Raw genomic sequence first — 47,254 nt, 5'->3', positions numbered from 1 at the left:
TATCTAATCTCATTACGCCATACGCATTACCCAATACCCCAATCTATATACTAAGTACTACATACTAAAATCTATAGTATCTCAATACGTACTACCCACTACTCAATACCCGCTACCAACATCCATCCCACAACCTTTCCGCCGCCTGCCGCGGCAGGGCAAATACTTTTGTGGGGCAAAAGTATTCAAAACCCCGTCGCTTGAAACCTTTGCAAGGGATGGCGTGTGCTGGGGCAAATTTCTACATATTGCAAAGCTTTCGATGCGACATTTTTGTTAATAGAGGTTGGTACATCTGAAAGTAAAAAGGATTGTATAGGGTACCAAACCCTACATACGAAGCACTACAATCTAACTACTAAATACTAATATCTAATCTCAATTCGCATTACCCATTACCCAATCTGCCTACTACGTACTACATACTAAAATCTACAATATCTCACTACGCCATACCCATTACTCATTACTCCACACGCAAGATTGCCGCGCCCTCGTACCTCTGGCTCGCAATGACGTTCACTATAAAACACTTCTTCATATCTCAATTCGCATTACCCACTACTCAATCTACCTACTACGTACTATCTACTAACTATAATATCTCACTACGCCATACGCATTACTCCATACCCACTTCTCACTACGCAATACTCAACACGCAATACCCACGACCTAGTCCTCCTCCTCATAAAATTCGATCAACGATGCCATATAGGTATTGTCCCAACCATCTACTATATCAACGTAAGCTTCATCGGGAATGTTTATATGCTGCACCTCGAATGATGTTCCTTTTTTGTGCTCATGAAGTTTTATCGTGACGATGGAAGGTTCATCTTGGTCGCCGAAGTACCACTGCTGCACAATCTTTTTAAAAGGCTCCATACTTATAAATTTGCCAGTTATCGCACTGTCCCACATGGAAAACTCCCCTCCTTCCTGGGGATCGATTTCAACAAGGTCGCCAGTCCACAGGCGGATTGTGATTTCCGTAGTCAACGCCTTGTAGATATCCTCTGGTGTAGCTTTTACGATATAGTATTTTTTAAAGTCCTTCATTTTGGCTGTTTTTGTTATTCTTTCCTTAATGTGGTAAATTTACAGAGAATAAAACGATATATTGATGAGCAACTTCCTCCCGAATGAACTAATTAAACGATTAAGTGAAGAAGCGCATTTTAACCAAGTGTCATTCCTTGAAACGCATGAAGCAGGGGAGAAGGTGACCTCTATCCGTGTAAATCCAATGAAGGATACGCATAGGATGTTTGATGGCTTAAGTGCTGTTCCCTGGTGCGACGACGCCTACTATCTAGCGGAACGCCCGGTATTTACATTAGACCCTCTGTATCACGCCGGCTGTTACTACGTACAAGAAGCGTCATCCATGTTTTTAGGGCATATTGTAGAGCAACTTGGCCTGCGTAACGGAGACGTGAAGGCGCTCGATTTGTGCGCTGCACCAGGAGGCAAATCGACGCTTTTAAACAGCTACTTGGGAGCAAGAAGCCTACTGGTATCGAACGAAGTGATAAAGAGCAGAGCCGGCATTTTGCTGGACAACTTGGGTCGTTGGGGAATGGATAATGTGGTGATCACGAACAATGACCCATCGGCATTTGGACGGCTTCCCGGCTATTTTAACCTTATGGTCGTTGATGCGCCCTGTTCCGGATCTGGGATGTTTCGAAAAGATCCAGGAGCCATTGATGAATGGTCTTTGGCCAACGTAAAGCTCTGTAGTGATCGTCAGAAACGCATCTTGGCAGAATCCGTTTCCGCGCTTGCCACGGGCGGCTATCTTATTTATTCTACATGCTCCTATTCCAGGGAAGAGAATGAGAATATCGTGGATTGGATAATTGCCGAATACGGGTTTGATAGCGTGCAGATAGGCATCAATGCTGCCTGGGGAATAGAAGAAACCCAGTCATCCGTAGCACATGGCTTTGGCTACCGGTTTTATCCCGATAAGGTGAAAGGAGAGGGTTTTTTTGTAGCTGTTTTGCGCAAGAGGGCGGAACAAGCTTCTTTCGAATTGAGAAGAACGAAGCCGGAAAAAACGCCCGTATCAAAAGCTGTTCTGGAACAATGGTTAGATAATACGGACACGATTCAGCACTTTTTACATGGTGATCAAGTGCATATTTTCCCCACCATGTTTAGCCATGATTTCAAACTATTGCAAGACATGCTATACATCCGAAATGCGGGGACCAACATTGGAAAGTGGTTAGGTAAAGAACTCATTCCTGGACATGATTTAGCAATGAGTATCCATGTTAAGGCCGATTTGCCTGCCCAAGAGGTGTCATTAGCAACTGCGCAGCAGTATCTTCGTAAAGAGCAGCTCGATAGAAGTGACTTTGATGCGTCAACAGGCTGGTGTTTGGTACGTTATTCTGGAGTTAACTTGGGTTGGGTAAAGGTGCTACCAAACCGGATAAACAACTATTATCCGAAAGAATCTAGGATTGTTCACCTTTAGCGAGTTGATGATCTGCGATGATGTCGCAAATATCTTTCGCAATTTCTTTCTTGCTTTTCAGCGGTAGTTCGATCGTATGGAGATCTTTGCCAATAATGGTGACTTTATTGGTATCAACAGCGAACCCCGCTCCCTGGTCTTGCATGGAGTTTAAGACGATATAGTCTAAGTTTTTGCGTGCTAACTTCCCCTTGGCGTTTTCCAGCTCATTATCTGTCTCGAGCGCAAAGCCCACTAGTGTTTGTTTCGCCAATTTTTTCGCACCCAGCGTCGCCAAAATATCTGTCGTTTTGCGTAACGCAATCGTAAAGACTTCATCCTTCTTTTTGATCTTTTTACTCGCCACCTCAACCGGTGTATAATCTGCTACGGCGGCACTCATAACCACGATGTCTGCGTCTTCAAAATGCTGCTCTACTTGGGTCAACATTTCTTGCGCAGTCGTTACATTATGCCGTTGCACCTTTTCGGGCGTTTTAAGTGCAGTGGGACCGCTCACCAACATAACCTCAGCTCCCAACTGTTGAAGCACCTCTGCAATCGCGAAACCCATCTTTCCACTGGAATGGTTTCCGATAAAACGAACAGGGTCTATGGTCTCATGCGTGGGGCCTGCTGTGACCAACGCTTTTTTCCCTTTTAGCGGTAAAGCATCGTGGAAAAAAGTGGAAATGGCCTCAAAAATATCTTCGGGCTCTGCCAGCCTACCTTCTCCAGATAATCCGCTAGCTAACTCTCCCGATGTAGGCGCGATTAAGATGTTGCCAAATCCTTGTAGTCGGGATACATTATCCTGTGTGCTAGGGTGGCTCCACATATCTAGATCCATAGCTGGCGCAAACATCACTGGACATTTTGCCGAGAGATACGTGGCTAGCAACAAATTATCGCATCCACCATGAGCCATTTTGCTGAGTGTATTGGCTGTCGCGGGCGCGATCAACAAGAGATCGGCATGCAGGCCAAGATCGACGTGATTGTGCCACACACCAGTATTGGGATCGAAATAATCGGCGTAAACGGGATTTTTAGAGAGGGTAGCAAAGGTAAGGGGGGTAACAAAGGCTTTAGCCTCCGGTGTCATAATTACCTGCACATGGGCGCTGCTCTTGACAAGCGACCGAACGAGGTATGTAATTTTATATGCGGCTATTCCGCCGCATATACCAATTACAATATTTTTGTCTTTTACAGACATCGAAGATTAATCTTGTTCTTTAGTAGGGTTTCTGAAGTAAACTTTATCGTTCAGAAATTCGTCAACAGCAACAAGCGATGCTTTTGGCATGCGTTCGTAATGCTTTGATATTTCGATTTGTTCGCGATTTTCAAAAACTTCTTCTAAGTTATCGTTGTTGCTGGCAAATTCTGACAACTTACCATTCAATTCTTCTTTTACGTCTACGGCAATTTGATTGGCACGTTTGGAAATAACAACGATTGATTCATAGATATTATCCGTTCCTTTATCCAATTGTCTCAAATCACGTGTAACGGTTGAACTTGGGACAGAAGTACTTTTATTTTGACTCATTTTGTAGTGTATTAAGAATTTCTAATTTATTTCGAAGAGGAATTAACTTCACTTGTTTCTTTCGCTTCCGCTTCTTCTTTACTTATTCCAAGCTCCTTTTGCTGCTCTTCACGCATTTTGTTTATGGCATCCATTCGCTTAACGACAAATGCTATTTCTTTTTCTGCGCTAGACCGTAGGTTGTCAGCATCGCTCTTAAATTTACTTTGCGGGTAATGGTCGATAAAGGATTGGTAGTAATCAATGGCCTCATTGTAACGCGCTTCCTGGCGGTAAGGCATGCTGTTCTGCGCAAATAGATATTGCGCTTTTACGATCAAAAACTCGATTTCTTCGGCATACCGCGTATCCGGATATTCTCTCAACATGCTCTCGAAAGCAATCACCGCCGCACGATAGTCATCGGGTTGCCCCATGTCAAAGTATAATCGGGCATTGGCATAGGCTTTTTGCTCCAATTTGTCACGCAACTTCTGAATCAAATCACCCGCTTCTTTTGCTTTTTCACCATCCGGATACAAGTTGATGAACAGCTGTAACTCATCGATGGCCTTCTTTGTATTTTCCTGATCTAAGGAGAACCGTGGAGAGTCTTGGTAAAAACAATAGGCAGACATGAATCGACACTCTTCAGCACGAGGGCTGTTTGGGTAAGTCGTTGCGAAATTTTTAAAGTTAAAGCGCGCAGATGTATAATCGCGCAGACGGTAGCTGGTATAAGCGGTGTAATAATAAAGGTCTTCAGCCTCAGACTGTCCTCTATACTTGCTCATCAGCTCGTCAAAAAGAATCAATGCTTTAGAATATTTTTTCTTCTCGTAATACTTCACTGCCTCTTGGTATTTCATAGCAATGTTATTACTGGCTCGAAGTTTTTCAAACCTGCTTTTGCAACTTGTTGCGAACATTACCATGACCGCGCAAGCAATTATGGATATTATACGTCTATCTAAAAACATTTTACAAAGATACATCAAATTCGGATAAGATTCAATTAATTTTTAGTGCGGCAAGTTACCGCTAAATTTGACATAAGCATGCTTATTTAAAGCTCTTTAACATTCTTTAACCTGTCTGTTACGAGAGATGTCAATGAAATGTTGAATTCGCCCGCTATCGCTTTGTTAATCAAAATAATTTTAATATTTTAACTATCTTTACAGCATAAAACTTTATTAAGAAATGACATTAAAAGAGCGAGTAGAACAGGCATTAGATAGCATTCGTCCTTACTTGGAGACGGATGGGGGGAACGTTAGCGTGGAAGAGATTACTCCTGATAATGTCGTTAAATTGAAACTTCTGGGTACTTGCGCGAGTTGTTCCATGAGCATTATGACTTTTAAAGCTGGTTTAGAACAGGCAATTAAGAAGTCTGTTCCGGAAATTACCGCTGTGGAGGCTATCAATTTGACGGACATCAATGATCCCAACGCAATTACACCTGGACAATTGTAGGGTTAACACAATTTAACAGGCTTTTGCTCGAAGTTTGTATAAATTTGGAATATGGTAGGACGGATTTTTTTTGCGGTTGTGATTATGTTAGTTTTCTTTTCTAAGGCTCAGGCTCAGGAAAAGAAAATTATACAATTCAGCGGCCTCATCAGTTCGGTGGGAGGAGAGCTGCCCGTCCCTTTTGTTACCGTAACTAACAAAAGTCACAACAACCAAGCCCATGCGGCCGATAACGAAGGTTTTTTCTCCTTCGTTGCTCACGTTGGGGACACGATTTCCTTTACTTCAGTGGGGTTTGATCCGCTAACGTATGTTATTCCCTATACACCCACGGACAAATTTACGGCCCGGATCAACATGAAAAGTTTGGTCATCGAACTTCCTGCTGTTATGCCGTTTCCCTGGGCCAGCATCGAGGAGTTTAACTTGGCCTTTTTGGCATTGGACGTGAGTAACGATGATGCCTCCCGTATTCGGAGGAGCCTATCTCCGGAAGCATTGGCCGCGCTCTCGCAGGTGACGCCACGTAGCGCCGACGAAATCCAAACGTTTAATTCTATGCAGCGCCATATCAACATGACTAATAAAAACATCAACCAGCGCTTTGCGAATCCGTTACTAAGCCCTCTGGCTTGGGGATCGTTTATTAATTCTATCGTAAAAGGAGATTACAGTAGGAAACGATTACAATACTAATCGGCAGCGCGCATCGCATCATTACGGATTTCCCGGACACTTAGCGATGAAGCTAGGTAGGAGATAAGAATAGCCACCAGCATCACCGTAACAAATACTAACAGAAAATCGAGCGGTCGAATGTCTACTGGATATATATCCATGATAGCATTTTCGCCATCGCCGGTGCGGATAAGGCCGTATTTTTCCTGCAAGAGGCAGAAACCTAATCCCACGGCGATACCAATTATACCACCAATAAAAGCAATCATAACACCTTCATAAAAAAAGATGCGCTGGATGAGCCAATTATTTGCTCCTAAGCTTTTCAGTACCGTCATGTCTTGCTTCTTGTCGATTACCAACATCGTTAAGGATCCAATGATATTGAATATTGCAATGATGCCGATTACCGTTAAAATGAAAAATACGATCCATTTCTCCGAACGCACGGTTTTGTATAGTAGTGGGTTTTGTTGCTCACGGCTTTTAACAATGAAATCGTCACCTAAGACCTTTTGCGTCTGTTTCTGTAGTTCTTCGGACTGGTTCGGATCTTTGGTATACAATTCTATCGCAGATACCGCGTCGTATTCATTGAGTAAGTCTCTAGCGAAGTCAATCGGTGTGATGACCAAATTATCAAATCCTTGTTGATATTGAAGCAGACCGCAGGGAGCGATATTGCGGATATTGATTTCATCCATGGGGTTCACGCTGTTGCCCGTGCTTCCTTTTCTGGGAGAAAAAAGTTGGATAGTGTTATCGTAGCCCTGCAACGGTATGCGGAGGTTCGCCTGAACCTGTGCACCTATCAATGCGAAATTTGTGCTGTCTGCATAGATGTTTAAGTTGCCGGCGTACAGCATTTCTTGATGATTCGATTCGGTTAAACTTTTAGGCTCTACGCCTTTTATTTGCGCGATAAATTGTTGATGTTCATACTGTATCAGTACCTTTTCTTCCAATATTTCCGAATAACTTTTTATGGCCGGATGCTGCCTGAGGTTAGCGAACACCCTTTGGTCGGGATTGAATACCTTCCCTTTCGTCGGTTCTATTCGCAGCTCTGGCGCAAATGTGCTATATAAGGAGAGGATCAGGTTTTCCATACCATTGTAAAACGAAAGCACGATGACCAATGCTGCACTGCTCACCAGGACGCCTACCACGCTGATCGTAGAAATGATATTGATAGCATTGAGGGATTTCTTGGAGAAGAGGTACCGCTTTGCAAAAAAGATAGGCAATTTCATCCTTAGCCTTTTATGAATGGATTGGTAGATTTTTCAAAACCTACAGTGGTTTGCGGACCATGCCCGGGGTACACCACGGTTTCATCAGGAAGCGTATACACCTCTGTTTTTATTTTATCTAAAAGAAGCTGGTGGTTGCCGCCGGGCAAATCCGTTCTGCCAATGCTATTGCGAAAGAGCACGTCGCCCCCGATCAGAAACTTTTGTTCAGGCTGGTAGAAACAAAGATGTGCTGGCGAATGGCCGGGAACCAATAAGAGATGAAGCTGGTAATCGCCAATGTACACCATCCCGCCTTCCTCAAGAAAAGTTTCCGGGATGGGCGATAGCTCGTAGCGTACCCCAAACATAGGTGCGCGGTGTTCTACGTCGACCAATACCGGTATTTCGCCCTCATGCATCTGAGGAACCAAATTATACTGTTCGTAAACAAATCTATTACCCAGCACATGATCGATATGGCAGTGGGTATTGAATAAGGCGGTAGGCTGAAGTTTGTTTTCCGCGATGAACGATACGAATTGCTGCTCTTCGGCAGCGTTAGACATTCCTGGGTCAAAGATTGCACAATGTCCCAGCTCATCATAAACAAGATATGTATTTTCCTGGAAGGGATTAAAAACAAAAGAATGAATAGTCAACATAGTTCAAAAATAGGAATTATTTGCAAGTAACGGTGTGGATCGGCGTGTCGTTGTTCGCTAGGTTAAGTCACATCACCTAAACGCTTTCATTCCAGATTGACCAATTGCGTTCGGCTTGCAAAATCAACATCTCGTGCCCATTTTTAATGGCCGCGCCTCGCTCTTTTCCTTTTTTCAAAAACAACGTTTCTTCGGGGTTGTAGATCAGATCATACAGTAAATGTTTATCGCCGATGCCCGCGTAAGGTATCTGCGGGCACTGATCTATGTGAGGATACGTGCCTACCGGCGAACAATTGATCAGCAGCTTGTTTTCTGCAATACGATCTTCCGTCAGTTCCTCGTATGTCAAATCACCCGTATCTTTGTGCCGACTAACGATTTGATAGCTGACGTTCAATTTTTTCAAGCTGTAATAAACCGCTTGCGCGGCACCTCCGTTTCCGAAAACAAGCGCGGTTTGATGTTCTTGTGTTAATAGCGGATGAAGGGATCGCTCGAAGCCATATGCGTCGGTATTAAACCCCTTTAGCCGTGCTTTTCCATTTTCCCGATGTATCGTCACACAGTTTACAGCGTTGATCGTTGCAGCCTCTTCCGAGAGTTCATCCAAAAGGGCCATCACATTTCGCTTGTGGGGAATAGTCACATTGAACCCAGTAAATTGTGGATCACTTTCATAGACTTTCCGAAAATCGTTTAAATCTTCAACAGGGTACAGATCATACTCTATATCCTCGATACCCTCTTTTTCAAATTTATCCAAGTAGTATTTTTTGGAAAAGGAGTGACCCAAAGGGAAGCCGATAAGACCTAATTTTTTCATGGATTATTGGTGTATTTCCGGATAATGTCGACAATGATTTGGTTTCCTTGAAGCTGTGGCAGGTAATCGAATAAGATATAAAACTTGTCAGGATTAGTAGCTAAGCCCAACTCCAAGAAGTTTAGCGCTTCGTTATACTGTCCATTAGCAAATAAATAAGCAACGACGCGGTAATACAGTTCAGATGCTTCTGGGTTTTGCCGAATAGCATCTGCCATTACATCGATAGCCTGTACGTACTTCCGCTGTTCAAAATAAATAGAGGAAAAATCCAGCCAAGCTTCTATGTCGGTAGGATTTAGCTCCACCACCTTATTGTAGGCAAATTCGGATTCTTCGAATTGATTTAGCTTGTAGCGGGCGTCTGCTATGGCAAACCAGTAGTCAGGATTGGCATCATCCAATTCCAGCGCTTTTTTGTAGAAATGTAGGGATTCAAAGTGTCGATCGTCGAAATCTAACGTTACGCCTATACCAAACCATCCATCCGCTAATTGCGGGTCTAGTTTTACGGCTTTTTTATAGTTTTCGCGAGCTTCCTCCATGTGTTCCAGTTTCTCATAGCATTCGCCGATGGCGCAGTATACATCTGCTGTAGGCGTTTCGTATTCGAAACTTTGTTTATACACATCTATCGCTTCGGTATACTTTTGCGAGCTAACAAGCACATTCCCCTTATTAAAGTAAGCAGGGACAAAGGCTTCATTGATCAGCATCGCGTAGTCGTAAGAATCTATGGCCTCTTCAAAGCGATCTAGCTTTTCATACACCATCCCGAGGTTAAACCACGCCGCATAGGAATAGGGATCCTTGTCAATATACTGTTTGTAGAACTCAATGCTTTCCTCTGGCTTTTCCAATACTTCATAGCAAAAGGCAAGGGCATGCAAAGCATCATCGTTTTCCATATTTATTTCCAACGACTTTTTCAGATAAGCAATGGCCTGCTCATAATCGCCTTTCAGTTGAAAGAGCTCTGCTGTTTGTAGATAGGCTTCGGCTGTATCCTCACCAAGTTCTATGGCTTGAATAAAAAGGCGTTCGGCCTGTTCGATATCTCCCTGTAATAAATAAATATTGCCTTTTAGCAGGTACACTTCTCCGCTATTGGGCTCTAGCGCTGTTGCCTTATCGAGCTGCAGCAGGGCATCATCAAATTGATTGATGCGGCCAAAAATCTGGGCTTTTTTTAATAGGAATAAGGTTTCATAGGGATGTTGACTGGTCGCATATTCGGCAACCTGAAGAGCTTTTATTGGATCATTCTTTTCGATATAGTATTCAATTATACTTTCGAAAGCTTTTGCGTCAAAGAAATATTGATCTTGGTTCCGAAGCATTTCTTCGTACCGATCAACAGACAGTTTTTGTTCTTCGGGCGAGCCAAATTCGAAATCTTCTTCCATATCACTCCTTTCATTTTAATTTACAAATCGCTTGAATCCTCACTGTAGAAGAAATTTATAAAGAAAATACGACTTTTATTTGTTTTTCTTTTCCACATGTTAACATATGGCCGTGCAAATATACGGTAAAAGATTGATTATAAATAGAAAAGCCGATCCATCGCTGGATCGGCCTTCTTATCAATTTAACTCTTTTTAAAGAATTATTTTTTGATTTCAACGCGACGGTTTTGTACGCGGCCTTCTTCAGTAGCGTTAGAAGCAACTGGATTAGCTTCGCCGTAACCGTTAGCAGAGATGCTTGATGCAGAAACACCAGCGTTTACTAAGTATTGTTTTACTGCGTTAGCGCGGTCTGTTGACAAGTTCATGTTGTAAGACTCAGAACCTTCTGCAGAAGCATAACCATCTAAAGTTACAGATGCATTAGCATCACGCAATTCTTTAGCTAATTTATCTAATGTAGCGTAAGATTCAGTTTTCAATACAGAGCTATCAAACTCGAATTGGATAGGAGCGTAGTAAGCACCTGAAGTCATACCTGGAGCTGCAACTGGCTCAGGGAATTTGATAGGACATCCTGAACCATCTACTGCAGTACCTGCAGGAGTACCAGGACATTTGTCAAATTTATCAGATACACCGTCACCATCAGAGTCTTTGCTCAATTGATCAACAGTACCTTCTAAAGTAGATACGCGTTGTTTCAATGCTTCAACTTCGTTACGTAATGATGGATCTTTCAACTCATCATACAATGTAGCAACTGGGTTTGTGAATGTTAAGCTTTCTTTATCACGTGAACCTAAAGTGAATTCTAGACCACCGTAAACGTTAGAGAATTTACCTTTAACATCTGAACGACCTGGGCCGAACAATAGGTTGTCATCAGTGAAGTTCATTGTGTAACCTAAGTTCAAGGCAACAACTTCAGATAATTTGAATTTAACACCAACACCTACTGGTACGTAAGCAGCTAATTTGAAGTCACGGTCACCAACTGCTTCACGATCTCCGAAGATTTCTTCACCCCAGTTACCTTCGTTGTTGTATACTACGGTACCAGTGAAGTCATTGTTTGCATACTGAACAGGGTTGTTCGCTAATACACCTAAACCTACTTTAGCGTAGAAGTTAACTGCATTTTCTCTTCTCATGAAGTCGATAGTACCTAACTGGAAAACACCATTTAAGCTAGCTGCCCAGTTTACTTCTGTTTCTGCAGATCTTGCAGTACCAGCGCCATTCATTCCAGAACCTGCCTCGAAAGCTGGACCAGATACATCGTGGTTGAAAGTTTTGATGCGACCACGGTTACCTTCCAATTCTAAACCGAAAAGGTGAGAGAATTGCTTGCGTACAGTTAAACCATAGTATTCACCTACTTTGTTTTGGAACATACCAACTTTTTGACCGAAGTTGTTAGATCCACCAGTAAGTACGTTAGGTGCAGTGATACCACCTTGAACACCGATTGACCAAGTTCTGTATTGTGATCTTCCACCAAATACAGTCGGAGTTTGTGCTTGAGCGTTCTCAGCAAAACCTAAAGCGGCGACTAAAGAAGCTGCAACAGCTGTTTTTTTAATTGTAGAATAGTTCATACTCTTGTTTTTAAGGTTATTAAAATTTTTAATTGTTTTCACGTTTTCAATTTTAACATAACTTAACAATAACGATGCCAAAAAAATGAAGCACCCTAAAAAGTTTTGTCATGCCTTGATTTTACTGACATTCAGCAAAAAATCATCGCGTAAAAGTATGTATATAATTTAGAAACGCAAAATTTTTTGAGTTTTTTTACTCGTGAGTCGATAAAAAACTTCCCATATCGAGTTAAATACCACCTTTACAGGATAAAATGTATTACCGCAAGCGATAAACCTCCGAGCACGGCGCTAACGGGAATAGTCAATATCCAAGCCCATAATAAGCTAATCGTAACACCCCAACGTACGGCCGACACACGCTTTACTACCCCGACACCGATAATAGAACCCGTGATGGTATGTGTAGTTGATGCCGGAATACCAAAATGCTCCGTTACACCTAAGGTTACCGCGCCTGCAGTTTCTGCGGCTACACCCTCCAAAGGTGTTACCTTGGTAATCTTTGTTCCCATCGTTTTCACAATTTTCCAACCACCGCTCATGGTTCCGGCAGCGATAGCGATATAACAGGATAAAGGAACCCAAGCGGGCATGGCTTCAAAGTCTGGAATCACTTGCTCCGCAATCAGCGCCGTCGCGATAATACCCATAACTTTCTGCGCATCATTTCCACCGTGGGCAAAACTCAATGCTGCCGACGATATCAGCTGACAGATTTTAAACCATTTTTCCGCCACAGCAGGTCTGGCCCTTCGCGCCAGGTTCATAATAATCAAAGTAATGATCACCGATATAAACATACCAAGGATGGGCGCCAAAACAATAAAAGACACTGTTTTTAAAATTGCACTTTGGTTCACCGCAAGAAGTGGGTTTGCACCCATTATCCAAGCGTAGGCCATTCCCGAACCGGCGAAGCCGCCAATTAGTGTGTGGGAAGAACTCGATGGAATACCATAGTACCAGGTAAAAAGGTTCCAGGATATCGCAGCAACAAGGCCCGCAAAGATCACTTCAAGGGTGATATATTCCTCGAGCACCGTCTTCGCAATGGTGTTGGCTACCTTATGGTCCGTAAAATAGAAATAAGCCGCAAAATTAAATAGAGCAGCCCACAAAACCGCCATAAAGGGAGTCAATACCTTCGTCGATACCACCGTGGCAATCGAGTTCGCTGCATCATGGAAACCATTGATGTAGTCAAATGCAATCGCTAAGATAACGACGACAATCAATAATGTTGAAGTCATAATAAATTTGTTTTCTTGCTGCTTTTATTAAGCATTCTTTACCAAAATGCTTTCCAATACGTTCGCTACATCCTCACACTTATCTGTCGCATCCTCCATAGCCGAAAGCACTTCTTTATTTTTGATCAACGTGATCGCATCTTTCTCGTATTCAAAAAGCTCACCCACTGCTTTGTCAAATATATAGTCCGCTTTGTTTTCCACGCTATTGATGCGGACGCAAGAATCGGTGATATTCCGAATGTTTTTTAGATCTTTCAGTTCGTTAACTGCCGTAGCGACATGCTCCGTCGCCTCCACGATTAAGTCTGTAATTTCTTTCATCGCTTGACTAGGCGTAATCACTTTATACAGTTCCATGCGGTTTGACGCGCCCTGTATAAAATCGGCAACATCATCTAAAGAGCTTGCCAAAGCATGAATATCTTCTCGGTCGAATGGTGTGATGAAATTTTTACCTAATTCGAGGTGTATCTGGTGAGTGATATTGTCGCCCCGGTGTTCAAGGTCTTCTAGTTTTTTATTCAGATCAGCGCGTTTAGCCAAATCTGTGGAGTAAACCGTTTCTTGTAGCAGTTTTGCCATCTCGATAAGGTTAGCGCCTGCTTGTTCAAACAAAGGGAAAAACTTTTTATCCTTTGGAACGAAATACTGAAAAATGCTATTTAAAGACATATGGATTGAATTTCTGCAAAATTATGAATGAAATGTTAAGTTAATGTTAAGTTTTACTGATGAATAGTAAGGTGAATCTCCTATTTATCGATTTTGGCTGGAACGAGCGTGAAACCAAAGGTGGTCCCTATACCCTCTGTACTCCTTACATTTACATTTTGTTCATGCGCCTCGATGATATGCTTTACGATGGCTAAACCCAATCCAGATCCTCCTATTTCACGCGAGCGGCTCTTATCCGTACGGTAGAAGCGCTCAAATACCCGCGGTAGGTTCTTTTCTTCTATACCCAGGCCGTCATCGGTCACTTCTATCAATATCTGTTCAAAAAGAGGGTATATCGAGATGCTGGTGTGCCCATCTTTTTTACCATATTTAATGGAGTTATCGATAAGATTTATTAAAACTTGTTGGATTCGTTTGCGGTCTGCCTTGACAAATACGGGATGGTTTGCTTTGCCTTTGTATTTTATTTGTATGTTGCTACCGCTCGCTTTTCCTTCCAGATCTTCCACACATTCTTTTATAAGCTTGACTACGTCAAATTTTTCGATGGTGAGGGCAATTATTCCGGTTTCCAACTTGGAGATCTCGTCGAGGTCTTGAATCAAATAGCTTAGTCGGTCTAAATTGCGCGAGGCTTTTTCCAAAAAATTCTTCGCAATATCGGGATCATCATCAATCAGGCCGTCCTGTAATGTTTCAATGTATCCCTGTGTCGCGAATAGCGGGGTCTTGAATTCGTGGGAGATATTGGAAAGAAACTCTTTTCGAAATTGTGCTTGTTCTTTTAATGTGTTAATTTCAGATGCTTTTTGCTTCGCCCAGTCGCGCACCTCTTTTTCCGCATTGGCAATCGGATCATCGGCAATCTGTTCGCCCAACGCATCTTTCAGATCTTTGCCCAGCTTCAAGTTATGGATTAGTTTATACACATTCCGAATCCGTTTATACACGAAACGCTCGAACAGGTTGAGCAGTATCACAAAGCTCAACACACTGCTTGAGATGAATAGGAGTGCAGCTACCGAAAGATTGGCGCGGTGCATGTAATCTGTTGCAGCGACTAACACGCCAAAGCTGCAGGAGATAAGAAGGACAAAAATTCTAAAATTCATAAAAAAAGCCTCGTATAACGAAGCCTAAATTACAAATACTGTATGAATATAATGTTAAAATGTCGCGAGTACTGTTTTTCCGCCGACGACCTTGTCACCTATATTAACATTGATGGAGGTTCCCACAGGAACAAAGACGTCGACACGCGAACCGAATTTTATAAAACCAAACTCTTCACCTTGCTTTACCACATCCTTCTCATTGACATACCACACAATCCGTCGAGCCATAGCTCCGGCAATTTGTCGAAATAGCACTTCCACATCTGCACTGTTTTTTACGACAACGGTCGTACGCTCGTTTTCCGTGGACGATTTTGGGTGCCAAGCAACTAGAAATTTGCCAGGATGGTATTTAAAGTAGGATACGATACCACTGATCGGATTCCGGTTTACGTGGACATTGATGGGCGACATGAAAATAGAGATCTGAATTCTTCGGTCGTTAAAATACTCGGTTTCTTCCGTTTCTTCAATGACCACCACTTTACCATCCGCAGGACATAAAATAATGCCTTCATCGGCCGCTATGCGTTTTATCGGACTCCGAAAAAACTGCACGATCGTAATGAACAAAAACGCAGACAGAACATATAAGAACCATTTTGCATACAAAGAAGCATCGTAATAATCCGCTATCGCATTAATAGCAAAAATGAACAAAACGACGATCGCTAAACTTGTATATCCTTCTTTGTGGAATTTCATGCCTAAATTTTTTTGCAAATATATAACATTCGTTGAATTCGCCTAGCGTTGTTTTTCTCTTTCGATACGTAGGGTATGGAAATTAAATACACCTGCTTCACTAATAGTGAGTTTCCCGGACACCGTCAATGCGTCTTCGACCGGTTGTGCAGATTCGTCTAGCGAAGGGAAGTAAAAGGGAATGTCTTTAATGACCATTTCCAGATACTTATTTAGCGCCTGCGTTTTCAACGGCTGACTCAAGGTTATCAATTCAGGTTCTCCTTGTTTATCTAGGGTTACGCGGTAAATAAATTCATCTTCCGTGTTTTGAAAGCTAGGGTTTGCTGCAAATGCGGCGTTCAACCGGTCCGACAAATAGGCGTTAAACCCACTGTAGTCATCAAACGTACAGGGTTTTGATATCAGGCGTTCGCCTATAATAAAAGACTGTGTGGGGATGATGGTGAGGGGAATCCGATATTCCCGATCTTGGAAAAGGTTGTAACCTTCTGTCAACATTCCATTTTTGTCATACACCTCTTCGGTAAAGAGCACCTTTTTGTTTTTTTCATCCACCATATTGGTTGTCCAGTAGCCAGAGGGAAGTCCGTTTCTGATCCTGCCTTTGCGCTCAAAGAATGGAAAGCCGTATTCGTTGTAAAACTCGAAAGGCATTCTAAATTCATAATTGCCTTCGCCTTCCGTTACGCGTTGGCGTCCCAGTCGGTCCCAAAATGAAATGATCTGTCCGGCGCCGTTATCAAAATTTACCGTCAACATGGGTTTTCCATCAGGATAATAGTATTTCCAATCGCCGGTAGGTTTATTGTCTTTAAAGGTTACTTGCCACTGGAGTACGCCATTGGGGTGATAAGCGCTAAAGAGACCTTCCTTCACCCCTTGGTTGTGGTAGCCGGTAAGCACGACAGTTCCCCGGCTGTTGAAATCCTTAAATTCGCCATGAAAAACATTCTTGGCCACGAGGAATTGGGAAAGCCGTTCGATAGCTTTGAATTCACAATCTTTATCTACCAAATAATAATGGTTATCATAATAGAAACGGACGAGACCTTCCGGCGCTTTTTCAAACAACGTATCTCGGGATACCGAATCAGTCTGCGCCCGACAAGCTACGTATGCCAAACAGGCTACTAAAAATAAGCTAACGTTTTTCATCATATTGTTAATGTGCTTCTAACCAATTAACCCCTTGCCCCACTTCGACCTCTATCGGGACTTTCAATGTTATCGCGTTTTGCATTCTATCGCGTATGATTTTTGAAAACTGCTCAACTTCGTTTTGTGGAACATCGAAAACCAACTCATCGTGCACCTGCATAATCATTTTACCTTGAAGGCCGGCAGACGCAATATCTTTTTGAATGTGGATCATGGCCACCTTGATTAAATCCGCCGCAGACCCTTGTATAGGTGCATTGATAGCGTTTCGTTCCGCGAACCCCCTTACCGTCATATTAGCCGAGTTGATATCTCTAAGATAACGTCTTCTTTTCAGGATAGTTTCTACATATCCATTTTCTTTAGCAAACTCTACGGCTTTACTCATGTATTGCCTAATGCCGGCATACTGTTCAAAATATTGATCAATCATGGTGGCAGCCTCTTTTCGCGGAATGCCAAGACTTTGCGATAAACCAAATGCCGACTGGCCGTATATAATGCCAAAATTAACAGCTTTCGCATTGCGTCGTTGATCTGAACTTACATCATCCAGTCCTACGCCATAAACTCTGGCGGCCGTCGCCCGGTGAATATCGTGGCCGGCACTAAATGCGTCAAGCATATTGTGATCTTGGCTAAGTTCTGCAATGAGGCGCAGTTCAATTTGCGAATAATCTGCAGACAGCAATACGTGTGAGGCATCACGCGCAATAAATGCTTTTCTCACCTCCCTGCCGCGTTCGGTTCGAATGGGAATGTTTTGTAGGTTGGGGTTGGTGGAGCTTAGTCGACCTGTGGCCGCCACCGCTTGATTGTAAGAGGTGTGGATAAGTCCGGTTTGTGGATTGATAAGTCCGGGGAGTGCATCAACATAAGTAGACTTCAGCTTTTGCATTTGTCTGAAATCCAAAATATCCTGCACGATGTCTGACTTGTGTGCTAACGTCAGCAGTACGTCTTCACCGGTTTTATATTGCCCCGTTTTTGTCTTCTTCGCTTTCGGATCTAATTGCAGTTTATCGAATAATATTTCGCCAAGCTGTTTTGGTGACGCAATGTTAAAGCGGGTTTGGGCTTTCTCATAGATAGATTCTTCCAAGCGTTTCACATCCTCTTCTAATAGCTTAGAAAATGTGCGTAGCGTGTCGACGTCTATCTTCACACCATTTTTTTCAACTTCGGCCAAGACATAGACGAGAGGAAACTCAACATTTTGGGCTAGCTCCAACGTTTTTGTTTCGATAAGAAGCGGTTTTAAAACCTCGTGTAGCTGCCACGTAATATCCGCATCTTCCGCGGCATATTCCGTTATTTTAGTCAGTTCCACCTCGCGCATGCTCAATTGATTTTTGCCTTTGGGGCCGATAAGTTCGGTAATGGAAACCGGTGTGTAGCCGAGGTAGTTTTCTGCTAATACGTCCATATTGTGCCGCGTATCGGGATCGATAAGATAATGCGCGATCATGGTATCGAAAAGGGGACCTTGCACGCGTATATCATAGGACGATAAGAGGAGGATATCGTATTTTATGTTTTGCCCTACTTTCTCAATTTGTGGGTTTTCCAGTACAGATTTGAAAATATCTACCGTAGATTGTGCTTGCTGAAAATCGGTAGCGGTGGGCACGTAATATGCTTTTCCTTTTTCAAAAGAAAAGGAAAGACCAACTATTTCTGCGGATAAAGCATCTAAGGATGTCGTTTCCGTATCGAAAGCGAAGCTTTTTTGACGGGCAAGCATTTCTGCTAAATCTTGTTGTGCTTCGACCGTTTCTACGAGGATATACTCGTGCGGTGTATTATGAATGTTGAATGTAGGCGTAATGGGCTCAGGAGCTGCAGCAGCAATTTCTACGGCGGCAGGTGCAAATAAATCCATCTGCGCATTTCCTTGCTTACCTGATTCGGCGATACTAAAATCATCGCCAAACACACGCTTGCCCAATGTTCTGAACTCCAGTTCCGCGAAAAGCGGTTCGAGTGTCTCGCGATTTGGATCTTCCAATTCCAAAGCTTTCTCATCCAGTGCGATGGGGACGTCCAGCTGGATAGTTGCTAGCTTCTTGGAAATAAGGCCCTGCGCGGCGAAATTTTCGACGTTTTCTTTCATCTTGCCCTTTAGCTGGGCACTATTGGCGATGATACCTTCTACGGAGCCATATTCCTGAATGAGTTTTTTTGCCGTTTTTTCACCAATGCCAGGGATGCCGGGAATATTGTCCACGGCATCTCCCCACAGTCCTAAAATATCAATTACCTGTGATACGTCGGCAATCTCCCATTTTGCTAAGATCTCTGGCACACCGAGCGTTTCCGCACCATTTCCCATGCGTGCCGGTTTGTAGATGAAAATATTTTCAGAGACCAGCTGGCCAAAATCTTTATCAGGTGTCATACAGTACACTTGAAATCCGCTTTGCTCAGCCTTTTTGGCTAACGTTCCTATGATATCATCGGCTTCAAAGCCATCCATCGTAATGATCGGGATGTTGAAGCCCTCTATTAAACGAAAAATATAAGGAATAGAGGCTGCGAGGTCTTCGGGCATCTTCTCCCGATGAGCCTTGTAGGCTTCAAATTCGATATGACGGTTTGTTGGTGCATCTGTATCGAAGACAACAGCAATATGGCTAGGCTGTTGATTCTTTAAAATCTCTAGGAGCGTATTTGTAAAGCCCATTATTGCTCCGGTATTCAGTCCATAGGAAGTCAAACGAGGAACCTTATTCAATGCGAAATACGCCCTATATATAAGGGCCATGCCGTCGAGAAGAAATAGTTTTTTCACCAAAATATAATTTAATCGTCTTTCACAAATGTAGGAAAATAAAGAAAGTTAGGCGTCCGCGATCAACGAAAAAATCGGCCTATGTTTTCAAAGCCCGTTAAAAATAATTGATGGAGACTCCTTTTGTACCATTAAATTTTCGATTTTTGTACCATGATAGACAGGATGGTTGAAATAGGCGTTATGCTATGCGCGGGCTAGTAACTAAATCTACGGGGAGTTGGTATCTCGTTCAAGGCGAGCAAGGACAACGTGTGGAATGTCGTATCCAAGGTAAATTTCGGACTAAGGGGATTAAAACCACCAATCCCATTGCGGTGGGCGATTGGGTGAACTATGAATTGGAGCCCGACCAAGAAAGCGCTATCATCACGGCTTTAGAACCGAGAAAGAATTATATCATTCGCCGTTCTGTCAATTTATCAAAGCAAACCCAGATCATAGGCGCCAACCTGGATCAAGCCATCTTGGTGGTCACATTGGCTTCGCCCCCTACATCATTAGGCTTTATTGACCGTTTCCTCGTCACGGCGGAAGCGTATGATATCCCTGCAATCCTGCTCTTTAACAAGCTCGATCTTTTCTCGGAAGAGGGCTTGGATATTTTAGCCGAATACATGGCTATCTACGAGCAAATAGGCTATCCGTGCTATGCGGTGTCGGCACATACCGGTGAAAACTTGGAGATCATTCGATCGCTGCTGAAAGACAAAGTGACGTTGGTATCCGGCCATTCGGGTGTTGGGAAATCGACCTTGATCAATGCCCTTGAGCCAGCGGTTAAATTACGCACCGGAGAAATATCGGATTGGTCGGACAAAGGAAAGCACACAACGACCTTTGCGGAAATGATCGACCTCTCTTTTGGTGGAAAGCTTATTGATACACCCGGCATACGCGAGTTGGGTATTGTCGATATAGAAAAAGGTGAATTATCGCATTTTTTTCCAGAAATGCGCGCGCGGCTGAATGCTTGCCGTTTCCATAATTGTCGCCATATAAATGAACCGGGATGCGTGATTATCGAAGCAGTAGAGGAAGGGGATATCGAAAGCTCGCGATACGATAGCTATCTTAGTATCTATAACAAACAAGATACGCGTAACTAACAAATTTTCAAAACTTTTACGGCATCATCTTTGTTTTGACAGACAAGGAGATATCGTCTAGTACTTCATAAAGCCAAAGTTCTTAACCTATCTTTCCGTTTGCTTTTTTAACGAACATAAAGGGGATACATTCGTTGTGGGCGAAAGTGATTACCAAATATAATAGACTATTTGTATGAAACCAATTTGGAAATGGATCATCGGCATTGTTGCCATAATTGTTGTTGGTCTCTCAGTTACTGCGTGGTATTTATCTCGCAATTGGAAACCCATTCTGGAAGAAAAACTAAAAGAGGTTATCAAAAATTCTACAGATAGCTTGTATACATTGCGTTATGATAAGCTCGATTTGAATATCGCGTTGGGTAACGTGACATTGGAAAATGCTGTTCTTTCGGCAGACTCCAATGTATATGCGCATTTGGAAGAAACGAAAGCGGCACCAGATAACGTGTATGATATTCGGTTGAAATCATTAAAAATTAAAAGGTTTGGCATCCTTAATATACTGACAAACAGGAAACTAAATGTCAAATCTATTTCTTTGGAAGCACCGAGTATACATTTAAGAAATAAATACCATGCGTATAACGACACGGTATCAACGAAGCCAAAGAAAACATTGTATGAAAGTGTGAAAGACGTCCTGCAGTCGGTCAACGTGCAGGAGATCCAAATGGACGATGTCGCATTCAACTATTCCAAAATACAGGGCGGTAAAAGTTCTGATTTCGCCGTCAAGGGTATCGATATCAAGGTTCACGATGTATTAATTGATGAAACATCGCTGGCCGATACCACCCGTTTTTACTACACAAAGATGGTGGAGGTTATTGTTCCGGGGTTTACTTACAACCTAGCTGGCGGCCTATATAGCGTGAAGTTCGACGAACTTAAAATCAATACCCAAGATGAGAATGTGTTGTTAACGAATGTGGATTATAGGCCAGTCATGGAGAAAGCAGCCTACTTTAAAAAGCTGGGACGAAACAAAACCATGGCCGATTTGCATTTCGACACCCTGCGGATGGAGCAACTAGATTTTCGTGCTCTGCTTGATAACCAGCAAACCATCGCGAAAAAGGTACAGATTAAAAACGGCCACGTAAAGCTTTATAATGATAAGCGCTATCCAAAGTCGCCTAAAAGCCAAATTGGACAAGCGCCCCACCAGAAGTTGCTACGTGTGCAGAACTTGATTAGCGTGGATACGGTATTTGTTGAAAACGTCGATGTGCTATACGGAGAAATGAGCGGTAAATATTACCGAGAAGGGATTATTACGTTTGATCAGGCAACTGGATGGTTGACGAATGTGACGAATGACTCGTTGAGACTGGCAAAGAACAAATATTTGAAAGCAGACCTTCGGGCAAAGATTATGAACAGCGGAAATTTGCACGCTAAGTTTTCGTTTGATATGCTCAGCAAAAATGGATTTTACACCTATTCAGGCGACCTAAAGCCCATGCAAGCTCCCGCATTCAACAAAATATTGACGCCGCTTCTAAATGTCGGCATCGGCTCGGGAAACATCCGCAGTGTACGGTTTAATATGGAGGGGAACGACTACCGAAGCTGGGGAGATTTTCGATTTGAATACAACAACCTGAAGATAAACTTGCTCAATAACGATGGCGAGCGGGAAAAGAAAAAAATACTGTCGTTCTTGGTGAATCAGCTGGTTATCAATGACAGCAATCCAGATGCCAATGAGAAATATCATATCGGTAAAGTGAACCACAAGCGCGTTCCGGAACATACCTTCTTCAAGAATCTTTGGCAAAGCTTGTTGGACGGTATAAAACAGACTGCGGGGATTAGTGCTGAGCGAGAAGCGCGCCTTATGAATTCTGCACAATCGGCCCAAAAAGCCGTTCAAGAAACAAAAGGTTCCGTTAAAAAAACAAAAGGTTTTTTTAATAAATTATTCAAAAAAGGGGAAGGTAAAGACAAAAAGGAGCAATAGCGCTAGGCGGAGATACAAAACATTCTCCGCAAATTATCACTATGTTTGTAGCGCATGGATAGCATTATCGGTTTTCTTAAGTACTTAATAAAGTACAGGACTAGACGGGTGGATCAAGTCATGTTTTACGTGAGTATGCTTTGTGCGCTGATCACGATTACGCACATAGGCTACATAACAGATCGAGAGATAGCTAGCCTTTCTGAAAAGACAGTTATCGGCTCATTTTACGGGCTGTTTATTTTAGGATCAGTCCGCACCGCTGCAGCTATAATCACACAGCGTAAACTAAACGTTTCAAATTTTACCGGTATTGTCCTCGCTGCCTACTTCTTATTTGTCGCGCTTTCCAGACTGAATCATGTGGTGTATTTTTCTAAAATGGAGTGGATCTATTTTGGCGTTGCGGTAACCTTCCTCTCCGAACTATCGAGAAACAGCTTGTTTTTCGATAATTTTTATTTCAATCCCACGATTTTATTTGTTATTAGTTTTATTGCGTTGATCTTGTTAGGCACCGTATTGCTGATGCTGCCTCGAACAACGTTGCTTGCACCCTTAAGTTTTGTAGATGCCTTATTTATGGCGACAAGTGCGGTGTGTATCACCGGGTTGACGGTTACCGATATTTCGACAAACTTCTCTGTTTTCGGCCAAACAGTGGTTATGTTGTTGGTACAAGTCGGGGGGCTAGGAATTATGACATTTACAGGGTTCTTTGGCTATTTTTTCTCCGGGGGCTTCTCCTATAAAAACCAATTAATGTTTGGTGAGATTTTGGGCGAGAATAAGTTAAACTCCGTGATCTCGACGCTCCTTACGATTATTTTCATTACGCTATTCTTTGAATTAATTGGTGGCTTTTTCATTTTCTTATCCTTAGACCCCGCCGAGTTCGAGAGCATTGGCGATCGTGTCTTCTTCTCTGCATTTCACGCCATATCATCATTTTGTAATTCTGGGTTTTCTATTCTACAGAATGGAATACATCACGATGCTTATCGCTTTAACTATTCATTTCAGCTCGCTTTGGCCGGAGTTTTTATTCTTGGGGGCTTAGGTTTTGGCACCGTCTTAAACTTCTATACCTATCTCCAACAAAAGTTTCGACAATTTATTCAACAGGTTGTATTCCGTCGGCCTTTTGTGCACAGGTCACAATCATTTTCATTCAATACGCGGATTATTTTGCTGTGCAACGGTGTCGTTGTTTTGCTTGCTACGGCTTCTTATTTCTTTCTCGAGCAAAGGCATACACTTACCGACGACTCCTCCACGCTCGGGAGATTGGTCACGTCTTTTTTTATGGCGAACTCTTCGCGCTCCGCTGGATTCAATAGCGTGCATATGAACTTTTTGGCGAATTCTACGGTCATTATGGTGGCCATGCTCATGTGGATCGGCGCATCCCCTGGATCAACAGGAGGTGGGGTGAAGGTAACCACGGTGGCACTGGCTTTACTCAATATTATTGCTTTAGCGCGCGGCAAAGAATCCATTGAGATTCAAAAGCGCAAAATAGCTTCCGAATCGGTAAATAAAGCTTTTGCGATCATCCTGCTATCTATCGTCACTATCGCATTTAGCTTTATCCTGCTTAATTTTTCCGATCCGGGAAAGTCATTGAAGTCCTTGCTTTTTGAGACCATTTCGGCCTACACGACCTGTGGACTAAGTTTAGGGATTACCCCGTCTCTATCATCCGCCAGCAAAATGATCATCGTTTTCACGATGTTCGTCGGACGTGTGGGTATGCTGACGCTGCTGGTTGCCTTCATCAAAAACACGCGCAATAAAAGTTATATTTATCCAACGGAAAAGATTTTATTTTAGCCATGAAGTATATTGTATTAGGACTTGGACATTTTGGAAGATCGCTGGCGGTGCATCTCACGGAGCAGGGCCACGAAGTTATCGCGGTGGATAAAAGCCTAACGATTGTCGAACAACTTAAAGATAAAATAACGCATACTGTCTGTATGGACAGCACCGATAGAGAAGCGATGACTTCCTTACCGTTGAAGGATAGTAATGCCGTCATTGTGGCCATCGGTGAAGACGAGGGCGCCTCTCTACTAACCACAGCTTTGCTAAAGCAGCTGCAAGTGCGCCGAATAATAGGACGCGTTGTGTCCGAATTGCAGAAAACCGTATTGCAGGCTATGCAAATCGATGAATACATCATGCCGGAAGAAGAGGCCGCGGAAAGACTGGCCATGCGTTTGGATAATGTCGATATCATCGATTCGTTTAAAGTGTCTGATCGTTACAGCATCGTCGAAACGCGCGTGCCCGATAAATATGTGGGCATGACCCTGAAAGAGGCAAACCTTACTAATGTCTACAAAGTCATTGTGCTTACCACGGTGAAATCGTACGATAGAAGCGTAAAGGGCAAAACCGTGCACTATAAAGAGGCCTCAGGGATTGCCAGTTCCGATACGATCCTAGAGGAGGAGGATCTGCTTGTGCTTTTTGGGGAGTTGTCCGATATCAAACGCCTAATCCAAAAAGCGGGCTAAATCAAGCATTTTTTCACCGCCCTCCAATTACTATATTTATACTGGTAATTCCAATTCATTTCTATATTTTTGGCAGGTAAGAAACTAATCATGGAGATTAAATCCGTGCTGTGATTAGGCAGGAAAATAAAATATGACCTGCAGGATCGTAGATAATACCAAAAAAATAGCAATAGATATAACAAGTATATATGAAACAGTGGTTTAAGGAAAACTCTACCCACCTCGCAATAAGTGCCCTTTTTATTGTGTTGGTGTTTTTTTATTTCTCCCCTATATTCGACGGCAAGACACTTGTCCAAAGCGATGTTATGCAGGCCGAAGGTAGCCAAAAAGAACTTTTTGACTATCGCGCAAAAGACGGCCATGCGCCTTTATGGACAAACTCTATGTTTGGGGGTATGCCTACCTATCAGATTTGGTATGAACATGCGAGCAATGTAGCCAGCTATATCAATAAGGGGATCCGTGCGATTTTTCCTGTTCCTGCTGATATTGTCCTGCTGTATCTTTTTGGAGGATATTTCCTCTTCTCGGTATTGCGTTTAAAACCTTGGCTTGCTGCGGTAGGTGCCGTAGCTTTAGCATTTACATCCTATAACTTTATTTATATTGAGGCTGGTCACGTCAATAAAGCATATGCGATCGCCTACCTTGCGCCGATTATCGGATCGGTATTACTGAGTTTTAGGGGAAGCCGACTCTGGGGGCCTGTGCTTCTATGTTTGTTTTTAACACTGGAAATACGCACTAACCACGTCCAGATTACCTATTATTTATTTATTGCTCTTTTGGTATATGTGCTCATTGAACTCTATTACGCCATTCGCGATAAGAAACTACAAGCCTTTATGCGTTCTAGCGCACTGCAAATTGTAGCTGCGCTCGTTGCTGTATTGGTGAATGCCTCCGTTTTGTTTCCTACGTATGAATACTCGAAACTTACCATTCGTGGAAAAGCAAATATTCAAAAGGTTGATGCGGGTGCACAAACCAGTGGTCTCGATAAAGAATATGCTTACCAATGGAGTCAAGGTGTTGGGGAAAATATTACCTTCTTGATACCAAATGCGTATGGAGGTCGCACAGGTGGTGTTTTGGATAAAAATTCGGAAGTCGTAAAATTCTTCACAAAGTTGGGCGCACCGGAAGCACAGGCTGTACAATTTGCGGATAGAATCCCAACGTATTGGGGTGAGAAAACCTTTACATCTGGCCCATGGTATTTTGGTGCGGCTACATTCTTTCTGTTCGTGCTAGGGCTTGTTATTGTAAGGGGTCGAATTAAATGGTGGATCCTGATTGCGTCAGCCTTGTGTATGTTGTTGGCTTTCGGGCGGCACTTTCCGTTGGTTTCAGATCTGTTTTTCGACTATTTTCCAATGTACAACAAGTTTAGGGCTGTCGAATCGATTCTTGTGATACCTGCTATTTTGATACCCATGTTGGCCATGTTGGCCGTGAATGAGTTGTTTCTGCGCGCAGCAGAAATACCAAAGCTCGACAAAAAAGTACTTTATACGTATGTCGGTATAGGCGGTTTCTGTTTGTTAGTTGGTTTGATGCCGAGTCTTTTCCTAAATTTTAAAAATTCAGGACATCAAGATTTTATATCATCCATTAGTCAGCAGCTCGGGGGGCAAAGTGTTGGTAACGAGTTTTCAAATGCTCTTCTTAAAGATCGCTCATCGTTGGCCAGTGCAGACGCATACCGATCATTCCTTATCGTCACCATTGCTTTTGGGCTTGTCTGGTTATTCTTGAAAAAGAAAATTACCGTGCCCGTTTTTGTTGGCGTATTAGGCGTGCTGACGTTGATCGATCTTTGGGCTGTCGATAAACGCTATTTGAATAATGCCTCTTTTATTGAGGAACGAGCGAAGACGCATGTTGTCGAGCGAGAAGTGGATCAACTGATCCGTCTGGATAAGGATCCGAGTTACCGCGTGATGGATCTAACCACCAATCCATTCTCGGACGCACGGGCATCGTACTTTCATAAAAATATTGGCGGATACCATGCCGCAAAATTAATGCGTTTTCAGGAAGTGTTGGAGCATCAGTTCAACGGTGCGATTAACGAAGACGTGTTGGATATGTTTAATGTGCGCTACTTAATCACGCAGAATCGGCAAAATGGTGCCGAGCAGATTCAGCGTCGGAGTACCGCTTCCGGCAATGCGTGGTTTGTGAGCAAGGTGACATTCGTAAAAGATAACGCCCAGGAAATGCAGGCCATTAGTAGCTTCGATCCTAAAAGGGAAGCATTCGTTCACGAGTCTTTCAAAAACCAATTGAACACAGCCAAATTAGGACAATCGTCTAATGCTGAAATCAGGTTGGTTTCGTACCATCCCGATACCTTAAAATACGAGTCTACATCACCGAATGATGCATTTGCCGTATTTTCCGAAGTGTACTATGATAAAGGTTGGAAAGCCTACATTGACGGGAATGAAGTACCGATCATTCGTGCAGACTATTTATTGCGCGCGTTGCAGGTTCCGGGTGGCAATCACAGCATCGAATTTATCTTTGCTCCTGCATCAATACGGATCAGCAACATCATCTCACTCATCGCATCTATCGTTTTGGTGCTTGGCCTTGCGGCTGCGGTATTTGTTTCATGGCGTAACAAGAATCCGAAAGGCGTGTCCGCCACGCGTTAACTGAATAAGCAGCGCATAATCGGCTATACGAAGGTATGACAAGTATATCGCCACTGATCGGAACAGGTCAGTGGCTTTTTTTTAAAACAGTTTCAGTTGTGGGTCAGATACCCGAAATGTTTTGCGGTGGTGTGGTGTGAAGCCAAATTCCAATACGGCTTTTCTGTGCCTGATGGTGGGGTAACCTTTATTGGAAAGCCAGTCATAGCCGGGAAAATCTGGCGCAAGTTGATCCATATATTCATCCCGATAGGTTTTGGCGAGTATGGACGCCGCTGCTATAGAAAGATACTTGCCATCGCCCTTTACAATGCACTGATGGGGAATATCTTGATAAGGTTTAAACCGGTTTCCGTCAACGATGATGTAGGCCGCTTTTGTTTTTAACATGTCCAATGCTCTATGCATTGCTAGATAAGACGCATTTAGGATATTGATACTGTCTATCTCTTCCGCTGAAACACTAGCCACGGCAAAATCAAGCGCCTCACTTTCGATAACGGGACGTAAGGCCATTCTTTTTTTCTCCGACAATTGTTTGGAATCGTTTAACAACGAATTGCAATAATCGGATGGAAACACAACCGCGGCAGCAAAAACGGGACCTGCTAGGCAGCCACGCCCGGCTTCGTCGCAGCCTGCCTCCACAAATTGTTGCTGAAATGTAGAAATTAACATGACACGAAATTACAAAAAAATAACAGCGAGGCGAAGCGCCAGCTCATGCTATGGATTTCTATTCCGAGATAGCGGTCATTCCATACGCAGTTTAACGTGTAACTTATCTGTGATGCGTGGGTGTTTACATTATTTTACACTTCTTATTTTTTTCTTTGTACCGTGGTAATAATCATGGTCGGAAAGCACATTGCTTTCCAGTATTAAAACGGATGAAGAGAATTATTGCAAGTTTCTTGATGCTCCTGACGATCACGTCCATTTCTGCACAGAAAAAGCAGAAAATCGATGTGGATGTTGTGCAGGATGTTCATATTGATGCAAATCTGGACGAATGGTTCGCTTGGGTTGACGTAGCCAATGAAGGCTTGTGGGCGTATCAACTGCTACAGAATAAGGAATATGTCTTTATAGCCGTGCGTGTGTATGATGCTCTTTTACAACAAATGGCTGCCCGCCATGGCATTGTATTCTGTATTCCTGCATCAAAAGCAAACAAGGAGGTTGCGCAACTGATCTACCCTTTTCCCGATGGGGAATCGCGTCGGGCATTAATGCAAAACCCTGAGCTGCATCAAGACTACAAGCAGCAGTTGATCGAGCGGAGTCGAGGCTATGCCGTGCAAGGATTTATCGGGATACCAACGGGATTACTTTCCTTAAAGAACGCCTATGGTATACAGGCAAAAGCGAAAATCGTGGATGAGGCTTTTGTTTATGAAGCGGCCATTCCGAAAGCAGCTATCCACATGCCTAAGGAAGGCTTGATCCTAAAAATTGGGATCAATGACGGACTGTCCTTTGTGCCAAAAAGCTCCAGTAGACCTGGTTCGGGACCTTCCGCCAACAAACGTATAGCTGCGCAGACGAGACCTGCGAAGAGCAAGCAAACACGGATGCTGTTGTTGGAGACCACTATGAAATAGAAGAAGAGATAATGAGAAATATGAAACAAATTTTTACACTCGTTTACGGCCTCATCCTGTCGTTTGCAGCGCACCATGCATTTGCACAATCCGCCAAGACCGTACAAGGCATGTTGCGTGATACCGAGTCAAGGGTGGTTGCAGGCGCGTCGGTACAATTGATTACAGCGAATGACACGTTGGGGACGAGTTCGTCGCAAGCCGGCATATTCACGTTCGCAAATGTGAAGGCGCAAACGTTTACCATAAAAGTGTCCAGTTTGGGCTTTGAGCCGTTTGAAAAGCAATTTACACTATCCACCGAAGGCGATAAGATGGTCATACCCTCCTTTGAACTGAAGGGCATTGAAAATATGCTGGAAGAAGTTGTGGTGGACGGTGTCTTAACAGTACAAGTAAAGGGGGATACGCTTGAATATACCACGAAAGATCTAAAACTTCGAGACAATGCCCTTGTAGAGGACGCGCTGAAGCGCTTGCAAGGCGTAGAAGTTGATAAGGATGGTGCGGTGACGGCACAGGGTGAACAGGTGGTACGCGTGCGCATAAACGGTAAAGATTTCTTCGGGGGCGATGTGAAAACCGCCACGCAAAACCTGCCGGCAGATATCATCAATAAGATTCAGGTCATTGATGATTATGGTGATATGGCCAACCTAACCGGAAATAAAACCGGCGACGCCCAAAAGATCCTGAATATCGAGATTGATCCGGAGAAGAACAGGGGATTTACCACTACGCTTCGTGCGGGTTATGGTACAGACGACCGCTACCAAGCTACGGGAAGCGCTATTATTATGCGCGACAAGATGCAGTTTTCGGTACTCGGAAACTTGAATAATATAAACGCACCCCTATTTGATTTCAATACGCAAGGGGGCGGTGCCCGGCGCCGTATGGGCGGTGGTGGTGGCCCTGGCGGCGGCGGCATGTTTGGCGGATCCAATGGTATCACCAATACCGGGTCCTTAGGACTGAATTACCGACAGGATTTTAGCGATAAAGTGACCGTATACGGTAGCTACAGCTTCGGACATGATGATAATATTGCACTCGCATCCAGCTTGAATAGATTCATCTATCCCGACTCGACGTTGGATAGAAATACAGAATCTAACACCAATACGATCGGCAACTCGCATCGCTTTGAGGCAAACTTGGAGTGGAAGCCGTCCGAAAAAGACTTTATCAAAATAACGCCTCAACTAAGTTACCGCAGCACCAAAACGAATAGTTTCAGTTTTAGTGAAAATCTATTGAACGAAGCCCTGTACAATACGGAAAACAATAGTTTGAACGGTATTGCAAAGGCACCTAATGTAGGGGTGAGCGCTTTGTATAATAGGCGATTGAATGACAAAGGCCGTAATTTGTTTATCAACATGAATATTTCCTCGTCTGGAACGCGAGATGACCAAGATCGTATTATCGAGACGCTGGTTCGCGATCCAAACAATGCCGATATGAGCATGGATAGCCTCTACCGCCGCACGTTGGCCGAGCTGGATAACACCAGCTGGAACGGAGGGGCAACGGTGTCATACCTGGAGCCAGTGAGTAAATATGGCAAGATTGAGCTCGCTTATGATTACAATGTGAATAGTTATGACAACAGCCGGCAACAGGATGCTTTCCAGGCTGATGGCAGCGGGTTAAACGATCCACGGTATGTATTTAACCGCATGTATGACTATTCCTTCTCTACGCATCAATTCGGGGCGAATTATAATTTTAACAACGATAAAATTAAGTATTCGGTTGGTGTAGCCGTGCAACCGACGCTATTAGATGGCGATGCTTCTATAGATGGTGAAGAGATCCATATCAACAGGAGCGGATTTAACGTTGTTCCTATTGCCAGATTTGAATATAAGTTTGATCGTCAGAAAAACTTACAGTTGAATTATTCTGGACGAGCCAATGAGCCATCGATCACCCAAATTCAGCCGTTTACGGATAATTCTAATCCGACGAATATCATTACTGGAAATCCTAATTTAGATGCGGAATTCCAGCACAATGTGCGTTTACGCTTCAACAGTGGTGATTTTCAGAAAGGCAAGACGTTTTTTATGATTTTAAACGGTACCTTGACCAGCAACAAAATTGTTTCGAATAACCTGCGCCAAACGGATCCAGCATTGGGTATTATCCAAGAAACCAGCTACTTAAATGAAGATGGCGCTTACAGCATGCGCGGCTTTTACCATTACGGACGCTCGTTTAAAAATAAAGTGTATAGTCTGAATTTCATGGGGAGCGTGAATTTTAACAATAACCCATCGTATACAGAAGGAAATCTTAACAAAGCACAAAACTGGGTGCTGATGCAAGGCATGATGTTCCGCTATTTGCCGTCTGAAAATCTAGAGATTAATCCGGGCGTTCGTTATACCTGGGACCATACCTATAATACGTTAAACGACCGTTCGATCAGCATGCAATCTTGGGCACCTACGCTGATCGGATCGGTCAATATCACGCCAACCCTCGTTTTTGGTGCCGACCTTTCGAAGACATTTTTTCAGGGAAATGCATACAATGACAATCCATTTATCGTGAATACCTACATCGAGAAGCGCATGCTCAAGGGTAACCGCGGCGCGCTGCGATTACAGGCATTTGACTTATTAAACGAGCAAACAAACATTTCTAGAACAGTGACCGATATTCAAATTTCCGATAGTCGAGTGAATCGTTTGGGACGCTATTTTATGTTGCAGTTCACGTTTAAGTTGCAAAAGTTTGCTAGTGGCTTGAACCCTTTCCAAGAGGATAGGGGGCCGGGCGGCATGCGTCGTCCGCGCATGTAAGGTGGCAAAGAAGCAAGTGTTGGAAAGCGGCTGTAGTTTCAGGGAACTACAGCCGTTTTGTTTGGAATTTGTGTAACTTTGCTCGCTGGTTTTGACGGTAACGATGTAATAATCATCGATTTTTATCGGTGAAACCGGTGATTTTCGACTTTCAGCTTTAGCTGACGAAATTTTTATAGTACACACGATGGGCTTGCGGGCTCGGTTTTGACTTTTTGATTTGAAGCACACAGAATATGAAATTATCCGTTTGAGTAACGGCATCCGTGCGGTGTTTCACCGGCAGGCATCACCCATTACGCATACCTGTTTAGTGGTGAACGCAGGTTCTCGTGATGAGGAGGAAGGCAAGTTCGGTATAGCACATTTTATCGAGCATTTGCTCTTTAAGGAAACGCAGCGAAGATCCATGCAGCAAATTCTAAACCACCTGGAAGCGGTGGGTGGCGATTTAAATGCATATACGACCAAAGAGTACACCTGTATTCATGCATCGATTCTAAAACCACACCTGAGTAGGGCATTGGATTTATTTGAAGATATCATCTTCCATTCCACCTTCCCCGAGGATGAAATGGAGAAGGAGAAGGGCGTGATAGCTGATGAAATGGCCTCTTACTTAGACAGTCCAGAAGAGTCTATTATCGACGACTATGAAGACATGGTTTACAAAAACTCGGGTCTTGGGCATAATATCTTAGGACTGGAGCAAGACCTGCTTGCTTTCCAACAACAGGATGTGCAGCAATTTTTACGCAACAACTACGACACGCACGAGATTGTGATCGGTATTACGGGCGACTATGAACGTAAAGCTGTAGAGAAAATGCTTAGGCGATATTTTGAAGCGGTACCCGACAATCAGCCGCAGAGAAATCGCGATGTTGCTTTGTCGAATCTTGCTGAACATATCGAGATACATAAACCAATCAATCAGGTACACTATATGCTAGGTTCGCCGGCTTACGGCATGTTTGACGAGCGCAAAACGGGGTTGTTACTGCTGAATAATATGCTAGGCGGTTTTGGGATGAGTTCTATTTTAAACCTTTCCATCCGAGAGAAATATGGTATTGCCTATACCATCGAATCTAACTATACGGTCTTTTCAGATACGGGTTTGTTCACGATCTATTTTGGCACCGATGAAGAGAAAGTGAAGCGAGCTAAAAAACTGGTGTTTAGGGAGCTGGATAAGCTGAAGACGAAGGGCGTATCGGAAGGGCAGCTTCAGAAAGCAAAAAATAAGTTTAAAGGGCAAATTGCTTTAGCGGAGGAAAACCGCATGAGCATGATTATTGCCGTTTCCAAAAACGTTATGGACTATGACCGGGTGATTTTATTGCCTGAAGTTTTTGAAAAAATAGATCAAGTGAGCACAGCGGAGTTACTAGCTATTGCTCAAGACGTCTTCGATGATGGCAAGTTGAGTTCGTTGGCTTTTTTACCCGAGGATTAGCTATCCGGGAATCTTTTATGACTTTATTTGTTTAAATTTGATCTTTTAAACGAGTGCTTGCGCTCTAGGTTACCAAAATAATATTTGATGAAAACAGCTTATATTTTTCCAGGTCAAGGCGCCCAATTTGTAGGAATGGGGCAAGACCTGTATAATTTAAATGATGAAGCGAAAGCATTGTTCGAAAAAGCAAACGAAATTTTAGGCTTTCGCATTACCGACATCATGTTTAACGGTACAGATGAGGATTTAAAACAAACAAAAGTTACGCAGCCGGCTATCTTTCTGCACTCCGTCATTCTGTCAAGAGTGTTGGGCGATAGCTTCCAACCTAGTATGGTCGCGGGCCACTCGTTGGGAGAGTTTTCCGCGTTGGTATCTGCCGGAGCATTGTCTTTTGAAGATGGATTAAAATTGGTGTCACAACGGGCGAACGCGATGCAAAAAGCCTGTGAAGCACAGCCGTCAACGATGGCCGCTATCTTGGGGCTTGATGATGAAACTGTTGAAAAAATTTGCGCGCAGGTGGAAGAGGTAGTCGTCGCAGCAAATTACAACTGCCCGGGTCAGTTGGTGATTTCCGGTAGCATGGAAGGTGTGGATAAGGCCTGTGCGCTACTTACTGAAGCCGGTGCTAAACGCGCATTAAAGTTAAACGTTGGTGGCGCATTCCACTCGCCACTTATGGAGCCAGCTAAGCTAGAGCTGCAAGCGGCGATAGAAGCTACAGCGATTAATGCGCCGGTATGTCCTGTCTATCAAAATGTAGACGCGAAACCGTATACAGACCCAGTAGCCATCAAGAAAAATCTTATTGCTCAGTTAACCGGCGCTGTTCGTTGGACACAGACCGTGCAGCATATGCTTGCCGATGGAGCAGAGGCTTTTGTGGAAGTAGGCCCCGGCAATGTATTACAAGGTTTGGTAAAAAAAGTAGACCGCGCAGCACAGACATCCGCTGCGGTTGTCGCTTAACTATAATATAAGTATATGAGCCTCGAGTGTATCGGGGCTTTTTTTTAAGATCGTATTTTATGAGAATCTCGCTTTTCCTTTTATTGACAATAACAAGTTTGCACAGTTTTGCACAAGATCAGTTTGCGAAAGCCTATGCCCAGATTGTCACGGAAGTGAACCAAAATTCCAATGCCTATACCAATTTAAAGCAGGCTACTGAAAGTCTGGGGCATCGCCTGACAGGTTCCGAACAGGGCGAAAAAGCGGAAAAGTTGGCGTTTGATTTATTGAAATCGTATGGCTATGATGTTCGTTTTCAACCTTTCCAAATGGTTTCTTGGCAAAGGAAATCGTTGACCTTAACCATCGCTAACCAGCAGGTGAAGGCGGTAGCCTTAGCGCATTCACCAATTGAAGCACGTACGGAATCTTCTCTTGTCGACATGGGCAACGGCCTGGAAAATGACTATATGGGTAAGGATGTGAAAGGCAAGACCGTATTGGTTTATCTACAATTATTGCCAGGATCTGCCCCCGGCACAAAGAACCTACACCGCTCGGAAAAGACGGCTATCGCCATAAAACATGGCGCAGAGGCCATTGTCTTTGTCAATGCTGTGCCTGGCGGTGTTTTACTAACCGGGACCGCTTCTATCACCGGCGATCTGATCACCATTCCTGCGGCTTGTATTGGCTATGAAGACGGTATGGCTATTAAAGCTCGCCTTCAAAAAGGCGATATGCTGTCAGCGGCTATGATCATGAAAAATGAATCCGCTCGCGTGAACGCGCGCAACGTTATAGCCACCTTAAAAGGAAAAAGCAAGGAAAAGATTGTGGTTGGCGGGCATTTAGACTCGTGGGACTTGGCGACCGGAGCCATTGACAACGGGATAGGTTCTTTTGCCGTTATTGATATGGCTAGAACGCTAAAACGCATCAAAGTAAAACCTAAACGCACCATCGAGTTCGTCCTGTTTATGGGCGAAGAGCAGGGACTGCTGGGATCAAAAGCTTATGTGGCAGATGCCGCAGCAAAAAATAAACTTGATGATATCGCCTTTATGCTAAACTTCGATATGACCAACGCACCGACAGCGTTTCACAGCTCTCGCGAGGAAATGCAAAATCTATATCGCGACTGGATGAAACAGCTGCATTCGGTTGATAGTACCTTCCATGGGAAGGTGTCCTTTGGGGCCGGTTTGCATAGCGACCATCAACCGTTTATGCTAGTTGGTTTACCATATGGCGGTGGCGCGGGAGGGATACTTCCAAATAATGCAGGAGCTTATTATCACTCGGATAAGGATGTTTTTAGTTTGGTCGATAAAAAAGGCCTGGAACAGACGGTTATGCTTGGTGCCGCCCTGGCTTACAGCTTAGCAAATACGGCTCAAATCCCTGCCCATCGGCTAAGCGACGGGGCTATAAAAGACTACCTTGAACGCAATGGACTGAAGACGCCCTTGCAGGTATCGGGCGAATGGCGATGGGAATAAAACAAAAAACGGTAGGCGACAAGACCTACCGTTTTTTGTTTTATACAGTTTCTTTTGGTGGGAAGTTTTTATGTTTTCTTTTGCTGATCTTTTCCAGGTTGACAGGCTGAGGAACTTTGATGTAATAGCCTGTACCATCATATTCCCTTTTGCGGGGGTGTTCCATACAGGTGGTTGAACAACAGCCTTCCAATTCCCAACCACAGGCATCACACTGCGTGAAGTGCTCGTTGCAATCCGGATTTGCGCAATTGATCATTTTTGGTGTTACGGTGCCACAGTTTCTACAGGTCGAAACAACGGTCGGATTTACGGCGTTGACGTCAACAGTCACTCGATTATCGAAGACATAACATTTGCCATCAAAATCTTTTCCACCCGCTTCTTTACCATATTTAATAATGCCACCATGAAGTTGGTAAACATCGTCAAAACCTTCTTGTAAAAGCAAAGCAGACGCTTTTTCGCATTTTATTCCTCCTGTGCAGTAGGTCAGAATTTTTTTTCCTTTATACTGTTCAAGTTCCTTTACCTTTTCTGGAAATTCGCGAAAGTTATCGATGTCTAGTGTAACCGCATTTTTGAAACGACCCACACTATGCTCATAGTTTGACCGCACATCAAGTACAACCACATCGTCTTGGTCTTTCATGGCTAGAAACTCGGTGGGCTCGAGATGTTTCCCGGTTTGTATGTTAGGGTTAATGATCTCAGGGTTGCGCAAGCCGGAATGTACAATCTCCGGCTTATACCGACAGTGCATTTTGATAAACGAAGGTTCTTCGACCTCATCAATCTTAAACTCTGTTTTCGCAAAACGAGTGTCCGCGTGTACAGCATCCATGTAACGCTTGCAAGCCTCTTTCGTGCCGGATACCGTGCCGTTAAGACCTTCTTCGGCGACAATAATTCGGCCGACCAGGCCCAAGGATTGACAGAATTCCAAGTGTTTCGCCGCAAAATCTTCGGCGTTTTCGATAGGGCTGTAGCAATAGTACAGCAAAGTTTGATATGTATTCATATGCATTGATACCGCTGCAAACGGCGTTTAATGTTTAAAAATTAATGTCGCAAAGGTACAAAAAAAGCGCTGTTTAAAATTGATGGCGATCACTTTTTGATTAATGGCGTCAGCAGATAGCCCAAGCCATTCATTTTAATTTCATGAAGTGCTGCCAATTGTGTTCCCAATTTCCCCTTTGGAAAACCTTTCTGGCGGAACCATACCAAATAGGGCTCTGGCAAGTTGCAAAGCAACCAGCCCTGGTATTTTCCAAATGGCATTTTGCTGTTCGCCAGCTCAATGAGCAGAGCCGGTTCAAACAGATTAGTCTCTGGTTTTTCCATGCTTTAAACGGTATATAAGTAAACGAAGGGCAATAATTCCGTGGTTGATCAAATTTGGCAAAGTGCCGTAGTATTTTTTGAAGATCTGATAGCGCTCCCGTAGACTTTGCTTATGCCGCTTTTGCGACATGCCGCCCACTAAGTATTTCGCTACGTAACGATCCACAAAAACAATCTTTCGTGCTTTTTTTGACGCCCGGATAATCCAATCAATATCTGCGCTTAACTGATAGCTTCTGTCGTAGGGTTCCGTCAAGCTTCGTTTTATGTAGATCGCTTGATGGCAAACATTCATGCCATATTTGAAGGATCGCCAGCTGAAATTACGGGGTGCTTTATGGCGTCTATCACCAATTTCGTGGCGCGCTTCATCAACGAGCCTAGTTTCTCCGTAATAGATATCAGCAGCTATTTCTGTTGAAAAAACCCGCTCCAAGGTGTCGGTAGCATAAAGCTCGTCGCCCGAGTTGAGAAATAAAACGTAATCGCCGGTGGCTGCGGCCAGCCCTTTATTCATGGCATCATAGATGCCCTCGTCCTTCTCTGAAATTAAAAGATCAACAGCTGACGCATAGCGATCTATAATGGCAAGGGTGCCGTCTGTAGATGCGCCGTCAACCACGATATACTCCACATTACTGTAGCTTTGTTTAACGACTGATTTGATTGTAAATTCGATATCCCGCGCATTGTTAAATACGATCGTGATGATGGAAACCTTGGGTGTAAATTTTGTCATGCAAAAAGCCTTGTTTGCAAAAATACGAATATCTGCATTAGGTTTTCCGCAACTTTTTTTCGACATAACGAACCAAGCGCTCCATAATAGACCCTTTCCTCGTCGCGTAAAACTGTTTGATGGCCTCGTAAGCCTTTTTGTTTTCCTCTATATCATTTGGGAAGTATTTCATTTTGCTTTGCGCCAGCTCGACACGGTATGCATTGTCGCGATCAGAATGTGTGCCGGAGCCATCTGTACCGATATTTTGCACCATCGAATTTCGCGGATAAAGCACGAGCCCCTGCGCATTAAATACCGACAAGTACCAACGGATAGCCCAAGAATTGATCTTACCGGCTTTATAAGCTTTCACCTGCTTCCAAAAGTTTTCAGTCCGCTCGATACTAAACTGTTTGATATCTGCCCGGTCAAAATTATCCGTCAAGGCCTCGATATCGGGATTAAACTTATCCCATGCGCGTTTCCAAGTTGCCCAACCCCAGCTGTTGGCGACACGAAAAAAGAATGACTTTGGTAATCTCTTGGGGTGCTGTACGGGGTACATATAGCCGCTGATTTCCATCACCCTTTCTTCTGCTTGGTAGCGAAGAAGGGCATCGTTAAAATATGTTAGCGCGTAGGGAGATGTTTCCAGATCGTCCTCTAAAACAATGATTTGACCGTACTCATTGATGATTTTCGTTACCCCATCGATTACATTTTCTGCAAGGCCCCAGTTGCGGTTGCGCTCCATGATGGTGATGTGCTTAAAATTCCAAGGTTCACGAATGATGGATCGAACTTCGTTTACGGCTTCTACCGCATCTGCATTTTTCGGAGCATCTGAAATAATAAAGAGTAGCGAGCTTGACGCCAAAAGATTTTTCTCCAATGCCGCCAATGTTTTCCGGGTATGCTTGGGACGGTTGTAAACAAATAATACGATGGGCGCTAATGATGCCATATAATGCTGATCCTAAATCCAAAGATAAAAAGTTATTCTCGCTTTGGATTCTTTTCTGCTCTTTTTCTAGCTTTTCAATTAATATCTTTGTTACCTTATTCGACTAAGATTTTTCATGAGCGAGAACACCAAACAAAATACGCTGAAAGGATTGTTTTGGAATGCTATTGACCGTTTTGGGAACCAGCTGGTTACCACTATTGTTGGTATCATTACCGCACGTATCCTTACGCCTGATGATTTTGGCGTATTGGCTGTTCTTATCATCTTCACCACAGTAGCAACAACCTTTGTCGATAGTGGATTAGCCACCTCCCTCGTTCGATCGCCGAAGGTGGAAGACAATGAATACTCGACGATGTTCGTCTTTAATCTGGCTGTGAGCATCCTTTTGTATGGCATCCTTTTTTTTGCAGCTCCCTACATGGAGCGCTTTAATGGGATTGGGGGACTTGCTTTGTATGCACGTGTGCTCTTTCTGCAACTTATTATCCATTCCTTTGGTATTGTCCAATACGTCAAGTTGCTAAAGAACTTTTCCTTCAAACAAACGGCCAGAATCAATGTGCTTGCCGTCATCTTTTCGGGGACAGCGGTGGTTTCTCTCGCGCTTTTGGGGTTCGGCGTGTGGGCCATATTGCTCCAATCGCCTCTCTATTCCTCTTTCCGCACAGGTATGCTATGGCTTTGGGGCGATTGGAAAGTAAGCCTGTTCTTTTCGTTTGCTGTGCTCAAAAAACACCTTCGGTTCTCTCTTTCTTTTATGTTCGGCAGTATGTTGGGAAAGGTGTTTTCGCAAAGCTACTATGCGTTTATCGGGAAACATTTTACGCTCGCAGAAACAGGGTTCTACCTGCAGGCCAACAAGTGGGGCGAAACGCCTAATATGCTGATCTCTTCTGTTATCCAAGGAACGACACTCTCCACGCTTACGCCCATACAAGACGACTATCCTCGTTTTTTAAACGCTTGCCGTAAGTCCATGAAGACGTTGGGCTTCGTGCTGTTTCCGGTTAGTCTTTGTGCAATAGCCGTTGCCGAGCCTGCTTTTACCTATTTCCTGTCGGCGAAATGGAATGCCTCGATATTTTATTTTCAATTATTGTGTTTCGCAGGCCTATTCATTTCCTTGACAGATCTCAATGTCAACTTTTTGAATATAAAGGGGAAGTCGGATTATACCTTGTGGTTGGAGGTGATAAAGATATCTGCTGCAGTTGCGGTGTTATTGGCTACGTTCAAGTTTGGAATCCTGTATATTATATTCGGACAGATTGGTATTCGAATAGCATTCTATTGCGTCAGTACAATCTTCAGCGGAAAGATTTATGGTTATCACTTTTTTCGACAGCTAGGCGATTTATCCGTTAGCTTCTTGATAAGCGTGATGGCATTTGGTGCGGCGCTACTCGTTCCACATTTCTTTCCGAATATGCACGACCTCATCATGCTGTCCCTGCAAAGCCTTATATTCGCCATGGTATACCTTGCGGGCAATCATGTGGGAAGAAACGAAATTTGGATCGAATTGTTAGCAATGGGCAAACGTAAATTAACAAAGAAATAAATAATGGAAGTTGCAAAGGGCAATTGGGTAGGATACGAGACGATTTTTTATAATGAGCTTACTGGCAAGCACAGTACTTCCATGGAGGAGGTAATAGACTATAGCCGCCTGCAAATAGATATGAAGGGCCTGTCCGCGTATCTGGACTACGGCTACTGCGTTTTTGGCCGCACGCCCATTAAACAAGTCAAATACCTTCTCCCGAATGAGACCTTGCACCTCGAGGGGGGGAAATTAGAGGTGAAGCGTCAGGACGACGATGCTCTTCGTAAAATTGGCGTGAAAAGCCATGAGGATGATGTTTTATCGATGCTTTCGAATTCCATAAATACGTGGAGCAGCAATTTCGAAGAAGATATTCTCATTCCGACGAGTGGTGGTTTTGATTCGCGGTTGCTGAATGTTTTGTTGCATGACAAGAGCAGGATCCGCTCATACACGTATGGCACATCATTCAACCAAAACCTGTCGAGGGAGGCGGTGTATGCAGCCGCTCTGTCCAAAAAAATCGGCACATATTGGAGGCGCGTCGACCTGGGGAAATTCAATAATTATGTGCAGGACTGGTATGACATTTTTGGCCCATCGGTAGGCGCTTCTGGCACCTATCATATGGAATTTTATGGTTCCATTGCCGAAATGGAAAATCAACGGCGACTTCACTTGTTGAGCGGCATCATCGGCGATGCATGGGCCGGAGCTGTTGATGTGCCGCCAATTCTCGACCCGCAATCGTATCTTAAATTGGGCTATACACATGGTATGAGCGCAGAATCCTCGCTTGCTACGGGGGTAGATTATACATCGCTAGTGGAACCGATATTCGAAAAACAGCAAGATTATCTGCAGGCTCCAGAATATAGAATCATTACGGCTATGCGAACAAAAATGATGCTCTTGCAGTACTTGATCAAGGTGCCTTCTGTCTACGGTTTTCCGGGATATTCGCCTTTTCTAGAGGAAGATATCGCTTTAGCGATGCTGAATCTTCCAGCGGATAGGAAAGCCAATAGACAATGGCAACGCGACTTCTTCAAATCAAACGGTGTATTGTTTGAAGAGGAGCAGCATAGCTATACCTACCAAAACTCCTTAAATTATTATGCATTGATGCATACACCGTTGGAGCCCCTTCAAGTAGATGTGCTGAAAGAGGTTATGAAGCCGGCTTACTTGAACTGGATTAATGATCGAATTTCGACCATCGGTAAAAAGGAAAGATTCTTTCAGCAATTGATGCACACGCCTAAGGTAAAGGAGTTGATGAAGATGGCCGGATTTAAAAACGGCTTGTTGAAAGCGTATTTCGCTTACATAACCATTAAGCCCATTGAAATCATGTTACGAAGAAGAAATGCAGCATAAATTACTTTTTGTAGGCGATGTTGTCCTGCAATCGGAGCCTTCGTTTTCAACGGAGTTGCAAGCCTTGGTTGCTGAGCAACATATTTGCTGTTGCAACGTCGAGGCGCCGTTGGCTGGCATTGGATCTCCAGAGCTGAAAACAGGCCCCGCTATACAGCAACGTAAGGAAGCCCCGGTTTGGTTGCGCAATTTGGGCTTCAACCTTTTTGCTATGGCGAACAACCATATTTTGGATTATGGTCGTGATGCTATGCAGGAAACCAAACATGCCTTTGGCGACGACGTAATTGGCGTTGGAACGGAAGAGCAAGCTTATGGTTTGGTTGTTAAAACTATTGATAATACACGGTACGGATTTCTCGCCTATGCTGAAAATGGGTATGGCGCGCTAAACGGAGACCGTAGCCAAGGTTATGCTTGGGTTAACCATCCGCGGGTGAACACCGATCTGACCCGTTATAAACAGCAGGTAGATATTCTTATGGTGCAGGTGCATGCAGGCGTAGAAATGGTGGATATACCGATTCCCGAATGGCGGGATAGATACCGGGAGTTGATTGACTATGGTGCCGATATCGTCATCGCGCACCATCCGCACGTGGTCCAAGGACAAGAAATGTATAAGGGAAAGCATATTGTCTATAGTTTAGGAAATTTCTATTTTGATGGAATCCTGGATACCTTAGCCTGGAGGACGGGAGCGCTCCTGCAGGTCACGGTTGAACAAGGTCAAATCCAGCAAGCAGTGCTCCGTCTGACGCTTAAGAACGATACGACTGTTTCGTTAAAATCTTCCGAGGAAACGATTTTGCTGCTGAACGGTGTAAATGAAAAGCTGCGTGACGAGGTAAGCTATAGCAGGGATGTAAATAACATAGCCATCGATCAATGGCAGCGCCATCATCAGCACTACTATGCAAAACCGTTTAATGGTCTATCCGGTTTTTCGCTTAAAGCCCTCGCAAAACATATCAAAAGGCTGTTGTTTAATAGGGAGGTAGACTACAGCCTGTTGTGGCACAATATGGAAATCGAAAGTAATTTCTGGATTGCCCGCCGAGCAATCCGGAAACTCCGAAGGAGAAAATAGTTATATCACTTGAATTTGTTTGGCAAATTCAGTCAATTTCGGATGACTTGGATCAAGGTCTGTAACCAAATAGGAAACATCCCTCAACGGGGCGACGCGCATCTTTTGATTGGAATTCAGTTTTTCAGTAATGCTTAAGATGGCGAGGTTTTTAGAACATTTGATCATGGCACGCTTAATTTGAACGACTTCCCAATCGGAATCTGTTATTCCCTCATCAAGGGATAAACTGTTTGTTCCCAGCAAGCATAAGTCTACGCGTAAATCGGAAAGCTCGTTAATAACTTGCGCTCCCGTCACGATATTTGTATTCCTGGAAAGCTTTCCACCAAGCAGAATCACATCAATATTTTCTTTTTCCGCGAGCTCAAGCGCTACCAATGGGCTGATCGTAAAGAATGTGCATTGCACTTCATTCGGAACGAGTCGTGCCAGCTCAATCATCGTGGTGCCACCACCTACGAGTACCGTCATCCCGCTTTGTATCAAGGAAATAGCTTTTTTAGCAATGTCTTTCTTGGATTCTTTCGCATAAACATTACCTTCTTGAAAAGGGAATTGAAAGGACTTAGACAACGCTCCACCGTAGACTTTTAAGACTTGACCGTTTTCGGCAAGTTCGTTTAAATCACGCCGTATGGTATCTTCCGAAACGTTCAATTGCACACTTAAATCGGATGATAAAACCTTGTTATGTAAGTTTATTTGGTGAATGATATAAGCTTGTCTTTCTTCCTTTAACATAATTCAAATATTAATTGTTGATAGCTGATTTTTACGTTATTCCTACTGATTATCGTCAGTAGGTTTGTTTTTTGTTACGCCTGCTTTGAAGCGTGGCTTAAATCCTGCAGGCTTGCTGGCCGGAGTTTCCGTTGCATTATCTTCTTCTTTAGGCTCTTCGCGCTTCGGCGTTTGGGGCTGCTCGTCGGCCGGTTTTGTAACGCCTGCTTTGAAGCGTGGCTTGAAACCTGCAGGCTTGCTAGCTGGAGTTTCCGCTGCATTATCTTCTTCTTTAGGCTCTTCGCGCTTCGGCGTTTGCGGTTGTTCGTCGGCTGGCTTTGTAACGCCTGCTTTGAAGCGTGGCTTGAATCCTGAAGGCTTGCTGGCCGGAGTTTCCGTTGCGTTATGTTCTTCCTTAGGCTCTTCGCGCTTCGGCGTTTGCGGCTGTTCGTCGGCCGGCTTTGTTATGCCAGCTTTGAAGCGTGGCTTAAATCCTGCAGGCTTGCTGGCCGGAGTTTCCGTTGCATTATGTTCTTCTTTAAGCTCTTCGCGCTTCGGCGTTTGCGGCTGTTCGTCGGCCGGCTTCGTTACGCCTGCTTTGAAGCGTGGCTTAAATCCTGCAGGCTTACTGGCTGGTGTTTCTGTTGCATTATGTTCATCTTTAGCCTCTTCGCGCTTCGGCGTTTGCGGCTGTTCGTCGGCCGGCTTCGTTACGCCTGCTTTGAAGCGTGGCTTAAATCCTGCAGGCTTGCTGGCTGGTGTTTCTGTTGTATTATCTGCTAAGTCTAGCGGCTTCGTTGTGCCTGACTCGTTATTTTCGGTTTCTTTCTCTTTTACATTGGCCTTGAAGCGAGATTTAAAGGCAGGTTTCGGCTGTATGGTATCGGAAACCGCTTTCTCTTGGTCGTTGGCCGCGGGATCTTTTGCCGCCGCTGATGTTGATTTCTTAAAACCAGCCGGGTTGTATACCGTCTCGGGGGAGGCTGCATGTGATCCGTCTGCTTCCGATTTGGTTTGCCCGGACGGTTTGGTATCTGTTTCTTCCTCCAGCAAAAGGTATTTTTTTCGCAGGTTATTGAACCAAAACTTTTTCGTATGGTCAAAGCTCTTTTCGCCCATTTGGGCATAATGAAGCCTAAACTCTTCATATAAAGAGTGCTCATTAGCCTGCAGCAGCGAAATGTCTATCCTTTTTTTTGCGAAAAAATCCTCAAATGTCATCATCTACAAGCGCTAAATTTAATAAATAATACTAAGAGCCTATTTAAAATTTATCTAATTTTTTTTAGAACTCTTTATTAACAGCGGGCTCGTTATATTTTTTAAGATAGCGGCCAGCTATCGTTATACGATTTCGCTACGTTCGTTAACGATCACCTATAAAAATTTTAGCATGGAAACTAAGGGGCGCGTTAAAATGGGGATAAAATATCCTTTTCGTGCTGCGACGATCGTTTTTGTTCGTTGCGGGAGGCGCTTGTATTGGGTGATCGCTTTGGACAGTGGCGTTTTCGTTGTATCGTAGATGCGTGTCGGAGAGAGGGGCGGGGCGTGGTAAACCGTATCAGGAAGGAAGCTTAGTCATAGCTTCCTTCCTGGTTATCTTTTTAATCCATATTATGATAAACCGCTTGTACGTCATCATCCTCTTCAATCTTATCGATCAACTTGAGTACTTCAGCAGCTTGTTCTTCATTGGTTGCGGTATGGGATAAAGCGATGCGTTCCAGCTTTGCGGACTTCACTTCGATTCCCTTTTCCTCCAGCAGGCTTTGCATATTGCCGAAATCTTCGAAGGATGTTTGTACCACGACGACATCGTTGCCTTCTTCGTCAGATTCAACGTACAATTCTTCCAGACCGCCGTCGATCAGCTCGAGTTCTAGCTCTTCCACATCCAGCTCTTCGGCCGCATCAAAACGAAATATCGATTTACGTTGGAAAATAAAATCTAGGGAGCCTGTTTTGCCAAGGGAGCCACCTGCTTTGGTGAAATAGCTCCTAATATTGGCCACGGTACGGTTTGTATTGTCTGTCGCTGTCTCAATTAGTACTGGTACACCGTGGGGGCCATATCCTTCATACACATATTCTTCGTAACCTTTTGCGTCCTTTTCAGAAGCGCGCTTTATAGCGGCGTCAACACGATCTTTGGGCATGTTTACGGCTTTCGCATTTTGTACAGCTGTGCGTAGTCGTGAATTGTTTTCTGGGTGAGGGCCGCCTTCTTTTACCGCGATGGCGATTTCCTTCCCTAAACGTGTGAACTGCACGGCCATTTTGGCCCAGCGTTTAAATTTTCTTTCCTTTCTGAATTCAAATGCTCTACCCATTTTGTAAATCTGTTTTGAGGTTTTCTATCATGTCTTTTGTCATCGCTTCCAAATCATAGGTTGGTTGCCATCCCCAGTCGTTGCGTGCGTAAGAATCATCTATGCTTGCTGGCCACGAGTCGGCAATAGCTTGGCGGGGGTCATTATCAACATAAGACATCTCAAAATTAGGAAGAATTTTTTTAATTTCTTCTGCGATTTGAGCCGGGGTAAATGATATACCGGCCATATTATAGCTTGAACGGATCGTGATTTTCTCTGCTGGAGCATCCATAAGCGCTATTGTTCCGCGTACGGCATCTTCCATATAAAGCATCGGCAGCTCCGTCCCAGCGGATAAGAACGAAGCATATTTTCCATGTTTTAATGCTTCGAAAAAGATGTGTACCGCATAGTCAGTCGTTCCCCCACCGGGTGAGGTTTTCCAAGAAATGATGCCCGGATATCGGATGCTCCGGATATCGAGACCGTATTTATTATGGTAATACTCGCAAAGGCGCTCGCCGGCTAACTTACTGATGCCGTAAATGCTGGATGGATCCATAATGCAATACTGCGCGGTGTTTACTTTCGGAGAATGTGGACCGAAAACGGCGATAGAGCTCGGCCAAAATATTTTTTTAATGCCTAGGTCTAGCGCTAAATCCAATACATTCAACAGACCGTTCATATTGAGATCCCAAGCTTTTTGTGGATATTGTTCGCCGGTGGCAGATAACATCGCTGCTAGCAGATAAATCTGGGTGGGCTCGTATTGTATAAATAAGGATCGCAGAGCCTCCTTATCCAATACATTAATCGGTTCGAAAATCGCCCCTTCTTTCAAGTTGTCCGGTTTCCGGATGTCTGAAGTGATAACATTTTCATTACCAAATTTTTGGCGGAGGGCCATGGCCAGTTCTGATCCTATTTGGCCATTTGCTCCTATCATTAATAT

Annotated in this window: 40 protein-coding genes (1 of these 40 running past the window's edge); 16 read left to right on the top strand and 24 right to left on the bottom strand. The window is 43.8% G+C overall.

Annotation, left to right across the window (positions count from 1 at the left end; genetic code table 11):
* Nucleotides 1–675 precede the first annotated feature (675 nt).
* Nucleotides 676–1,062 (bottom strand): SRPBCC domain-containing protein, encoded by a 387-nt coding sequence (locus tag B0I21_RS18585; RefSeq protein ID WP_133641993.1) that lies wholly within the window; start codon nt 1,060–1,062, stop codon nt 676–678.
* A gap of 64 nt (nt 1,063–1,126) precedes the next feature.
* Between B0I21_RS18585 and B0I21_RS18580 the strand changes: the two genes are divergently transcribed.
* Nucleotides 1,127–2,491, top strand: coding sequence for a methyltransferase RsmF C-terminal domain-like protein (locus tag B0I21_RS18580; RefSeq protein WP_133641992.1), 1,365 nt, complete (start codon nt 1,127–1,129; stop codon nt 2,489–2,491).
* Here the strand turns inward: B0I21_RS18580 and coaBC are convergent.
* From coaBC to B0I21_RS18565, 3 genes are read right to left on the bottom strand one after another with little or no spacing between them, the layout of a single operon-like run.
* Nucleotides 2,472–3,689 (bottom strand): bifunctional phosphopantothenoylcysteine decarboxylase/phosphopantothenate--cysteine ligase CoaBC, encoded by a 1,218-nt coding sequence (coaBC, locus tag B0I21_RS18575; protein ID WP_133641991.1) that lies wholly within the window; start codon nt 3,687–3,689, stop codon nt 2,472–2,474. The two genes, B0I21_RS18580 and coaBC, sit on opposite strands and share 20 nt — an antisense overlap.
* Before the next feature lie 6 nt (nt 3,690–3,695).
* A complete protein-coding gene (locus B0I21_RS18570) occupies nt 3,696–4,025 on the bottom strand; it encodes a DNA-directed RNA polymerase subunit omega (RefSeq protein WP_133641990.1) in 330 nt (109 codons plus the stop codon).
* 26 nt (nt 4,026–4,051) lie between these two features.
* Nucleotides 4,052–4,984: an outer membrane protein assembly factor BamD gene (locus B0I21_RS18565; RefSeq protein WP_133641989.1), complete on the bottom strand. Its 933-nt coding sequence runs from the start codon at nt 4,982–4,984 to the stop codon at nt 4,052–4,054.
* A gap of 223 nt (nt 4,985–5,207) precedes the next feature.
* On the opposite strand from B0I21_RS18565, the gene B0I21_RS18560 reads away from it, so the two are divergent.
* Entirely contained in the window at nt 5,208–5,483 is a 276-nt protein-coding gene (locus B0I21_RS18560) for a NifU family protein (RefSeq protein WP_133641988.1), read from the top strand.
* 51 nt (nt 5,484–5,534) lie between these two features.
* On the top strand, nt 5,535–6,179 hold the full coding sequence (locus B0I21_RS18555) for a hypothetical protein (protein WP_133641987.1): 645 nt from the start codon (nt 5,535–5,537) through the stop codon (nt 6,177–6,179).
* On the opposite strand, the gene B0I21_RS18550 is transcribed toward B0I21_RS18555, so the two are convergent.
* The 11 genes from B0I21_RS18550 to polA form a co-directional block, all read right to left on the bottom strand.
* Entirely contained in the window at nt 6,176–7,414 is a 1,239-nt protein-coding gene (locus tag B0I21_RS18550) for an FtsX-like permease family protein (RefSeq protein WP_133641986.1), read from the bottom strand. The two genes, B0I21_RS18555 and B0I21_RS18550, sit on opposite strands and share 4 nt — an antisense overlap.
* A gap of 2 nt (nt 7,415–7,416) precedes the next feature.
* Nucleotides 7,417–8,058 carry an MBL fold metallo-hydrolase gene (locus B0I21_RS18545; protein WP_133641985.1) on the bottom strand — a complete coding sequence of 214 codons (642 nt, stop codon included), beginning with the start codon at nt 8,056–8,058 and terminating at the stop codon, nt 7,417–7,419.
* A gap of 76 nt (nt 8,059–8,134) precedes the next feature.
* Nucleotides 8,135–8,884, bottom strand: a complete 750-nt coding sequence (locus B0I21_RS18540; protein ID WP_133641984.1) for a shikimate dehydrogenase family protein — start codon at nt 8,882–8,884, stop codon at nt 8,135–8,137.
* Nucleotides 8,881–10,290, bottom strand: a complete 1,410-nt coding sequence (locus B0I21_RS18535) for a tetratricopeptide repeat protein (RefSeq protein WP_133641983.1) — start codon at nt 10,288–10,290, stop codon at nt 8,881–8,883. Before B0I21_RS18535 ends, B0I21_RS18540 begins: the two co-directional genes overlap by 4 nt.
* A 203-nt stretch (nt 10,291–10,493) precedes the next feature.
* Nucleotides 10,494–11,894, bottom strand: coding sequence for an OmpA family protein (locus B0I21_RS18530; protein WP_133641998.1), 1,401 nt, complete (start codon nt 11,892–11,894; stop codon nt 10,494–10,496).
* 245 nt (nt 11,895–12,139) lie between these two features.
* Complete coding sequence (locus B0I21_RS18525; protein ID WP_133641982.1) at nt 12,140–13,150, bottom strand: inorganic phosphate transporter; 1,011 nt, start codon at nt 13,148–13,150, stop codon at nt 12,140–12,142.
* Between the two features lie 27 nt (nt 13,151–13,177).
* A complete protein-coding gene (locus B0I21_RS18520) occupies nt 13,178–13,825 on the bottom strand; it encodes a DUF47 domain-containing protein (protein WP_133641981.1) in 648 nt (215 codons plus the stop codon).
* Nucleotides 13,826–13,905: 80 nt separating this feature from the next.
* Nucleotides 13,906–14,943 carry a sensor histidine kinase gene (locus B0I21_RS18515; RefSeq protein WP_133641980.1) on the bottom strand — a complete coding sequence of 346 codons (1,038 nt, stop codon included), beginning with the start codon at nt 14,941–14,943 and terminating at the stop codon, nt 13,906–13,908.
* A 54-nt stretch (nt 14,944–14,997) separates the two neighbouring features.
* Nucleotides 14,998–15,651 carry a phosphatidylserine decarboxylase family protein gene (locus B0I21_RS18510; RefSeq protein ID WP_133641979.1) on the bottom strand — a complete coding sequence of 218 codons (654 nt, stop codon included), beginning with the start codon at nt 15,649–15,651 and terminating at the stop codon, nt 14,998–15,000.
* Nucleotides 15,652–15,693: 42 nt separating this feature from the next.
* Nucleotides 15,694–16,812 (bottom strand): toxin-antitoxin system YwqK family antitoxin, encoded by a 1,119-nt coding sequence (locus tag B0I21_RS18505; RefSeq protein ID WP_133641978.1) that lies wholly within the window; start codon nt 16,810–16,812, stop codon nt 15,694–15,696.
* A gap of 4 nt (nt 16,813–16,816) precedes the next feature.
* Nucleotides 16,817–19,603: a DNA polymerase I gene (gene polA / locus B0I21_RS18500; RefSeq protein ID WP_133641977.1), complete on the bottom strand. Its 2,787-nt coding sequence runs from the start codon at nt 19,601–19,603 to the stop codon at nt 16,817–16,819.
* 188 nt (nt 19,604–19,791) lie between these two features.
* Here polA and rsgA point away from each other — a divergent pair, with 188 nt between their 5' ends.
* The 5 genes from rsgA (at nt 19,792) to B0I21_RS18475 (ending at nt 27,872) form a co-directional block, all read left to right on the top strand.
* Entirely contained in the window at nt 19,792–20,712 is a 921-nt protein-coding gene (gene rsgA, locus B0I21_RS18495) for a ribosome small subunit-dependent GTPase A (protein WP_133641976.1), read from the top strand.
* Between the two features lie 175 nt (nt 20,713–20,887).
* Nucleotides 20,888–22,681 (top strand): hypothetical protein, encoded by a 1,794-nt coding sequence (locus B0I21_RS18490; protein WP_133641975.1) that lies wholly within the window; start codon nt 20,888–20,890, stop codon nt 22,679–22,681.
* A gap of 54 nt (nt 22,682–22,735) precedes the next feature.
* Nucleotides 22,736–24,514: a TrkH family potassium uptake protein gene (locus tag B0I21_RS18485; protein WP_243836250.1), complete on the top strand. Its 1,779-nt coding sequence runs from the start codon at nt 22,736–22,738 to the stop codon at nt 24,512–24,514.
* A 2-nt stretch (nt 24,515–24,516) separates the two neighbouring features.
* Nucleotides 24,517–25,203: a potassium channel family protein gene (locus B0I21_RS18480; RefSeq protein WP_133641974.1), complete on the top strand. Its 687-nt coding sequence runs from the start codon at nt 24,517–24,519 to the stop codon at nt 25,201–25,203.
* A 191-nt stretch (nt 25,204–25,394) separates the two neighbouring features.
* Nucleotides 25,395–27,872, top strand: a complete 2,478-nt coding sequence (locus tag B0I21_RS18475; protein WP_133641973.1) for a YfhO family protein — start codon at nt 25,395–25,397, stop codon at nt 27,870–27,872.
* A gap of 81 nt (nt 27,873–27,953) precedes the next feature.
* Here B0I21_RS18475 and B0I21_RS18470 read toward each other — a convergent pair whose 3' ends face one another.
* Nucleotides 27,954–28,550, bottom strand: coding sequence for a ribonuclease HII (locus B0I21_RS18470; RefSeq protein ID WP_133641972.1), 597 nt, complete (start codon nt 28,548–28,550; stop codon nt 27,954–27,956).
* Nucleotides 28,551–28,762: 212 nt separating this feature from the next.
* Between B0I21_RS18470 and B0I21_RS18465 the strand changes: the two genes are divergently transcribed.
* The 5 genes from B0I21_RS18465 (at nt 28,763) to B0I21_RS18445 (ending at nt 36,207) form a co-directional block, all read left to right on the top strand.
* Nucleotides 28,763–29,476 carry a hypothetical protein gene (locus B0I21_RS18465; protein WP_133641971.1) on the top strand — a complete coding sequence of 238 codons (714 nt, stop codon included), beginning with the start codon at nt 28,763–28,765 and terminating at the stop codon, nt 29,474–29,476.
* 20 nt (nt 29,477–29,496) lie between these two features.
* Nucleotides 29,497–32,289, top strand: coding sequence for a TonB-dependent receptor (locus B0I21_RS18460; protein ID WP_243836249.1), 2,793 nt, complete (start codon nt 29,497–29,499; stop codon nt 32,287–32,289).
* 220 nt (nt 32,290–32,509) lie between these two features.
* A complete protein-coding gene (locus tag B0I21_RS18455; protein ID WP_133641969.1) occupies nt 32,510–33,748 on the top strand; it encodes a M16 family metallopeptidase in 1,239 nt (412 codons plus the stop codon).
* A gap of 87 nt (nt 33,749–33,835) precedes the next feature.
* On the top strand, nt 33,836–34,723 hold the full coding sequence (gene fabD, locus B0I21_RS18450) for an ACP S-malonyltransferase (protein ID WP_133641968.1): 888 nt from the start codon (nt 33,836–33,838) through the stop codon (nt 34,721–34,723).
* A gap of 59 nt (nt 34,724–34,782) precedes the next feature.
* Complete coding sequence (locus tag B0I21_RS18445) at nt 34,783–36,207, top strand: M20/M25/M40 family metallo-hydrolase (protein WP_133641967.1); 1,425 nt, start codon at nt 34,783–34,785, stop codon at nt 36,205–36,207.
* A gap of 40 nt (nt 36,208–36,247) precedes the next feature.
* Here B0I21_RS18445 and trhO read toward each other — a convergent pair whose 3' ends face one another.
* The 4 genes from trhO to B0I21_RS18425 form a co-directional block, all read right to left on the bottom strand.
* Complete coding sequence (gene trhO, locus B0I21_RS18440; protein WP_133641966.1) at nt 36,248–37,228, bottom strand: oxygen-dependent tRNA uridine(34) hydroxylase TrhO; 981 nt, start codon at nt 37,226–37,228, stop codon at nt 36,248–36,250.
* An 89-nt stretch (nt 37,229–37,317) separates the two neighbouring features.
* Entirely contained in the window at nt 37,318–37,554 is a 237-nt protein-coding gene (locus tag B0I21_RS18435; RefSeq protein ID WP_243836247.1) for a DUF3820 family protein, read from the bottom strand.
* Nucleotides 37,535–38,293, bottom strand: a complete 759-nt coding sequence (locus B0I21_RS18430; RefSeq protein ID WP_133641965.1) for a glycosyltransferase family 2 protein — start codon at nt 38,291–38,293, stop codon at nt 37,535–37,537. Before B0I21_RS18430 ends, B0I21_RS18435 begins: the two co-directional genes overlap by 20 nt.
* Before the next feature lie 37 nt (nt 38,294–38,330).
* On the bottom strand, nt 38,331–39,239 hold the full coding sequence (locus B0I21_RS18425; RefSeq protein WP_133641964.1) for a glycosyltransferase family protein: 909 nt from the start codon (nt 39,237–39,239) through the stop codon (nt 38,331–38,333).
* Between the two features lie 115 nt (nt 39,240–39,354).
* On the opposite strand from B0I21_RS18425, the gene B0I21_RS18420 reads away from it, so the two are divergent.
* The 3 genes from B0I21_RS18420 to B0I21_RS18410 are packed head-to-tail and all read left to right on the top strand — an operon-like array spanning nt 39,355 to nt 43,261.
* Nucleotides 39,355–40,806, top strand: coding sequence for a lipopolysaccharide biosynthesis protein (locus B0I21_RS18420; RefSeq protein WP_133641963.1), 1,452 nt, complete (start codon nt 39,355–39,357; stop codon nt 40,804–40,806).
* Between the two features lie 3 nt (nt 40,807–40,809).
* Nucleotides 40,810–42,171 (top strand): asparagine synthetase B family protein, encoded by a 1,362-nt coding sequence (locus tag B0I21_RS18415; protein WP_133641962.1) that lies wholly within the window; start codon nt 40,810–40,812, stop codon nt 42,169–42,171.
* Nucleotides 42,161–43,261: a CapA family protein gene (locus B0I21_RS18410; protein WP_133641961.1), complete on the top strand. Its 1,101-nt coding sequence runs from the start codon at nt 42,161–42,163 to the stop codon at nt 43,259–43,261. The genes B0I21_RS18415 and B0I21_RS18410 overlap by 11 nt, the downstream gene beginning before the upstream one ends.
* On the opposite strand, the gene B0I21_RS18405 is transcribed toward B0I21_RS18410, so the two are convergent.
* The 4 genes from B0I21_RS18405 to B0I21_RS18390 form a co-directional block, all read right to left on the bottom strand.
* Nucleotides 43,262–44,005 carry a DeoR/GlpR family DNA-binding transcription regulator gene (locus B0I21_RS18405; protein WP_133641960.1) on the bottom strand — a complete coding sequence of 248 codons (744 nt, stop codon included), beginning with the start codon at nt 44,003–44,005 and terminating at the stop codon, nt 43,262–43,264.
* A gap of 42 nt (nt 44,006–44,047) precedes the next feature.
* Complete coding sequence (locus B0I21_RS18400) at nt 44,048–45,208, bottom strand: hypothetical protein (protein ID WP_133641959.1); 1,161 nt, start codon at nt 45,206–45,208, stop codon at nt 44,048–44,050.
* 383 nt (nt 45,209–45,591) lie between these two features.
* Entirely contained in the window at nt 45,592–46,317 is a 726-nt protein-coding gene (locus B0I21_RS18395) for a YebC/PmpR family DNA-binding transcriptional regulator (protein ID WP_133641958.1), read from the bottom strand.
* Nucleotides 46,310–47,254: the 3' portion of an NAD-dependent epimerase/dehydratase family protein gene (locus B0I21_RS18390; protein ID WP_133641957.1), read on the bottom strand. The gene runs 12 nt beyond the window's last position; the window shows 945 of its 957 coding nt (coding positions 13–957); its start codon lies off the right edge, out of view — the gene reads right to left on this strand; its stop codon occupies nt 46,310–46,312. The genes B0I21_RS18395 and B0I21_RS18390 overlap by 8 nt, the downstream gene beginning before the upstream one ends.

It is taken from the genome of Sphingobacterium paludis (assembly GCF_004364125.1).
In the GTDB taxonomy this organism is placed as follows: Bacteria; Bacteroidota; Bacteroidia; order Sphingobacteriales; family Sphingobacteriaceae; genus Sphingobacterium; species Sphingobacterium paludis.
This window is presented reverse-complemented; position numbering and strand designations above follow the sequence as displayed.

Coding starts and splice junctions, on each gene's coding strand:
- B0I21_RS18585 (WP_133641993.1), bottom strand. CDS start 1,062: ATGAAGGACTTTAAAAAATACTATATCGTAAAAGCTACACCAGAGGAT.
- B0I21_RS18580 (WP_133641992.1), top strand. CDS start 1,127: ATGAGCAACTTCCTCCCGAATGAACTAATTAAACGATTAAGTGAAGAA.
- coaBC (WP_133641991.1), bottom strand. CDS start 3,689: ATGTCTGTAAAAGACAAAAATATTGTAATTGGTATATGCGGCGGAATA.
- B0I21_RS18570 (WP_133641990.1), bottom strand. CDS start 4,025: ATGAGTCAAAATAAAAGTACTTCTGTCCCAAGTTCAACCGTTACACGT.
- B0I21_RS18565 (WP_133641989.1), bottom strand. CDS start 4,984: ATGTTTTTAGATAGACGTATAATATCCATAATTGCTTGCGCGGTCATG.
- B0I21_RS18560 (WP_133641988.1), top strand. CDS start 5,208: ATGACATTAAAAGAGCGAGTAGAACAGGCATTAGATAGCATTCGTCCT.
- B0I21_RS18555 (WP_133641987.1), top strand. CDS start 5,535: ATGGTAGGACGGATTTTTTTTGCGGTTGTGATTATGTTAGTTTTCTTT.
- B0I21_RS18550 (WP_133641986.1), bottom strand. CDS start 7,414: ATGAAATTGCCTATCTTTTTTGCAAAGCGGTACCTCTTCTCCAAGAAA.
- B0I21_RS18545 (WP_133641985.1), bottom strand. CDS start 8,058: ATGTTGACTATTCATTCTTTTGTTTTTAATCCCTTCCAGGAAAATACA.
- B0I21_RS18540 (WP_133641984.1), bottom strand. CDS start 8,884: ATGAAAAAATTAGGTCTTATCGGCTTCCCTTTGGGTCACTCCTTTTCC.
- B0I21_RS18535 (WP_133641983.1), bottom strand. CDS start 10,290: ATGGAAGAAGATTTCGAATTTGGCTCGCCCGAAGAACAAAAACTGTCT.
- B0I21_RS18530 (WP_133641998.1), bottom strand. CDS start 11,894: ATGAACTATTCTACAATTAAAAAAACAGCTGTTGCAGCTTCTTTAGTC.
- B0I21_RS18525 (WP_133641982.1), bottom strand. CDS start 13,150: ATGACTTCAACATTATTGATTGTCGTCGTTATCTTAGCGATTGCATTT.
- B0I21_RS18520 (WP_133641981.1), bottom strand. CDS start 13,825: ATGTCTTTAAATAGCATTTTTCAGTATTTCGTTCCAAAGGATAAAAAG.
- B0I21_RS18515 (WP_133641980.1), bottom strand. CDS start 14,943: ATGAATTTTAGAATTTTTGTCCTTCTTATCTCCTGCAGCTTTGGCGTG.
- B0I21_RS18510 (WP_133641979.1), bottom strand. CDS start 15,651: ATGAAATTCCACAAAGAAGGATATACAAGTTTAGCGATCGTCGTTTTG.
- B0I21_RS18505 (WP_133641978.1), bottom strand. CDS start 16,812: ATGATGAAAAACGTTAGCTTATTTTTAGTAGCCTGTTTGGCATACGTA.
- rsgA (WP_133641976.1), top strand. CDS start 19,792: ATGCGCGGGCTAGTAACTAAATCTACGGGGAGTTGGTATCTCGTTCAA.
- B0I21_RS18490 (WP_133641975.1), top strand. CDS start 20,888: ATGAAACCAATTTGGAAATGGATCATCGGCATTGTTGCCATAATTGTT.
- B0I21_RS18485 (WP_243836250.1), top strand. CDS start 22,736: ATGGATAGCATTATCGGTTTTCTTAAGTACTTAATAAAGTACAGGACT.
- B0I21_RS18480 (WP_133641974.1), top strand. CDS start 24,517: ATGAAGTATATTGTATTAGGACTTGGACATTTTGGAAGATCGCTGGCG.
- B0I21_RS18475 (WP_133641973.1), top strand. CDS start 25,395: ATGAAACAGTGGTTTAAGGAAAACTCTACCCACCTCGCAATAAGTGCC.
- B0I21_RS18470 (WP_133641972.1), bottom strand. CDS start 28,550: ATGTTAATTTCTACATTTCAGCAACAATTTGTGGAGGCAGGCTGCGAC.
- B0I21_RS18465 (WP_133641971.1), top strand. CDS start 28,763: ATGAAGAGAATTATTGCAAGTTTCTTGATGCTCCTGACGATCACGTCC.
- B0I21_RS18460 (WP_243836249.1), top strand. CDS start 29,497: ATGAAACAAATTTTTACACTCGTTTACGGCCTCATCCTGTCGTTTGCA.
- fabD (WP_133641968.1), top strand. CDS start 33,836: ATGAAAACAGCTTATATTTTTCCAGGTCAAGGCGCCCAATTTGTAGGA.
- B0I21_RS18445 (WP_133641967.1), top strand. CDS start 34,783: ATGAGAATCTCGCTTTTCCTTTTATTGACAATAACAAGTTTGCACAGT.
- trhO (WP_133641966.1), bottom strand. CDS start 37,228: ATGAATACATATCAAACTTTGCTGTACTATTGCTACAGCCCTATCGAA.
- B0I21_RS18435 (WP_243836247.1), bottom strand. CDS start 37,554: ATGGAAAAACCAGAGACTAATCTGTTTGAACCGGCTCTGCTCATTGAG.
- B0I21_RS18430 (WP_133641965.1), bottom strand. CDS start 38,293: ATGACAAAATTTACACCCAAGGTTTCCATCATCACGATCGTATTTAAC.
- B0I21_RS18425 (WP_133641964.1), bottom strand. CDS start 39,239: ATGGCATCATTAGCGCCCATCGTATTATTTGTTTACAACCGTCCCAAG.
- B0I21_RS18420 (WP_133641963.1), top strand. CDS start 39,355: ATGAGCGAGAACACCAAACAAAATACGCTGAAAGGATTGTTTTGGAAT.
- B0I21_RS18415 (WP_133641962.1), top strand. CDS start 40,810: ATGGAAGTTGCAAAGGGCAATTGGGTAGGATACGAGACGATTTTTTAT.
- B0I21_RS18410 (WP_133641961.1), top strand. CDS start 42,161: ATGCAGCATAAATTACTTTTTGTAGGCGATGTTGTCCTGCAATCGGAG.
- B0I21_RS18405 (WP_133641960.1), bottom strand. CDS start 44,005: ATGTTAAAGGAAGAAAGACAAGCTTATATCATTCACCAAATAAACTTA.
- B0I21_RS18400 (WP_133641959.1), bottom strand. CDS start 45,208: ATGATGACATTTGAGGATTTTTTCGCAAAAAAAAGGATAGACATTTCG.
- B0I21_RS18395 (WP_133641958.1), bottom strand. CDS start 46,317: ATGGGTAGAGCATTTGAATTCAGAAAGGAAAGAAAATTTAAACGCTGG.